Below are 57,439 nucleotides of genomic sequence, written 5' to 3'. Positions count from 1 at the left end.
ACGACGGGGCGCCGCATGGCGAGCGCCTCACGTACCTCTTCCGACAGGACCGGGACCTCACTTGCTGTGTGCTGTGACATGTCCCCATCCATGGCACCGGATCCGCGCCCCCAAACGCGCTCCCGCCCCACCCGCCCCAAGGTGTCCGAGTAGCGTCGCCCCAGGGACCCGCGCGCCGTCTACGACGAGCGGGCCGGCCGCTACGACCTCCCGTACGAGGACCGGGACGCGAGCACCGCCCCGCCAGGCTGTTCTGCGCCGACAACGCCCCGCCGCACCTGCTGACGGCCCAGGACGTGCACACCGCGCTGGCCGGAACCCTGCGGGCTGCGCCCCGGCGGACTGCTGCTGTTCCCCCCCGCCGGTACGCGGAACTGCTCCGCACCCGGCCCCGGCGCGCGGCGGCCCGGGCCCTGACCGGGCGGTGGACAGGGTGACTCGTCCGCCCCGGCAGCGCTGGACGCTCTGGTCACCCCGGCGGGCGGCCCCGGCGGATTAGGGTGCGCGTCATGAGCACCAGTGATCACAGCGCCGACGCCCCCGCAGACGTCCCCGCAGACGTCCCCGCCCGCGCCGGCGCCACCGCCGGCGACCCCGCCGACGTGAGCGGCCCCGCCTCCTTCGCCGTCTCCGTACCGGAGGTCCCGGACGCCGAACTGGAGGTGGAGGACCTCGATCCGGGGCAGATCCTCTCCGGTACGCCCGTGGTGACGGGCAAGGTGCTGTGGGAGTCCGCGGACGGCAGGCAGCTGCGCGGGATCTGGCAGATCACCCCCGGCGTGGTCACCGACACAGAGGCCGACGAGCTGTTCGTGGTGGTCAGCGGCCGCGCCACCATCGAGGTGGAGGGCGGCGCCACGCTGGAGGTGGGCCCCGGTTCCGCCTGCGTGCTCCGGGAGGGCGACAAGACCACCTGGACGGTGCACGAGACGCTCCGCAAGGCCTACCACATCAGTCTTCCGTGACCCCTTCCGCGGGCGCGGCCTTCGCCGGCGCGGCCGGGGTCTGGGCCGTCGGGGCCGGCGCGCTCTTCGCCGGAGCGTCCGCCGGCGGCACGGGGTGGCGGCGCGAGGTGAACAGCGCGAGCGCCGCCATCGGCAGCAGCAGCCCGGCTCCGATGGCGTTCAGCCAGCCGTAGCCCGCCTGGGCCATGACGAGCCCGGCGGCGGCCCCGCCCACGCCCGCGGCCGTGTTCATGGTCAGGTCGCTGAGGCCCTGTACGGCGGCCCGTGCGGGCTGCGGCACCGAATCGGTCAGCAGGGCCGAGCCGGACACCATCCCGGCGGACCAGCCGAGCCCGAGCAGGAAGAGGCCGAGCGCGGTCTGGCCGTGGTTCGGTCCGGCCGTGCCCGCGAGCAGGGTGGCGACGGACAGCAGCCCGGCCGCCAGGCCGATCACCGACAGCCGGCCGAGGCGGTCGGCGAGCCACCCCATCAGCGGCGAGAAGGCGAACATGCCCGCGATGTGGCCGCTGATCACCAGCCCGATGAGCTCCAGCCCGGCGCCGTGGTGGCCGAGGTCCATCGGGGTCATCACCATGATCGAGACCATGGTGGTGTGGGACACCGCGACGGTCAGCAGTGCGAGCCGCGCCCGCGGGGAGGCCTTGACGGCCGCGAACCCGGCGCGCAGCGAGCGCCCGGCGCGGGTCTGCTCCCCGGGCCCGGCCAGCGCCCGGGCCGTCAGCAGCGGGTCCGGCCGCAGGAGTACGCCGATCAGGGCGCCGGTGAGCACGAAGACGGCCGCGGCCCAGACGAAGGGCCCGGCCGTCTGGGGTATGGAGGTCCCGGCGAAGCTGCGGCTGGCCGGGGCGGACAGGTTGGGTCCGAGCACCGCGCCGATGGTGGAGGCCCACACGACGAGGGAGATCGCCCGGGCCCTGCGGTCCGGGGCCGCGAGGTCGGCGGCGGCGAACCGGGACTGGAGGTTGGCGGAGGAGGCTGCGCCGAACGCGGCCATGCCGAGCAGCAGCAGCGGGAAGTTCTTGACCGTGGCGGCGAGTACGACGAGGCACGCGCCGATGGCGCCGATCGCGTAGGCCAGGACCAGCCCGGGCCGGCGCCCGCGCGCGGTCATCAGGGCGGCGAGCGGCAGCGAGAGCAGGGCGGTGCCGATCACCGAGGCGGTGGAGGCCAGGCCGGACATGGCCTCGGTGCCGCTGATCTCGGTGGCCAGGACCGGGGCCAGGGCGATGCTGATCGGTACGCCGAGCCCGCCCAGGATCTGGCTGGCGATCAGCACTCCGGAGGTGCGCCGCTGGAGCCGGGGCAGGTCCTTCGCGGTGACCGCGGTGACCGCCGCGGCCGGGCGGCCGGTGTCCGGTGAGGCGCTCACGCCGTACACCCCCGTCGCGGCTGCGGGGCGCGGCGGGAGACGGCGCGCCGGGAGGCGGCGGGGCAGGAAGCGGCAGGGCCGGGGGGGACGGGGCCGGGTGCGACGGCAGGAGTAGTCACCGCGGCAGTGTCCCACCCCTTACCGCGCCGCGAAAGCGGGTACGCAGTGCCCGGTCGTCCGCTGACCAGGCCCTCGCGGCCGGGCGGCGGCCCGGGCTCAGAACAGCGGCTGCGGCAGGACGCCCTCCAGCGCGAGCAGGATCCGCTTGGTCTCCACCCCGCCGCCGAATCCGCCGATGCCGCCGTCGTTCTCCACGACCCGGTGGCAGGCCACCACCAGCGGCAGCGGGTTCGAGCCCATCGCGTTGCCCACCGCCTGGGCGGCGCCGGGCTGCCCCACCCGGGCGGCCAGCTCCCCGTACCCGACGACCGCTCCGTAGGGCACGGAGCGGTCCAGCTCCTGGAGCACCTGCCGGTTGAAGCCGGAGCTGAGCCGCCAGTCCAGCGGGAGCTCGAAGCGCCGCAGGGAGCCGGCGAAGTATGCGGCCAGCTGGCGTACGGGCTCGGCCAGCAGCACCTCCTCGCCCGGCGCGGGCCGCCAGGCGTCGGCGCCGAGCCGGGAGACCAGTGAGCCGATCATGGAATCGACCCGGTCGGGCCCGGCATGGAACTCGACCCGGACCAGACCCTCCGGGGTCGCGGCCAGGAGCAGGGGCCCGATGCCGATGCTGCCGCTGGGGACGACGGTCCATTCGAGGTGCGGCCCGCGGGGCCGCTCGGTGCTGTCCACGGGTCCACGGTACGGCGCCCCTCCGACAACGGGCTCCGCCCGCCGCTCAGTACCCGTCCACGGCGTCCTGGACCACGTCCGGGGCGTTGGTGATGATCCCGTCCACGCCCATGTCCCGGACCTTCCGGGCGGTCGCCGCGTCGTCGACGATCCAGGTGTCCACCTCCATGGCCTTGCCGTGGGCCCCCAGCAGACCGTGCACCGCCGCGACCCAGTCGGCCGAGATCGTGGTGTGCCACGGGTTGATCCGGTCGGTGAACTGCGCGTACCGGGGCAGGTCCGCCACCGTCGGGGTGCCCAGGAAGGCCGTCACCAGGTCCGGGCGCAGTCCGTGCACGATGCGTACGCAGTCGGCGCTGAAGCTCTGCACGACCAGGCGCTCCGAGACATGCCGCTCGTCGAGCCAGCCGGCCTCGTCCAGCACCTTCAGGGTCTGCTCCTCGATCCCGGGGTAGAGCTCCGGCTTCTTGATCTCCAGCAGCAGCCGCTGCTGGTTGCGCTGCACCCGGTCCATGTACTGCCGCAGGGTCGGCACCCGGGCTCCCGCGAACTCCTCGCCGAACCAGCTCCCCGCGTCCAGCCGGGCGATCTCGGCGGCCGTGAAGTCTTTGACCCGCCAGGGGGAGCGGCCGGGGAACACCTGCTCGACGTCGGTCGTCCGGGACAGGGTGTCGTCGTGGATCACCACCAGCTCGCCGTCCCTGGTGCGCTGGACGTCGTTTTCGACCCAGTCGAAGCCCAGCCGCATGGCCAGGTCGATCGCGTCGAGGGTGTTCTCCGGGGCGTAGGCAGAGGCCCCCCGGTGGGCGTAGACCACGGGCCCGGACAGCACGTCCAGGGGGAATCCGGGGGAGCCGGCGGAGGTGGCGGACGGGATGGAGGAGGAGGCGGCTGACCCGCCGAGCAGGGTGAGGGTGAAGCCCAGGAAGGCGGCGGCGGCCGCGGCGGCCGGTCGGACGAGGTGCATGTGCGTTCTCCTCGGGTCGTGAGCCCTGGTCCTGCGTCAGACATGTGCGGGGCGACAGACGTTGCGGCGGTGCACTTCACGGCGGAGCCTGTACCGCGATCATGGGGTTGAAGATCACCGGGCCGCCACCGAACTACGACAAACGGACCAGAACGTGTGAGAGCCGTACCGCCTGGCGGTCCCGCCCGGGGGCGCGCGGAGCCGGGAGGCCGCGTGAGTGTCAGTGGGGGGTCGTACGGTGGAGTCATGCGGCCCGTATCGAAGATCGAACGCACGGTGGCGCCTTTCGAGGTCGTCAGCTCCTACCAGCCCAGCGGCGACCAGCCGGCGGCCATCGCCGAGCTGGAGAAGCGCATCCGTGCAGGTGAGAAGGATGTCGTCCTGCTGGGTGCGACCGGCACCGGCAAGTCGGCGACCACCGCCTGGATGATCGAGAAGCTCCAGCGCCCCACCCTGGTCATGGCGCCGAACAAGACCCTCGCCGCCCAGCTGGCGAACGAGTTCCGCGAGCTCCTGCCGAACAACGCCGTCGAGTACTTCGTCTCGTACTACGACTACTACCAGCCCGAGGCCTACGTACCGCAGTCGGACACCTACATCGAGAAGGACTCCTCGATCAACGAGGAGGTGGAGCGGCTGCGCCACTCCGCGACGAACTCGCTGCTGACCCGCCGCGACGTGATCGTCGTCGCCTCCGTGTCCTGCATCTACGGCCTCGGCACCCCGCAGGAGTACGTGGACCGGATGGTCTCCCTCAAGGTCGGCGAGGAGACCGACCGGGACCAGCTGCTGCGCCGCTTCGTCGACATCCAGTACACGCGCAACGACGTGGCCTTCACCCGCGGCACCTTCCGGGTGCGCGGCGACACCATCGAGATCTTCCCGGTCTACGAGGAACTGGCCGTCCGCATCGAGATGTTCGGCGACGAGATCGAGGCCCTCTCCACCCTGCACCCGCTGACCGGCGAGGTCATCAGCGAGGACCGCGAGCTGTACGTCTTCCCCGCCAGCCACTACGTCGCCGGGCCCGAGCGCATGGAGAAGGCGGTCCGCGGGATCGAGGCCGAGCTGGCCGAGCGCCTCGACGAGCTGGAGAAGCAGGGCAAGATGCTGGAGGCGCAGCGGCTGCGCATGCGCACCACGTACGACCTGGAGATGATGCGTCAGATCGGGTCCTGCTCCGGCATCGAGAACTACTCGCTGCACATGGACGACCGCGAGCGCGGCTCCGCGCCCAACACGCTCATCGACTACTTCCCCGAGGACTTCCTCCTCGTCATCGACGAGTCGCACGTCACCGTGCCGCAGATCGGCGCGATGTACGAGGGCGACGCCTCGCGCAAGCGGACCCTGGTCGACCACGGCTTCCGGCTGCCGTCCGCGCTCGACAACCGGCCGCTGAAGTGGGAAGAGTTCCAGGAGCGGATCGGCCAGACCGTCTACCTGTCGGCGACCCCCGGCAAGTACGAGCTCTCGCGCGGCGACGGCTTCGTCGAGCAGATCATCCGCCCCACCGGGCTCATCGACCCCGAGGTCGTGGTCAAGCCCACCGAGGGCCAGATCGACGACCTGGTCCACGAGATCCGGCAGCGGGTGGAGAAGGACGAGCGCGTCCTGGTCACCACCCTCACCAAGAAGATGGCCGAGGACCTCACGGACTACTTCCTGGAGCTCGGCATCCAGGTCCGCTACCTGCACAGCGACGTGGACACCCTGCGCCGCATCGAGCTGCTGCGCGAGCTCCGGTCCGGCGAGTACGACGTCCTGGTCGGCATCAACCTGCTGCGCGAGGGCCTCGACCTGCCCGAGGTGTCCCTGGTGGCGATCCTCGACGCCGACAAGCAGGGCTTCCTGCGCTCCGGGACCTCCCTGATCCAGACCATCGGCCGCGCGGCGCGCAACGTATCGGGCCAGGTCCACATGTACGCGGACAGCATCACCCCGGCGATGGCGCAGGCGATCGACGAGACCAACCGCCGCCGGGAGAAGCAGGTCGCCTACAACACGGCCAACGGGATCGACCCGCAGCCGCTGCGCAAGAAGATCAACGACATCGTCGCCACCATCGCCCGCGAGGAGCTCGACACCGAGGAGCTCCTCGGCACCGGCTACCGGCAGGCGGCGGACGGCAAGGGCGCCAAGGCGCCGGTGCCCGCGCTCGGCGGCAAGGCGACCGCGGCCAAGGCGGGCAAGGCCGCCAAGGGCGCCAAGGGGGCGCAGGCCGGGGCGGTCCTCACCGACCGGCCCGCCGCGGAACTGGCCTCGCTCATCGAGCAGATGACGGAGCGCATGCGCGGTGCGGCCGCCGAGTTGCAGTTCGAGGTGGCGGCCCGGATCCGCGACGAGGTGAGCGAGCTGAAGAAGGAGCTGCGGCAGATGAAGGAAGCGGGCCTCGCCTGACCGGGAGCCTGTCAGTAGGGTTGTGCCACAGCCGCAGGTACATGCTGCGCCGCGCCGTCGAACGGGGCGGGCTATGGAGAGGGGACAGCACGTGACGGTCAACATGACCAAGGGTCAGGCCATCAGTCTGCAGAAGGCGGACGGGGGTACGCTGACCGCGGTCCGGATGGGCCTCGGCTGGCAGGCGGCGAAGCGCCGCGGTCTGTTCGGTTCGCGGACCCGGGAGATCGACCTGGACGCCTCGGCGGTACTCTTCGCCGACAAGCAGCCCGTGGACGTCGTCTTCTTCCGGCACCTGCAGAGTGACGACGGCTCGGTCCGGCACACCGGCGACAACCTCGTCGGCGGCGTCGGCCAGGGCGGGGACGACGAGGCGATCCTCGTGGACCTCCAGCGCGTCCCGGTGCACATCGACCAGATCGTCTTCACGGTGAACTCCTTCACCGGGCAGACCTTCCAGGAAGTGCAGAACGCGTTCTGCCGCATCGTCGACGAGACCAACGGCCAGGAACTGGCCCGCTACACCCTCGACGGCGGCGGCCAGTACACCGCGCAGATCATGGCGAAGGTGTCCCGCGCGGGCGCGGGCTGGCAGATGACGGCCCTCGGCAACCCGGCCAACGGCCGGACGTTCCAGGACCTGATGCCGTCGATCCTGCCGCACCTGTAGGACGTACGGAAGAAAAGAAGAAGGCACGGGGGAGGGGCTGCACGATGACGGCCGAACTGGTCCGGGGGCAGAACCACCCCGTGTCCCACAGCCGGGTGGAGGTGAGGGTCTCGGCGGGCACAGCCGTGCTCGCCCTGGCCTCGCTCGCCGACGAACAGGGCCGGTTCTCCGGCGCCGAGGTACTGGCCCACCCGGGCGCCCGCTCCCTCCCCGGCATCCAGGTGCCGGGGGAGGCCGCCGAACGGCACGCCTTCGCCGTCGATCTCGACGCCGTCACCGCCGACGTCCACCGGGTCGGCGTGCTCCTCGTCCTGCCGCCCGGCGGCCCGGTCCGCTTCGGAGCGGTCCCCGCCTCCTACGTCGCCGTGGCGGACGGGGCCGGGACCGAGATCGCCGGCTTCACCCTCACCGGGCTGGAAGCCGAGACCGCCGTGGTCGCCCTGGAGCTCTACCGGCGCCAGGGCGCCTGGAAGGTCCGGGCCGTCGGCCAGGGGTACGCGGACGGCCTCGGCGCCCTGCTCGCCGACGGCGGCATGGCCCCGGCCGAGGCCACCTCGCTGGCCGCCGCGGCCCTGCGGACGGCCGCGGGGACCGGCGGGGGCGAGCGCTCGCTCGCCCCGCTCCCGTCACTGACACGGGATCTGCGCACCCCGCAGGAGCCCGCGCCCGAGCCGCCGCACCAGGTCCCGGTGTCCGGAACCCCCTACGCCGGCACGCCGGGCCCCGCCCCCGGCGGTGACACCGCGGGCCCGCCGGCCGACGGCTCCCCGCCCACCATCAGCTACGCCCACCCGCGCCGCCGTCGCGCCAGCACCGAGCCGCCCGAGCCCGCGCCGCGGCCCGCACCGGCGCCGCAGCCCGGGCAGCCCCCGCTCCCCGTCGCCGGGGACGCCAGCGGCTGGTCCATGGAGGAGCGGCTCTACAACCAGGTGTGGGGCATGTTCGAGGACATGGCCCGCAGCGTCGCCGCCTACCGCAGCGCCGTCGAGTTCGCCGACTCCCGCATGGACCGCGAGCTCGACGAGGCCCTGTCCGACCCGCGCCACCGCCTCGGCGGCTCCGGCAACGCCGCCCGCGACACCGCGCGGGCCCGCCGCGAGGAGCTCGTCGCCCAGGCCAGGACCGTCCTCGACCGGGACCTCGCCCAGCTGGCCGCCGAGTGCGGGGTGGTCGAGCCCGCGCTGCCGGCCTCGTACGCCCGCTGGGACAACCCCGTCTGGCACGGCCACCGGGTGCCCGAGGAGGGCCCGCTGGCCCTGCGCCTGGGCGACCTGCACCTGCCCGAGCAGCCCGCCCTGCGCATCCCCATGCTGGTCCGGGTCCCGCTGGAGCGCGGGCTCTGGATCGACAACGGCCGCACCGGCTCCGAGGCCGCGATGGCCATGGACACCGACCGGCTGCGCCGGGCCGCCATGGACATGGCCGTCGCGCACGCCGTGCGGCTGCTCGCGGTCCACCCCGGCGACCGGTTCTCCGTCCACGTCATCGACGCGGCCGGCGCCGGCGCCGCCTCCCTCGCGCCCCTGGTGCGCGCCGGGGTGCTGGCCGCGCCGCCCGCCGCCGGAGCCGCGGGGGTCACCCAGACCCTGGCGGGGCTGACCCGCCGGGTGGACCTCGTGCAGATGGCGCTGCGGGCCGGTGCCCCCGAGGACCTGCCGCCGGACGTGGACACGGCCGAGCAGCTGCTGATCGTGCACGACTTCCCGCACGGTTTCGACGACCGCGCGGTCACCCAGCTGCGCTACCTCGCCGACGAGGGTTCGGCGGTCGGCGTGCACCTGCTGATGGTCGCGGACCGCGACGAGGCCTCCGCCTACGGGCCGCTCCTGGACCCGCTGTGGCGTTCGCTGATGCGGCTGTCGCCGGTCCCGGACAACCACCTCGCCGACCCCTGGGTCGGCCACGCCTGGACCTTCGAACCGGACCTGCCTCCGCAGGGCAGCCGGGTCCTCGACCAGGCACTGGACCGGATCGCGGAGGCCCGGCGGAGCGCCCGCCCGTGACGTCAGCGGCAGGTGGATGACCTGCCGCTGACCAGTCCTTGGTACTCCCTTTACCTTTTACGCCTCCGCCGGGTAGGCTGTGGAGCGCGGAGGGGAGTATTCCTGCTTTCCTGCTACGGCGTGCCCGTCAATACGGACCACTGCGGCCATCTGAGCGCGCAGCCGGTCCCGGGGCGTCGGCCCGCGGCCTCCAGGCCGCCCGGGTGGAAGAGACCTCCGGCAGCGATGACGCTGACGAAGTGCTGAGCCATCCGCCGGAGGCGTGTTTACCGTGGAAGTTTCCTGGACCCTGTGGGCGCTGACCATTCTCGGTCTGTCCCTCCTCATCGGCGCCGATTTCTTCATCGGCCGCAAACCTCACGACGTTTCGATCAAGGAAGCGGGCACCTGGACGATCGTCTGGATCGTCCTCGCCGGACTCTTCGGCCTCGGCCTGTGGTTCTTCGGCAACGGCCAGGCCTCCCAGGAGTTCTTCGCCGGCTTCATCACCGAGAAGTCCCTGAGCGTCGACAACCTCTTCGTCTTCGTCCTGATCATGGCGAAGTTCGCGGTGCCCTCGCACCTCCAGCAGCGCGTCCTGCTCGTGGGCGTGCTCATCGCCCTGGTACTGCGGGCGATCTTCATCGCCGCCGGCGCGGCGATCATCGCCAGCTTCTCCTGGGTCTTCTACATCTTCGGCGCGTTCCTGATCTACACCGCCTGGAAGCTGATCCAGGAGGCCCGCAAGGACGAGGACGACGAGGAGTTCGAGGAGAACCGCCTCCTCAAGTCCGTCGAGAAGAAGTTCGGCGTCGCCGACAAGTACCACGGCACCAAGCTCTTCATCCAGAGCAACGGCAAGCGCGTCCTGACCCCGCTGATGGTCGTCATGCTCGCCATCGGCACCACCGACGTGCTGTTCGCCCTGGACTCGATCCCCGCGATCTTCGGCCTCACCCAGGACCCGTACATCGTCTTCACCGCCAACGCCTTCGCGCTGATGGGTCTGCGCCAGCTGTACTTCCTCATCGGCGGCCTGCTCAAGAAGCTGGTCCACCTCAGCTACGGCCTCTCGGTCATCCTCGGCTTCATCGGCGTCAAGCTGGTGCTGCACGCCCTGCACGAGTCCGGGGTGCACGTCCCGGTGATCTCGATCCCGGTCTCCCTCGGCGTCATCTGCGGCGTCCTGGTGATCACCACGATCACCAGCCTGATCGCCTCGAAGAAGCAGGCGGCGGCCGAGGCCGCCGCCCGCCCGGAGAGCATCGACGCCTGAGCGGACCGGGCCCCGGAGCCCCGGGACCCTACGCGGGGGCGGCCGCTTCGGCCGCCCCCGTTTCCGCGCCCGCGCCCGTACCGCCACCCGCGTCCTTGCCCGACCGCTGCCGGACGATCACCGGGTTCGTCTCCGGCAGCAGCGCGAAGCAGCCCAGGCTGAGCAGCGCGATCGCGGTCAGGTACACCGCCACGCCCCACGGCCTTCCGGAGCCGTCCGCCAGCGCCGTCGCCACGATCGGGGTCAGCGCCCCGCCCAGTACGCCGCCGAGGTTGTAGCCGACGGCGGCGCCCGTGCAGCGGATCCGCGGGGCGTACAGCTCCGGCAGGTACGCACCCACGACCGCGAACATCGTCACCATGCCCAGCAGCGCACCCACGAAGCCCAGCGTCATCAGCAGCGGGTCGGCCGTGCCCAGCAGCGCCACCAGCGGGAACATCCACAGGGCGCAGGCCGCGCAGCCGGCCAGGCACAGCGGCCGCCGCCCGTAGCGGTCGCCCAGAAGCGCCACCAGCGGAGTCACCAGCCCCTTCAGCGCGACCGCGCCCATGATGCAGGACAGCATCACCGTGCGGCCCACCCCGAGGTGCTCGGTGGCGTACGCGAGGGACCAGGTGGTGACCGCGTAGAAGACGGCGTAGCCCACGGCGAGCGCCCCGCCGGTCAGCAGGAGCAGCCGCCAGTGGCCGCGCACCACCTCCGCCAGCGGGGCCTGCGACCGCCGGCCGCTCGCGGCGAGCGCGCGGAACTGCGGGGTCTCCTCCACCGACCGGCGCAGCCACAGGCCGGCGAGCGCCAGCAGCCCGGCCGCCCAGAACGGCACCCGCCAGCCCCAGGAGGTGAACTGGGCGTCGGTCAGGGTCGCCGACAGGGCCAGGACCATGCCGTTGGCCAGCAGGAAGCCCACCGACGGGCCGATCTGCGGGAAGCTCGACCACAGCCCGCGCCGCCGCTCGGGGGCGTGCTCGGCGGTCAGCAGCACCGCCCCGCCCCACTCGCCGCCGAGGCCGAGCCCTTGCAGGAAGCGCAGCAGGAGCAGCAGGACGGGCGCGGCCACGCCGATCGAGGCGTACGTCGGCACGCAGCCGACGGCCACCGTGGCGAGGCCGGTGAGCAGCAGGGAGCCCAGCAGCACCGGGCGCCGCCCGTAGCGGTCGCCGATGTGGCCGAACACGGCCGAGCCCAGGGGGCGGGCGAGGAAACCGACGCCGAAGGTGCCGAAAGCGGCGAGGGTCCCGGCGAGCGGGGAGAAGGAGGGGAAGAAGAGCGGGCCGAGCACGAGGGCGGCGGCCGTGCCGTAGACGAAGAAGTCGTAGAACTCGATGGCGGTCCCGGCGAGCGAGGCCGAGGCGAGCCGCAGCATTCCGGGCCCGGCGGTGCCGGACGGGGTCGGGGCCGGGGAGGGGTCTTGTTGCATGGAGCAGCAAATACCCCTTCCCCGGCCCTCAGGACGTGCGTTCGGTCATCATCGACCGGAAGGAGTGCACCGCGTACCGAAGTTGACGCGCGGGCCGTCTACCAGCCGCGCTCGCGCCATTCGGCCAGGTGCGGCCGCTCGGCGCCGAGGGTGGTGTCGTTGCCGTGTCCCGGGTAGACCCAGGTCTCGTCCGGCAGCTGCTCGAAGAGCTTGTGCTGCACGTCGTCGATCAGCTGCGCGAAGGCCTTCGGGTCGCCCCAGGTGTTGCCGACGCCGCCCGGGAAGAGGCAGTCGCCGGTGAACACGTGCGGGTGCCCGTGCGGGTCGTCGTAGATCAGGGCGATCGAGCCGGGGGTGTGGCCGACCAGGTGCCGCGCGGTCAGCTCGACCCGTCCGACGCGCACGGTGTCCCCGTCCGCGACCGGGACCTCGGTCGGAACGGGGATGCCCTCGGCGTCGTAGGCGCCCGCGTAGGTGGTGGCGCCGGTGGCCTCGACCACGCTCTGGAGCGCGCCCCAGTGGTCGCCGTGCCGGTGGGTGGTGACGACGGACTCGATGCCGTCGTCGCCGATCAGGCTCAGCAGCGCGTCCGCGTCCGCCGCCGCGTCGATCAGGAGCTGCTTGCCGGTGGCCCGGCAGCGCAGCAGGTACGCGTTGTTGTTCATCGAGCCCACCGCGACCTTGGAAATCATCAGGTCCGCGAGTTCGTGCACGTCGGCCGGACCGCCGACCTTGACCGCTCCGCTGTACGTCATGTGTCGATCCTAGAGGTGCGTGTTCCTACAGAGGGGGGAGTTCGGGCAGGCCGTCGCCGGCCACGACGGCGAGGTGGGCGCCCCGGAGGTCGCGCCCGGCCAGCCAGCCGAGCAGCTCGTCCTTGGGGCCTTCGAGGACCACCGGGGTGCCCTCCGTGCCGCCGGTGTGCCAGACCTCGCCGGGCATGGCCCGCAGGGTCACCGGCGGCACCTCCGGACGGCCGGACCAGCGGTCGGCGAGGAAGGCGATCTCCCGGTCGGTGAACTCGTCGGGGAGGTCGTGGAGCTCGTAGCCGATGTTCAGGTCGACGTGGTGCAGCTCGACCTCGACCCAGCGGCGGAAGGGCACGTTGGCGGCGAGGTCGGTGACGCCGTTGCGCAGCTCGACCGTGCGGGACCAGTCCTGGGCGGGCTCGGTGGTGGCGAGGAAGCGGGCCGCGGAATCACGGAGGTCCGTCAGGTGTTCTTCCAGGGGCCGGCCGGCGTCGCGTGCGATGTCCGCGTCGCGCGCGGAGGCGCTCTCGTACATCGGGCGTCCCTCGAAGACGTTCACGAGAGCGTCCGCGTTGCGTGCGAGGTGGGCCAGGATGTGGCCGCGGCTCCAGCCGGGGAGATGTGACTCCTCGGCGAGGGCCGCGTTGTCCAGTTTCGCGACAGCGGTCAGCAGTCGGTCCGTGGCTTCACGTACAGATCGCAGGTCGTGCACATGATCAGTCATGAACTCGAGCCTAGTGGCTCGTGGCCCGCGGCCACACGATCGGGTGATGCGGTCTGCGGAGTGCCGTAAATCGAATGTGCGTGCTATACGCTCGGAAGTCCAAGGACCAAGTCCATCGCAGAGGTGCCCCCCATACCCTGGGACGGGGGCCCGTGCCCCCGCTCTCTCAAGAAAGGTGCGGACCGGCGTGACCGACCGTCTCATCGTTCGTGGCGCTCGCGAGCACAACCTGAAGAACGTCTCGCTCGACCTGCCCCGCGACTCACTCATCGTCTTCACCGGACTCTCCGGGTCGGGCAAGTCCTCCCTGGCCTTCGACACGATCTTCGCCGAGGGTCAGCGCCGCTACGTCGAGTCGCTCTCGTCGTACGCCCGCCAGTTCCTCGGGCAGATGGACAAGCCCGACGTCGACTTCATCGAGGGCCTCTCCCCGGCCGTCTCGATCGACCAGAAGTCGACCTCGCGCAACCCGCGCTCGACCGTGGGCACCATCACCGAGGTCTACGACTACCTGCGCCTCCTGTTCGCCCGCATCGGCAAGCCGCACTGTCCCGAGTGCCGGCGCCCCATCTCGCGCCAGTCGCCGCAGGCGATCGTCGACAAGGTGCTCGCGCTCCCCGAGGGCAGCCGCTTCCAGGTGCTCTCGCCGCTGGTGCGCGAGCGCAAGGGCGAGTTCGTCGACCTCTTCGCCGACCTGCAGACCAAGGGCTACAGCCGGGCGCGGGTGGACGGGGAGACCATCCAGCTCTCCGAGCCGCCCACGCTGAAGAAGCAGGAGAAGCACACCATCGAGGTGGTCATCGACCGCCTCACCGTCAAGGAGAGCGCCAAGCGCCGGCTCACCGACTCCGTGGAGACCGCCCTCGGCCTGTCCGGCGGCATGGTCATCCTGGACTTCGTCGACCTCGCGGAGGACGACCCCGAGCGCGAGCGGATGTACTCCGAGCACCTCTACTGCCCGTACGACGACCTGTCCTTCGAGGAGCTGGAGCCGCGCTCCTTCTCCTTCAACTCCCCCTTCGGCGCCTGCCCGGAGTGCACGGGCATCGGCACGCGGATGGAGGTGGACCCGGAGCTGATCATTCCGGACGAGGAGAAGTCCCTGGACGAGGGGGCCGTCTCGCCGTGGTCGCTCGGCCACACCAAGGACTACTTCCAGCGGCTGGTCGGCGCGCTCGCCGAGGAACTGGGCTTCCGGACGGACATCGCGTGGGCCGGGCTCCCGCTGCGCGCGAAGAAGGCCCTGCTGTACGGGCACAAGACGCAGATCGAGGTCCGCTACCGCAACCGGTACGGGCGGGAGCGGGCCTACACGACGGCCTTCGAGGGCGCCGTGCCCTTCGTCAAGCGGCGGCACGCGGAGTCGGAGAGCGACGCCAGCCGTGAGCGCTTCGAGGGCTACATGCGCGAGGTGCCCTGCCCGACCTGTGACGGGACCCGGCTCAAGCCGATCGTGCTCGCGGTGACGGTGATGGAGAAGTCCATCGCCGAGGTGGCCGCCATGTCGATCAGCGAGTGCGCGGACTTCCTGGGGCGGATGCGCCTGGACGCCCGCGACAAGAAGATCGCCGAGCGGGTACTCAAGGAGGTCAACGAGCGGCTGCGCTTCCTCGTGGACGTCGGCCTGGACTACCTCTCGCTCAACCGGGCCGCCGGCACCCTGTCGGGCGGCGAGGCCCAGCGCATCCGCCTCGCCACACAGATCGGTTCCGGCCTGGTGGGCGTGCTCTACGTCCTGGACGAGCCCTCCATCGGCCTGCACCAGCGGGACAACCACCGGCTGATCGAGACGCTGGTGCGGCTGCGGGACATGGGCAACACGCTCATCGTGGTCGAGCACGACGAGGACACCATCAAGGTGGCCGACTGGGTCGTGGACATCGGCCCGGGCGCGGGCGAGCACGGCGGCAAGGTGGTGCACAGCGGCTCGCTGAAGGAGCTGCTGAAGAACCCCGAGTCGATGACCGGGCAGTACCTGTCGGGCAAGCGGTCCATCGCGATCCCGGACGTACGCCGGCCCGTGAACGGCGAGCGGAGGCTGACCGTCCACGGCGCCAAGGAGAACAACCTGCGGGACATCGACGTGTCCTTCCCGCTGGGCGTGCTCACGGCGGTCACCGGTGTGTCCGGCTCGGGCAAGTCCACCCTGGTCAACGACATCCTCTACACGCACCTGGCGCGCGAGCTGAACGGCGCCCGCTCGGTGCCGGGCCGCCACACCCGGGTGGACGGGGACGACCTCGTCGACAAGGTCGTGCATGTCGACCAGTCGCCGATCGGCCGGACGCCGCGGTCCAACCCGGCCACGTACACCGGCGTCTTCGACCACGTGCGCAAGCTCTTCGCGGAGACCATGGAGGCGAAGGTGCGCGGCTACCTGCCGGGCCGCTTCTCCTTCAACGTGAAGGGCGGCCGGTGCGAGAACTGCTCCGGCGACGGCACGATCAAGATCGAGATGAACTTCCTGCCGGACGTCTACGTCCCCTGCGAGGTCTGCCACGGCGACCGGTACAACCGGGAGACCCTGGAGGTCCACTACAAGGGCAAGTCCATCGCGGAAGTCCTCAACATGCCGATCGAGGAGGCACTGCACTTCTTCGAGGCGGTGCCGACGATCTCGCGCCACCTGAAGACGCTGAACGAGGTGGGGCTGGGCTACGTCCGCCTCGGCCAGTCCGCGCCGACGCTGTCGGGCGGTGAGGCGCAGCGCGTGAAGCTGGCCTCCGAGCTCCAGAAGCGTTCGACGGGGCGGACGGTGTACGTCCTGGACGAGCCGACGACCGGTCTGCACTTCGAGGACATCTCGAAGCTGATCAAGGTGCTGTCGGGGCTGGTGGACAAGGGGAACTCGGTGATCGTCATCGAGCACAACCTGGACGTCGTCAAGACCGCGGACTGGGTCATCGACATGGGCCCGGAGGGCGGGTACGGCGGCGGTCTGGTCGTGGCCGAGGGCACGCCGGAGCAGATCGCCTCGGTGGGGGCGAGCCACACCGGCAAGTTCCTGAGGGACATCCTGGGGGCGGACCGGGTCTCGGACGCGGGGGCGCCTGTGGTGCGGGCCGCGGTCAAGAAGGCCCCGGCCAAGCGGGCTGCCGGTGCGGCCGGTGCGGCCGGTGCGGCCAGTACGGCCGGTGCGGCGAAGAAGGCTGCGCCGGCGAAGAAGACGACGCGGGCCCGCAAGGCGTAGTCGCTGCGCTGTGCTCGGCGGTGGGGTCCGGCCTGTGGCCGGGCCCCTTTCGCGTCCGCGGCGCCGCTGCCGGGGGCTCTGCCCCCGGACCCCCGCGCCTCAAACGCCGGCGGGGCTGGATCGTCCCCGCGCCTCAAACGTCGGCGGGCCTGGATTGTCCCCCGGGCCTGGACGTCGACGGGCCTGGATTGTCCCGGGCCTGGATGTCGGCGGGGCTGGATTGTCCCCGGGCCTGGATGTCGGCGGGGCTGGATTGTCCCCGGGCCTGGACGTCGGCGGGGCTGGATTGTCCCCGGGCCTGGACGTCGGCGGGGCTGGATTGTCCCCGGGCCTGGGACGCCGGCGGGGCTGGATCGTCCCCGCGCCTGGGATGTCGGCGGGGCTGGATCTTCAGGTCGCGATGCCCACCGCGTGGCCGGTCGTCGTGGGGTCGGTCAGGGTGGCCAGGAGGGCGTGGGCCACGTCCGCGCGGGGGATGAACCGGCCGCCGGGGACGTTGCCGCCGATGACGCGGCGGTAGGTGCCCGTGCCGGGCCGGTTCAGCAGGCGGGGCGGGCGGATCACCGTCCACTGCGTGCGGCTGGCGGCGATGGCCGCTTCCATCACCGCCAGGTCCGCGTACAGGTCCCGCAGGACCCGCCGCAGGACGGGGAGGAACACCGCACGCGTGAAGATCCCGTCGCTCGGCACGTCCGGGCCGACCGGGGCCGCGCTGACGGCCGTCAGCCGGGTCACGCCCGTCCGCTCCATCGCCGCGAGGATGCCCCGGAGCGCCGGGCCGGTGACCGGGGCCGCCTTGGCCTGCTTGTTGTTGGCCGAGCCGAGGGCCGAGACCACCGCCGACCGCCCCTCCACCACCGGTACGAGCGCGTCCGCGTCCGTCAGGTCGGCCACCACCGCCACCTGGAGCCGGTCGTGCGGCGCCACGGCCAGCCGGGCCGGGTCGCGGACGACGGCCGTCACCTCGTGCCCGGCGGCCAGCGCCTGCCGGACGACCTCCCGGCCCACGCCGCCCGTGGCCCCGAATACCGTGAGTTTCATGGCGCCATCCTCTCCGGAGCGGCCGGAGCCGCGGACGGCTCCGGCTCGATGCCGGTCCACAGGCCGTTTCAGATCTCGTCCGTCAGCTCGGCCGCGTACGGCGGCTCCGCCCCCGGCCTGCTACAGGTCAGGGCCGCCGCGTGCGCCGCGTACGCCAGCACGTCCGGCCAGTCCACCGGGCCGCCGGGTGCGGCCGAAAGCCGGTGCAGCAGGGCCGCGTTGACGGTGTCTCCCGCCCCGATCGTGTCGGCCACGGCGACCTCGCGGGCCGCTGCCGTGTGCTCCGCGCCCTCGCGGGTCCACACCGTCAGGCCCGCCGCGCCGCGGGTCAGCACCACCGCCGACGGTCCCGCCGCCAGCCAGTCCGAGGGCCGGCCGCCCAGCCACCGGGCGTCCTCCTCCGACAGCTTCAGGACGGTCGTGTACGGCAGCAGCCGGCTCAGGAACCCCGCCCGGTACGCCGCGGGGTCCGCGATCAGCGCGGGCCGGATGTTGGGGTCCAGCAAGGTCAGCAGCCCGCGCCGCGACTCCCGGCGCAGCAGGGCCCCGTACGCGCTCGCGCCCGGCTCCAGGACCAGGGAGCAGGTGCCGAGCGCGAGGGCCCGTACGCCCTCCGGGAGGGCGGGGGGCAGGGTGAACAGCCGGTCCGCGGTGCCCTCGACGTAGAAGCCGTACGAGGCCGAGCCGTCCGGGCCCAGCGAGGGCACGGCGAGGGTGGTCGGCTCCGGCCCGCGCTGGACCAGCGACAGGTCCACCCCGGCCGCCCGCAGCCCGGCCAGCAGGGTCTCGCCGAAACCGTCCGCCGAGACCCTGGAGCAGAAGGCCACCTCCGCGCCGAGGCGCCCCAGCGCCAGCGCGGTGTTGTAGGGTCCGCCGCCGGGCCGCGGCAGCAGCGCGCCGGGCGGCCGCGCCACGGGGACGAGGTCGATCAGGGCTTCTCCACCGACGACGATCACGCGGGGGAAGTTACCCCATCGGGCGGCGGAATCGGGCGGCGGTATCGTCGGGTGCACCGTGCCCCGCCCGTCGACACCGTTCCTCCAGGAGACTTCCATGTCCGCGTCGCCGTCCCCCGCCCGCCGTACCGTCCTGCGGGGCGCCGCCGCGCTCGCGGGAGCAGCCGGCGCCGGAGCGGCTCTCACGGCCTGCTCGACCGCGACCAACAGCGGCGGGAACACCCCCGCGACGCCCACCGCCCCGGTGGAGCTGGGGGCAGCCGCCGACGTGCCGGTCGGCGGGACCAAGCTCTACCGGGAGCAGAAGCTGATCGTCAGCTGCCCGGCGGAAGGCCAGTACAAGGCGTTCAGCGCCCAGTGCACGCACGCCGGCTGCGTCCTGGACAAGATCGTCGAAGGCGAGGGCAACTGCCCCTGCCACGGCAGCCGCTTCGACGTGAACACCGGCAAGGTCCTGCGCGGCCCGGCCACCGACCCGCTGCCCGCCGTCCCGGTCACCGCCACGGGCGGCAAGCTCGTCGCGGGCTGACCCCCGCTGCCGCGCTGCCGCAGGTCAGGCCCAGTCCCAGGCGATCCCGAGCAGCCCGCGCCGCACCTCCCGCTCCACGAGGTGCACCGCCCGGTGCCGCCCGCTCGGCGTCAGGTCCGCGAGGCCGGTGCGCGGGGCCCCGGGCCCGGTGCGGGCGAAGCGCAGGCAGCGCACGGGCAGCGCGGCCTCGTCGAAGCGCACCTGGAGCATGTACTGGCCGCCCGCGTAGCTGAAGCCGCGCACGTACTCGGTGCTGCGGGCTCCCGTACCGTCCTCGATCCCGTAGCCGAAGACGTACGTGTCGCCGCGTCGCAGCCGGGCGTCGAAGAGCAGCTCCGCGACCACCAGCCCCGACTCCGGGTGCCACCGCACACGGCCCGTGCGGCAGTTCTCGTACGCCGTCACCTCCACCCGGGACGGGTCGCAGCCCGGGTCGCCGTGGTGGACGGCGAGGTAGCGGTCCACGCCGTCGCGGTGGGCCCGTACGATCTGCTGCGAATCGCGGCCGGAGAGCTCGCCGGCGGGCCCGATGCGGACCCGCTCGTGGTGGCCGACCGAGTGCAGCCCCCCGTCCGGCGGGAGGTCCATCGCCTCCAGCATCCGCTCCACCGCCGCGCCCGCGCTCACCAGCGTCCGGTACGAGCGGGCGGCCGGCCGGGCGGGTTCCGAGGGGGAACCGGGGCCCAGGAGGCGCAGGAGGGTCCCGTCCGGCAGTTCGAGGATCTGCTCCAGGGCGCGAACGGCCCGGAGGGACTCCTTGTGGCGGGGCCGCCGGGCGCCCTGCTGCCAGTAACTGAGGCTGGTGACCCCGACCTTGATGCCGCGTGCCGCGAGCCGGTGCTGTATCCGGTGCAGGGGCAGCCCGCGTGCGGCCAGGGCGGCCCGCAGGGCCAGGTGGAAGGGGCCCTCGCGCAGCAGTCGGCTGGTTTCGGCCTTACCTGCCGTACCCGCCGTTTCCCCGGTCGGCGCCATGGCGACTCCTCTGTGAACGTTCACATGCGCCGCGGCGGGGGGATCGCGCCAGGGGCCGGGAGGACCAGGTGAATCCACAGCCACCGTTCACACCGCAGCCCCACCGTTCACAGCGCAATGTCACAGCGTATTGAAGCGTGTTGACCTGATCGCGACAACACCCTGATGCTCCTCCACAGCGTCCGGACGCGCTCCTCCATCCCCACTCCCCCCACGGGAGGAACGCGATGCGCAACCGAAACCGGCGGCTTTCCCTGGCCGCCTTCCTCACCGCCCTGCTCATGGCCCTGTCCACCGCCGGCACCGCCACCGCCGACACCCCTGCAGCGGCCCTCGCCACCAAACGCCTGAACATCACCATGCAGGCGCAGCAGAAGACCAACTGGTGCTGGGCCGCCGGCGGCAACACGATCGCCACGTGGTTCGGCCGGAACTACACCCAGAACCAGTTCTGCAACGCCGCCTTCAACCGCCAGCAGGGCTACGACTGCCCCAACAACCAGGCCACCCTAGGAAACGTCCAGACCGGGCTGCGCTGGGCGGGCATCAACTCCGGCTCCTACGTGAACGGCTGGCTCCAGTACTCCACCGTCCAGACCGAGATCAACGCCGACCGGCCGGTCGAGACCCGCATCCAGTGGTCCAACGGCGGCGGCCACATGCACGTCATCTACGGCTACGACACCGCCAACAGCTGGGTCTACTGGGGCGACCCATGGCCCTCCAGCGACCGCTACAACTGGGCCTCGCACGCCTGGTACGTGAACAACAGCACCTTCTCCTGGACCCACTCCCTCTACCGGATAGGGGCGTGACCGCCATGGCCCCGCGCGCCACCGCCACCGCCGCTGCCGCGGTGCTCGCCGCCGTCGTCCTGCTCGGCCTGGCCCCGCAGGCCGCCGCCGTCTCCGCGGACCCCGTGCCGCAGCCCCAGGCCGCCACCGCCGAGGCCAGGGAGGCCGCCGCCGCGGCGGCAGCGGCCCCCGACACCCTCGCCACGCTGTCCCGCTTCTTCGCCCGGGAGGGCAAGGTCACCCTGACCGGCGCGCAGCCCCGTATCGAGGGCGAGGCGATCCCGGTGCACCACCTCTCCCCGGACTTCGTCGCGGGCAAGGAGGGGGCGTCCGTCGCCCGCCTGGAGTTCCTCGCCAGCAAGGCGGTCTCGTCCGACGGGCAGCAGGCCGCGCTGTGGACCGCACGGACCGGGTCCGGCTGGCAGGTCGTGAACATCGCCACGGGCGACGACGAGTTCCGCTACGCGCAGCTCGGCGCCGCGAAGCTGCCGGGCGGGACCGTGTTCCGGGAGCCCCAGATCGACGCCTGGTACGTGGCCGGGGGCAGCCGGGTGCTGCCGCTGGACGAGGACGCGGAGCGGGCCGTGGGCGCCGGGGGCACCACCCTCGACGCGTACCGGGTCCGCGTGACCGAGGCGTACGGGGACAAGCTCCCCGGCTCCGCGTATGCCCGGCGGGGCGTGGCGGGGGGCTTCGCCGAGCCGGCGGCGGCGCCCGTGCCTGTGCCTGTTCCTGTGCCGGGTGCGGGTGACTCCGCGGCTCCGGTGGGGCTGGTGGCCGGCTCGGCCGGGGCGCTCGCGCTGGGCGGTGCGGGGGTGCTGCTGCTGCGCCGGCGGCGCGCCGCCGCCTAGCCCTGCCCGCCTGCCCGCCTGCCCGCCTGCCCGCCTGCCCGCCTGCAGGGCCCGGCTCCCGCCAGGGGCCGGGCCCTGCGGTCCGTCGCCCCCCGCCCCGCCGCTGCCAGGGGCTCCGCCCCGGACCCCCGCGCCTCAATCGCCGGCGGGGCTGGAGGGTGGGGCTCCGGCCCGCGGCCCTGCGCCTCAATCGCCGGTGGGGCTGGAGCGTGGGGCTCTGCCCCGGGCCCCTGCGCCTCAATCGCCGGCGGGGCTGAAGATCGGGGCTCCGCCCGGACCCGCGCCTCAAACGCGGGCGGGGCTGGAAATGCCCCGCGGGGCGGGAAGTGCCGTGGCGGGGCGGGGCGGGGCGGGAGGAAGGTGCTGCGCGCAGGTCCGGCCGCAGGAGCCGAATTCAGCCTCGCCGGCGTTTGAGGCGCGGGTCCGGGCGGAGCCCGGGGAACGGGGGAAGGGCGGGGTGGGGCAAGCCCCGCGCAGCGGAACACCCCGGCCCCGCCGAGGCTACGCGCAGCGGAATATCGAGGCCCCGCCGGGAGGTGACGGGTGGCGGGACACCTGCGACCCCCCCGCCGTGAGGTGACGGGTGGCGGGAGGCCCGCGGCCCCCGGGAGGGGATGGGCGGCGGGACACTTGCGACCCCCGCCGGGAGGTGATGGGCGGCGGGACCGTTGCGACCCCCGCCAGTGACGGGTGGCGGGAGACGCGTGGCCCCCGCCGGGAGGTGGCGGGTGGCGGGAGACGCGTTGCCGCCGCCGGGAGGTGACGGCTGGCGGGAGACGCGCGGCCCCTGCCGGGAGGTGACGTGCGGCGGGACACCCGCGCCCCCCGCCGGGAGGTGACGGGTGGCGGGAGGCCCGCGACCCCCGCCGGGAGTGACGTGCGGCGGGACACCCGCGGCCCCGCCGGGAGGTGACGGGTGGCGGGAGGCCCGCGACCCCCGCCGGGAGTGACGTGCGGCGGGACACCCGCGCCCCCCGCCGGGAGGTGGCGGGTGGCGGGAGGCCCGCGACCCCCGCCGGGAGTGACGTGTGGCGCGACACCCGCGGCCCCGCCGGGAGGTGACGGGTGGCGGGAGGCCCGCGACCCCCGCCGGGAGGCGACGGGTACGGTTCGTTGTCGGCGGGCGCAAGTAGGGTGGTTGGCATGGCCGACCCTTCCAGCTACCGCCCCAAGCCGGGACAGATCCCCGACTCACCGGGGGTCTACCGATTCCGCGACGAGCACCGCCGGGTGATCTACGTCGGGAAGGCCAAGAGCCTGCGCCAGCGCCTGGCCAGTTACTTCCAGGACGTCGCCGGACTGCACCCCCGTACCGCCACGATGGTGACCACGGCCGCGTCCGTCGAGTGGACCGTGGTGTCCACCGAGGTCGAGGCGCTCCAGCTGGAGTACTCCTGGATCAAGGAGTACGACCCCCGGTTCAACGTCAAGTACCGCGACGACAAGAGCTATCCCTCCCTCGCCGTCACCATGAACGAGGAGTACCCCCGCGTCCAGGTCATGCGCGGCCCGAAGAAGAAGGGCGTGCGCTACTTCGGTCCGTACGGGCACGCCTGGGCCATCCGCGAGACCGTCGACCTGATGCTCCGGGTGTTCCCGGTGCGCACCTGCTCCGCCGGGGTGTTCAAGCGCTCCGCGCAGATCGGCCGCCCCTGCCTGCTCGGCTACATCGGCAAGTGCTCCGCGCCCTGCATCGGCCGGGTCACCCCCGAGGAGCACCGCGAACTGGCCGAGGACTTCTGCGACTTCATGGCCGGCCGCACCGGCACCTACCTCTCCCGGCTGGAGAGGGAGATGCAGGAGGCGGCCGAGGAGATGGAGTACGAGAAGGCCGCCCGGCTGCGCGACGACATAGGGGCGCTGCGCCGGGCCATGGAGAAGAACGCCGTCGTCCTCGCCGACGCCACCGACGCCGACCTGATCGCGGTCGCCGAGGACGAGCTGGAGGCCGCCGTGCAGATCTTCCACGTCCGCGGCGGCCGGGTCCGCGGCCAGCGCGGCTGGGTCACCGACAAGGTCGAGGCCGTGGACACGGCCGGGCTCGTCGAGCACGCGCTCCAGCAGCTCTACGGGGAGGAGAAGGGCGAGGCCGTCCCCAAGGAGGTGCTGGTCCCGGCGCTCCCGGAGGACACGCCCGCGCTGAACCAGTGGCTGGCCGAGCGCCGCGGGTCCCAGGTCAGCCTGCGCATCCCGCAGCGCGGCGACAAGAAGGCCCTCATGGAGACGGTCCACCGCAACGCGCAGCAGTCGCTCGCCCTGCACAAGACCAAGCGCGCCAGCGACCTGACCACCCGCTCCCGCGCCCTGGAGGAGATCGCCGAGGCCCTGGAGCTGGACGGCGCCCCGCTGCGCATCGAGTGCTTCGACATCTCCCACCTCCAGGGCGACGACGTGGTCGCCTCGATGGTCGTGTTCGAGGACGGTCTCGCCCGCAAGGGCGAGTACCGGCGCTTCCAGATCAAATCCTTCGAGGGGCAGGACGACGTCCGCTCCATGCACGAGGTGGTCTCCCGGCGCTTCCGCCGCTACCTCCAGGAGAAGCTGAAGACCGGCGAATGGGAGGCGGAGGAGGGCGACGCGCCCGAGGACGACGGGCGGCCGAGGCGCTTCGCGTACCCGCCGCAGCTCGTCGTGGTCGACGGCGGGCAGCCGCAGGTCGCCGCCGCCAAGCGGGCCCTGGAGGAGCTCGGCATCGACGACGTCGCCGTGTGCGGCCTGGCCAAGCGACTGGAGGAGGTCTGGCTGCCCGGCGAGGACGACCCGGTCGTGCTGCCCCGTACCAGCGAGGGCCTCTACCTGCTCCAGCGGGTGCGTGACGAAGCCCACCGTTTCGCCATCCAGTACCAGCGCAACAAGCGGGGCAAGCGCCTGAAGTCCGGCCCGCTGGACGAGGTGCCGGGTCTCGGGGAGAGCCGCAAACAGGCCTTGGTGAAGCACTTCGGTTCGGTGAAGAAGCTGAGACAGGCGACAATCGACCAGATCTGCGAGGTCCCGGGCATAGGCCGCAAGACGGCCGAGACCGTGGCCGCGGCCCTCGCCCAGGCGGTTCCCGCCGGCCCTGCCGTCAACACGGCCACAGGAGAGATCATTGAGGATGAGACCCCCGCGCCAGCGGGAGCATCGTCCGAACGGGGGACCGAGCAATGACCGAGCACGAGTCCGATCGCACGACCGAGCACGACCGAGACGGAGCACAGGTGAGTACGGGCACGACAGCGGAGCCCGGCGATACCGCCGAGGCGGCCATCCCCGAGCTGGTGATCATCTCCGGTATGTCCGGGGCCGGCCGCAGTACGGCGGCCAAGTGTCTGGAGGACCTCGGCTGGTTCGTCGTCGACAACCTCCCGCCGGCGCTGATCCCCACCATGGTGGAGCTCGGCGCCCGCTCGCAGGGCAACGTGGCGCGGATCGCCGTCGTCGTCGACGTCCGCGGCCGCCAGTTCTTCGACGCCCTGCGGGAGTCCCTCGCCGACCTCGACAGCCGCGGCGTCACCCGGCGCATCGTCTTCCTGGAGTCCTCCGACGACGCGCTGGTGCGCCGCTTCGAGTCGGTCCGCCGCCCGCACCCGCTCCAGGGCGACGGGCGCATCACCGACGGCATCGCCGCCGAGCGCGACCTGCTGCGCGAGCTGCGCGGCGACGCCGACCTGGTGATCGACACCTCCAGCCTGAACGTGCACGAGCTGCGCGCCAAGATGGACGCCCAGTTCGCCGGTGACGAGGAGCCCGAGCTGCGGGCCACCGTCATGTCCTTCGGCTACAAGTACGGCCTGCCCGTCGACGCCGACCTCGTCGTCGACTGCCGCTTCATCCCCAACCCGCACTGGGTCCCGGAACTGCGCCCCTTCACCGGGCTCAACGAGGAGGTGTCGGGGTACGTCTTCAGCCAGCCCGGCGCCAAGGAGTTCCTCGACCGGTACACCGAGCTGCTCCAGCTCATCGCCACCGGCTACCGCCGCGAGGGCAAGCGGTACGTGACCATCGCGGTCGGCTGCACGGGCGGCAAGCACCGCAGCGTGGCCATGTCCGAGAAGCTCGCCGCCCGCCTCGCCTCCGAGGGAGTCGAGACCGTCGTCGTCCACCGGGACATGGGGCGCGAGTGACCCCACGGACCCCGCGGCTGAGCCGCCTGCGCCGCCTCACCCCGGGACGGGGCGAGGACGGCGCGGGCCGCCCCGGCCGCCGGCGCGGCGCCACGCCCAAGGTGGTCGCGCTCGGCGGCGGCCAGGGCCTGTCGGCCTCCCTCGCCGCCCTGCGCCGCATCACCGGTGACCTCACCGCCGTGGTCACCGTCGCCGACGACGGCGGCTCCAGCGGCCGGCTCCGGGAGGAGCTCGGCGTGCTGCCGCCCGGCGACCTGCGCAAGGCGCTGGCCGCGCTGTGCGGGGACGACGACTGGGGCCAGACCTGGGCCCGGGTGATCCAGCACCGCTTCCAGTCCCAGGGCGACCTGCACGGGCACGCCGTGGGCAACCTGCTGATCGTCGCCCTGTGGGAACAGCTCGGCGACCCCGTCCAGGCCCTGGACCTGGTCGGCAAGCTGCTCGGGGCGCAGGGCCGGGTACTGCCGATGTCGGCGGTGCCGCTGGAGCTGCAGGCGCTGGTCAAGGGCCACGATCCGGCCCGCCCGCAGGACGTGGACACCGTCCGCGGGCAGGCCACGGTGGCCCTGACCCCGGGCGAGGTGCTCTCCGTACAGGTCGTGCCCAGCGACCCGCCGGCCGTGCCGGAGGCCGTCGCGGCGGTCCTGGACGCCGACTGGGTGGTGCTCGGACCGGGGTCCTGGTTCTCCTCCGTCATCCCGCACCTGCTGGTGCCGGAACTGCTCGACGCGCTGATCGAGACGAAGGCCCGCCGGGTCCTCTCGCTGAACCTCGCACCGCAGCCCGGGGAAACAGAGGGCTTCTCTCCGCAGCGTCATTTGGAGGTTTTGGCCCGACACGCCCCTAAACTCGCCCTGGACGTGGTGTTGGCCGACCAGGCCGCCGTGCCCGACCGCGAGTCCCTCGCCGATGCCGCAAAACGGTTCGGTGCCGCGGTCGAGCTGGCGCCGGTGGCCAGGGAAGACGGCTCTCCGAAGCATGATCCGGAGCTGCTTGCAGCCGCGTACGACCGTATTTTTCGGATGCATGGAAGGATCGGCCCATGGCGATGACGCCCGCGGTGAAGGATGAGATCTCGCGCCTTCCCGTCACCCGGACCTGCTGCAGGAAGGCGGAGGTCTCGGCGATCCTTCGGTTCGCGGGCGGCCTCCACCTGGTGAGCGGCCGCATCGTCATCGAGGCGGAGCTGGACACCGGGATCGCCGCCCGGCGCCTGCGCAAGGACATCCTGGAGATCTTCGGCCACTCCTCCGACCTCGTGGTCATGGCCCCGGGCGGACTGCGCCGCGGCAGCCGCTACGTCGTACGGGTGGTGGCCGGCGGCGACCAGCTGGCCCGCCAGACGGGCCTCGTGGACGGCCGCGGCCGCCCCATCCGGGGTCTGCCCCCGCAGGTGGTCTCCGGGGCCACCTGCGACGCCGAGGCGGCCTGGCGCGGTGCCTTCCTGGCCCACGGCTCGCTCACCGAACCGGGCAGGTCCTCCTCCCTGGAGGTCACCTGCCCCGGCCCGGAGGCGGCTCTTGCCCTGGTCGGCGCCGCCCGCCGGCTCTCCATCGCCGCCAAGGCGCGCGAGGTGCGCGGGGTGGACCGGGTCGTGGTCCGCGACGGGGACGCCATCGGCGCCCTGCTGACCCGCCTCGGCGCCCACGAGTCGGTGCTGGCCTGGGAGGAGCGGCGGATGCGGCGCGAGGTGCGCGCCACGGCCAACCGCCTCGCCAACTTCGACGACGCCAACCTGCGCCGCTCGGCGCGGGCCGCGGTGGCCGCGGGGGCCCGCGTACAGCGCGCGCTGGAGATCCTCGGCGAGGAGGTCCCCGAGCACCTCGCCGCGGCCGGACGGCTGCGCATGGAGCACAAGCAGGCCTCCCTGGAGGAGCTGGGCGCGCTCGCCGACCCGCCGCTGACCAAGGACGCGGTCGCGGGCCGGATCCGCCGCCTGCTGGCGATGGCCGACAAGCGGGCCCAGGACCTCGGCATCCCGGGCACCGAGTCGAACCTCGACCTCAGCGAGGAAATGGCCGACAACATGGCCGGCTGACCGGTTCCCCCGTACGGCGAAGAAGAGGCCCGCGCGCTCACCCGCACGGGCCTCTTTCCGGCTGTATCACCCGGAGGGCCCATTGACATGAGCATGGGCTGGTCGTGAGCCTGGCGTCCGAAGCTTTCGTGGCAGACGACGCCCAGGGGGGCACATGAGGCACCGCGCGAGATCGATCCTCGCCGCAAGCGCACTCGTCTTCGGAACCACACTCGCCGCGCTACCCGCCGCGGCACAGTCCCAGCCCGCCTCCGCGGGCGCCACCGCAGCGGCGGCCGCCGACGAGGTCCGGGTCTACGACGCCGACATCACCAAGGAACAGGTCCCGCTCGTCCTGGCCGCCGGACAGGACGCCCACGAGCTCTCCGAACGCGCCCCGGAGACCGGGACCGCCCGCGTCGAGCTCTTCCTCACCGGGGGCCAGGCCGGGGAACTCGCGGCCCAGGGAGTCAAGCTCGCCGAACGCAAGGTCCCGGCCGGTGCGGCGGCCCGCTCCCAGGCCGCCGGCGACGGGGTCTTCCGCCCGTACAGCGGCAAGGGCGGCCTCCAGGAGGAGATCCTGCGGACGGCCCAGTCCCACCAGGCGCTCACCAAGGTCGTCTCCATCGGCAAGACCGTCCAGGGCAAGGACATCCTCGCCCTCAAGGTCACCAAGAACGCCAGGAAGTCCAAGGACGGCGACAAGCCGTCCGTGCTGTACATGTCCAACCAGCACGCGCGCGAGTGGATCACCCCGGAGATGACCCGGCGGCTGATGCACCACACGCTCGACAACTACGGCAAGGACCCGCGGATCACCTGGCTGGTGGACTCCACCGAGCTGTGGTTCCTGCTCTCCGCCAACCCCGACGGGTACGACTACACGCACGCCCCCGACGGCCGGCGGCTGTGGCGCAAGAACCTGCGCGACAACGACGGGGACGGCAGGACCACCTCCGCCGACGGGGTCGACCTCAACCGGAACTTCGCCTACAAGTGGGGTTACGACAACGAGGGTTCCTCCCCCAGCCCCGCGAGCGAGACCTTCCGCGGTGCCAAGGCCCAGTCCGAGCCGGAGACCGTCGCCCTCGACCGCTTCCAGAAGCGCATCGGCTTCGAGTACGCCGTCAACTACCACTCCGCCGCGGAACTGATCCTCTACGGCGTGGGCTGGCAGGTGGCCACCCCGACCCCCGACGACGTCGCCTACAAGGCGCTCGCCGGCACCCCGGAGAACCCGGCGGTCCCGGGCTACTACCCGCAGGTGTCCTCCGAGCTCTACACCACCAACGGCGAGGCCGACGGGCACGCCTCCAACGTCAACGGCATCATGATGTTCACGCCGGAGATGACCACCTGTCAGACGGCCTCGCAGATCGATCCGGACGACCGGTGGAAGCCCGAGGACTGCGCCTCCGGCTTCAACTTCCCGGACGACGAGAAGCTGATCCAGGCGGAGTTCGCCAAGAACGTCTCCTTCGCGCTGTCCGTCGGCGAGAGCGCCGCGCGCCCGGACCAGCCGGCCTCCTCCGTGGGCCTGAGCGCCGCGGACTTCACCACGGACCCCTTCGCCACCTCCTACGCCGCCCGCGGCCAGGACCAGGAGGTCTCCGTCACGGCCCGCAAGTCGCTGCGGGACAAGGAGCTCAACTTCCGCATCAACGGCGGCCGTACGCACGACGAGGAACTCAAGGCATGGAAGGGCGGTGACGTCTACGGCGGCGAGGACAACAACTGGTTCGACGAGTACCGCGCCGAGGTGGACGGCGCCGAGCCCGGCGACAAGGTCGAGGTCTGGTTCACCGGCCGCGACCGCTCCGGCAAGCAGGTCTCCAGCGAGCACTTCACGTACACGGTCGCCGAGCGGCCGCGCGCCGACGTCCTGGTGATCGCGGAGGAGGGGGCCCCGGCCCAGCACGCCCGGACGTACGTGGACGCCCTGCGCGCCAACGGGAAGTCCGCGGCGGTCTGGGACGTCGCCACCCAGGGGACCCCGCACCACCTCGGGGTGCTCTCCCACTTCCGCACCGCCGTCCACTACACGGGGGCCAAGACCCCCGGAGGCGACACCCAGCTGGCGGTGCGCGACTTCCTCAACGAGGGCGGCAAGCTGATCGAGGCCGGTGAGCTGGCGGGCGGCAACGCCCAGGTCGGCCGCGCCGTGACCAACGACTTCAGCCAGTACTGGCTCGGCGCCTTCGGCCGTACGAGCGGCAGCGGCGCCACCGGCTTCACCGGCGCGGGCATCCTCGCCGGGGCCCAGGGCGGCCTCGGGGACGCCGCGGGCAACCCGCTGAACGCCCCCGGCTCCTACACCGTGACCTCCGAGACCCTGGACCCCGCCGGGTTCCCGCAGTTCAAGAGCGCGCAGGCGGGTCTGTACGCGGGTGTCGTGAACCCGTACGCCCCCCACGCCGGGGCCGGGATGGCCTCGGCGCTCCACACCGACGACGACTGGAAGCGGCTGGTCCGCACCATCGACCTCACCGGGGTCAGCGCCGCCGACAAGCCGCAGCTCAAGATGGCCCTGAACTGGAACACCGAGGAGGGCTACGACCACGCCCTCCTGGAGGCCCGTACGGCCGGCGGGGACGACTGGACCACGCTGCCCGACGCGGGCGGCCTGAGCGCCACCACGGTTCCCGAGGAGTGCGCGGCCGGGTTCTTCATGAACGGCCACCCCTTCCTGGGCCGCTACCTCACCCTGGACGGCGCCGGCTGCACCCCGCGGGGCACCAGCGGCGCCTGGAACAGCTTCACCGGCTCCTCCGGCGGCTGGAAGCAGGTCTCCTTCGACCTGAGCGCCTACGCCGGCAAGAGCGTCGAGGTCTCGCTCTCCTACGTCACCGACCCGGGCTCGGGCGGCCGCGGGGTCTTCGCCGACGAGGCGCGCCTGAACGTGGGCGGAGCCGACCAGGCGGTGGAGGGCTTCGAGACGGGCCTCGGCTCCTGGGCGGCCCAGGGGGCACCTGCCGGAAGTCCCGACGTCGCGGGCGACTGGTCCCGGTCCGGGGAGCTCTTCAAGTCCTACGCGTCGGTGACTACGCGTGACACCGTCCTGCTGGGCTTCGGGCTGGAGCACCTGCCGGCTGCCGGAGACCGCGCCCTACTCGTCGGTAAGGCGCTCAAGGCACTGAACCGCTGATCAGCGGCCTTCCCGGCGCTCACTCTGAGTGACGGGGCACAAGGTCCCCGAGGTCCCGTGCCGGCGTGCCCGGCACGGGCTGAGCGGGGGTCCCCCAGCGAAGCAGGGGGAGTGTCAGGCCCCGACCGATGTCACTCCGAAGCTCACGGAGAGGTAGGGTCGTAAGCGGTCGGGGACATCCCATACAGCTCGCCGGCGCACTTACCGGCGCACCAACGAGGAGATCGGTTCGTGACGATCCGCGTAGGCATCAACGGTTTTGGCCGAATTGGCCGCAACTACTTCCGGGCGCTCCTTGAGCAGGGAGCGGACATCGAGATCGTCGGTGTCAACGACCTGACTGACAACGCCACTCTGGTGCACCTGCTCAAGTACGACACCATCCTGGGCCGCCTCAAGGCAGAGGTCTCCCACACCGACGACACCATCACCGTCGGCGGCAACACCTTCAAGACCTTCGCCGAGCGTGACCCCGCGAACCTCCCGTGGGGCGAGCTGGGCGCCGACATCGTCATCGAGTCGACCGGCATCTTCACCAAGAAGGCCGACGCCGCCAAGCACATCGCCGCGGGCGCGAAGAAGGTCCTCATCTCGGCTCCGGCCAAGGACGAGGACATCACCATCGTGATGGGCGTCAACCAGGACAAGTACGACGCGGCCAACCACCACGTCATCTCCAACGCCTCCTGCACCACCAACTGCGTGGCGCCGATGGCCAAGGTCCTCCTGGAGAACTTCGGCATCGTCAAGGGCATGATGACCACGGTCCACGCCTACACGAACGACCAGCGGATCCTGGACTTCCCGCACTCGGACCTGCGCCGCGCCCGCGCCGCCGCCGAGAACATCATCCCGACGACCACCGGTGCCGCCAAGGCCACCGCGCTGGTCATCCCGGAGCTGGCGGGCAAGCTCGACGGCATCGCGATGCGCGTCCCGGTCCCGACCGGCTCCGTGACCGACCTGGTCATCGAGCTGGAGCGCGAGGTCACCAAGGACGAGGTCAACGCCGCGTTCCAGAAGGCCTCCGAGGGTCAGCTCAAGGGCATCCTGGACTACACCGAGGACGCGATCGTCTCCTCCGACATCGTGAACTGGCCGTTCTCCTGCACCTTCGACTCCACCCTGACCATGGTCCAGGGCAAGCAGGTCAAGGTCATCGGCTGGTACGACAACGAGTGGGGCTACTCCAACCGCCTCGTCGACCTCACGGTCTTCGTCGGTGGCCAGCTCTAAGGTCGCCAGGCTCCACAACGTACGAGGTCTAAGGCAAGGCAACACGATGTGAGCACAGGGTCCGGGCAGCGCGACGAAGCGCCGCACGGGCCCTGTTGCTTGTCTCGTTCTCCCTTCCTCGCCCTTAGGGTGAAGGGCTGACAAGGAGTAGAAACACATGAAGACGATCGACGAACTGCTCGCCGAGGGCGTCAAGGGCAAGCGGGTCTTCGTCCGCGCGGACCTCAACGTCCCGTTCGCCAAGGGCACCACCACCATCACCGACGACGGCCGCATCCGCGCGGTCCAGCCGACCGTCGCGAAGCTCGCCGAAGCCGGCGCCCGCGTGGTCGTCGCCTCGCACCTGGGCCGTCCCAAGGGCACGGGCGTCGAGCCGGAGTTCTCCCTGGCGCCGGCCGCCGCGCGGCTCGGCGAGCTGCTCGGTGCGCAGGTGGCGTTCGCCACCGACACCGTCGGCGCCTCCGCCAAGGAGACCGTGGCCGCCCTCACCGACGGCCAGGTCGCCGTCATCGAGAACCTGCGCTTCAACGCGGGCGAGACCTCGAAGGACGACGCCGAGCGCGGAGCCTTCGCGGACCAGCTCGCCGAGCTGGCCGACGTCTACGTCGGCGACGGCTTCGGCGCGGTCCACCGCAAGCACGCCTCGGTCTTCGACCTGCCCGCGCGCCTCCCGCACGTGGCCGGCTACCTCATCGCCACCGAGGTCGGCGTCCTGAAGAAGCTGACCGACGAGGTCGAGCGCCCGTACGTCGTGGTCCTCGGCGGCGCCAAGGTCTCCGACAAGCTCGCCGTGATCGACCAGCTCCTCGGCAAGGCCGACCGCATCCTCATCGGCGGCGGCATGGCGTACACCTTCCTCTACGCCAAGGGCTACGAGGTCGGCATCTCCCTGCTCCAGAAGGACCAGGTGGACGTCGTCAAGGAGTACATGAAGCGTGCCGAGGAGACCGGCGTGGAGCTGGTCCTCCCGGTCGACGTCCTGGTCTCCGCGGACTTCCCGGACCTGAAGACCAAGGCCCCCGCGGACTTCGAGACCGTCGCGGCCACCGCGATCCCGAAGACCAAGGAGGGCCTGGACATCGGCCCGAAGACGCGCGAGCTCTACGCGTCGAAGATCGCCGATGCCAAGACCGTCTTCTGGAACGGCCCCGTCGGCGTCTTCGAGCACCCCGACTACGCGGGTGGTACCACCGCCATCGCGCAGGCCCTCGTCGACAGCAGCGCCTTCACCGTCGTCGGCGGTGGCGACAGCGCTGCCGCAGTCCGCATCCTGGGCTTCGACGAGAACGCATTCGGCCACATTTCCACCGGTGGCGGCGCCTCCCTCGAATACCTCGAGGGCAAGACGCTCCCCGGTCTCGCCGCCCTGGAGGGCTGAACCCCCATGTCTGCTGCTGACACCCGCACCCCGCTCATGGCGGGCAACTGGAAGATGAACCTCAACCACCTCGAGGCCATCGCCCACGTCCAGAAGCTCGCCTTCGCGCTCACCGACAAGGACTACGACGCCGTCGACGTCGCCGTCCTGCCTCCCTTCACCGACCTGCGCTCGGTGCAGACGCTGGTCGACGGCGACAAGCTGAAGATCAAGTACGGCGCCCAGGACCTCTCGGCGCAGGACTCCGGTGCCTACACCGGCGAGATCTCCGGTTCGATGCTCGCGAAGCTGAAGTGCACGTTCGTGGCCGTCGGCCACAGCGAGCGCCGCCAGTACCACGCCGAGTCCGACGAGGTCTGCAACGCCAAGGTCAAGGCCGCGTACCGGCACGGGATCACCCCGATCCTGTGCGTCGGCGAGGGCCTGGACGTCCGCAAGGCCGGCCAGCAGGTCCCGCACACCCTGAGCCAGGTCGACGGCGGCCTCAAGGACGTCCCGGCCGAGCAGGTCGAGTCCATCGTGATCGCGTACGAGCCCGTCTGGGCGATCGGGACCGGCGAGGTCGCCACCCCCGAGGACGCCCAGGAGGTCTGCGGGGCGATCCGCGGCCGCCTCGCCGAGCTGTACTCCCAGGAGCTCGCCGACAAGGTCCGCATCCAGTACGGCGGCTCGGTCAAGTCCGGGAACATCGCGGCGATCATGGCCCAGCCCGACGTCGACGGCGCCCTGATCGGCGGCGCGGCGCTGGACGTGGACGAGTTCGTCAAGATCGTCCGCTTCCGCGACCAGTGAGAGCTGCAGTGAGTATGCGGTAGGACGGATCCGTCGTACCCTTGCGGGGGCCAGGAGGCTGAACCACCAGCCACTGGCCCCCGTGCACTTCCCAGCAATGCCGGAAAGCCAGAAAAGCCAGAAAGTAGGAATCAGCCGTGATTATGGGGTTCTCGATCGCCCTGATCGTCTTCAGCGCCCTGCTGATGCTGCTCGTGCTGATGCACAAGGGCAAGGGCGGCGGCCTTTCCGACATGTTCGGCGGCGGCATGCAGTCCTCGGTCGGCGGATCCTCCGTCGCGGAGCGCAACCTGGACCGGATCACCGTCGTCGTCGGTCTGCTGTGGTTCGCGTGCATCGTCGCCCTCGGCCTGCTGATGAAGACGAGCAGCTGACCGTTCTGGCCATTCCGGCGGACCGGTCGGCTCCGCCCGGCCTATCATGAGGGTCGGCACCCGGTCGCGGAACAAGTAACTCCGTCCCCCGCCCCTGCGGGGTCGGTCCCTCCTTTCGCTGCAAGCGAGTTGGGCCGTACGTAGACCGGGCGCCCGCAGCGGACATTCCACTCACGCTTTGCGGCACCATCACGCAGGGAGTTACGACCGTGGCAAGTGGCAACGCGATCCGTGGTAGCCGGGTCGGAGCGGGGCCGATGGGCGAGGCCGAGCGCGGCGAGTCCGCGCCCCGCCTGCGCATCTCCTTCTGGTGCTCGAACGGGCACGAGACGCAGCCGAGCTTCGCCAGCGACGCAACTGTGCCGGACAACTGGGACTGCCCGCGCTGCGGGTTCCCGGCCGGCCAGGACCGGGACAACCCGCCGGCGCCACCCCGCACCGAGCCGTACAAGACCCACTTGGCCTACGTACGGGAGCGGCGCACGGACGCCGACGGCGAGGCCATCCTCGCGGAGGCGCTCGCCAAACTCCGCGGCGAGATCTGAATCCACCCGGCGAGCACGTGACTTGGGGCCCGGTCCCGCAGGAATCACCTTCCTGTGGGACCGGGCCCTTTTCACAGGTGACCCGGCCGAATGTGCCGCTACGGCACAGCCGCTTCCGATCCCTTAAGTTGGAGCCCGGCGGGGCACGACAGGACGGAAGAAGTGGGTTTATGTCGGAGATGAACGCAGAGGGACGTACGAAGCTCAACCGGACGCCGCAGTGGCAGGCACTGGGCAAGCACCGGGAGGAGTTCGGGCAGACGCATCTGCGGGAGCTGTTCGAGGCCCATCCGGGCCGCGGCACCGGTTACACCCTGCGGGTCGGGGACCTGCACATCGACTACTCGAAGCACCTGGTCACCGACGAGACGCTGGAGCTGCTGCGCGAACTGGCGGCGGCCACGGGCGTGGCGGAGCTGCGCGAGGCGATGTTCCGCGGCGAGAAGATCAACACGACGGAGGACAGGGCGGTCCTGCACACCGCCCTGCGCGCGCCGGGGGACGCGGTCATCGAGGTGGACGGCGAGAACGTCGTCCCCGGCGTGCACGCCGTCCTCGACAAGATGGCCGCCTTCGCCGACCGCGTCAGGTCGGGGGAGTGGACCGGCTTCACCGGCGAGCGCATCACGAACGTCGTCAACATCGGCATCGGCGGCTCCGACCTGGGACCGGCGATGGCGTACGAGGCGCTGCGCGCCTTCACCGACCGCGGGCTGACCCTGCGCTTCGTCTCGAACGTGGACGGCGCGGACCTGCACGAGGCGCTGCGGGACCTGGACCCGGCCCGGACCCTCTTCATCATCGCGTCCAAGACCTTCACCACCATCGAGACCATCACCAACGCCGAATCGGCGCGCGCATGGCTGCTCGCCGGTCTCGGCGGCGACACGCAGGCCGTGGCACGGCACTTCGTGGCGCTGTCGACCAACGCCGAGAAGGTCACCGGATTCGGCATCGATCCGGCCAACATGTTCGAGTTCTGGGACTGGGTCGGCGGACGCTACTCCTTCGACTCGGCCATCGGGCTCTCCCTGATGATCGCGATCGGTCCGGACGCCTTCCGGGAGCTGCTGGGCGGCTTCCACGCGATGGACCGGCACTTCCGCACGGCGCCGCCGGAGGAGAACGCCCCGCTCCTGCTGGGCCTGTTGGGGATCTGGTACAGCGCCTTCTTCGACGCTCAGTCGCACGCCGTCCTCCCGTACAGCCACTACCTGTCGCGCTTCACGGCCTACTTGCAGCAGCTGGACATGGAGTCCAACGGCAAGTCCGTGGACCGCGACGGCGATCCGGTGGAGTGGCAGACGGGCCCGGTGGTGTGGGGCACGCCCGGCACCAACGGGCAGCACGCCTACTACCAGCTGATCCACCAGGGGACCCGGATGATCCCCGCGGACTTCATCGGCTTCGCCCGGCCGGTGGCCGAGCTGTCGCCGCCGCTGGCGGCCCAGCACGACCTGCTGATGGCGAACTTCTTCGCCCAGACGCAGGCGCTTGCCTTCGGCAAGACGGCGGACGAGGTGCGGGCGGAGGGCGTCCCGGAGCCGCTGGTCCCGCACAAGACCTTCCGGGGCAACCACCCGACGACCACGATCCTGGCCGGCGAGCTCACCCCGGCGGTGCTCGGCCAGCTGATCGCGCTGTACGAGCACAAGGTGTTCGTCCAGGGCGCGGTCTGGAACATCGACTCCTTCGACCAGTGGGGCGTGGAGCTCGGCAAGGTGCTCGCCAAGCGGATCGAGCCCGCCCTGGCGGAGGGCGCGGACGTACCGGGCCTGGACGCTTCGACGAAGGCCCTGGTGGCCACGTACCGCGAGCTGCGCGGCCGGGGCTGAGGCCGCAGTCGAGGCCGCCGGCTGAGGCCGTGGAACGGCAGGTATGACGAAGCGCCCCGCACCTTCCGGTGCGGGGCGCTTCGTCCCGGGTCAGGACGAGGCCGGCGGGTACATGTCCGACGGGAGCCGGGCCGCCGCGGCGCGGTCCAGGAGCCACAGGGTGCGGGCACGGCCGTAGGCTGCCGCGGCCGGGGCCTGGACCTCGCCCGCGCCGCCGAGGGCGATGGCCACCGCTCCGGCCTTGTCCTCGCCCGCCGCCAGCAGCCAGACCTCGCGCGCCGCCCGGATGGCCGGGAGCGTCAGCGAGATCCGGGTGGGCGGGGGCTTCGGGGCGCCGTGGACACCGACCACCGTGCGCTCGCTCTCGCGGGCCGCCGGGTGCTCGGGGAAGAGGGACGCCACATGGGTGTCAGGGCCGACGCCGAGCATGAGCACGTCGAAACGGGGGACCGGACCGTGGTCCTCCGGGTTGGCTGCCTTCAGCAGTTCCGCCGCGTACGCCGCGGCCGCCGCGTCCACGTCGGCCCCGTACGGGCCGTCCGAGGCGGGCATGGCGTGCACGCGCGCGGGGTCCACCGGGACGGAGTCCAGGAGGGCCGCGCGGGCCTGCACGTGGTTGCGCTCGGGGTCGTCGGCGGGGACGTACCGCTCGTCGCCCCACCACAGGTCCAGCCGGGACCAGTCCACCGCGTCGCGGGCCGGGGCGGCGGCGAGCGCCGCGAGGAGCCCGTTGCCGTTGCGGCCGCCGGTGAGGACCACGGAGGCGCTGCCGCGGGCGGCCTGGGCGTCGACGATCTTCGTGATGAGCCGGGCCGCCGCGGCCTGGGCCATCAGCTCCTTGTCCCGGTGGACGACGACCTGGGGAGTCGTCATACCCATTGGCTGCCGCCTTCTCGGTAGTGCGGGTGCGGGTGGTGCGGGGTGCCGCTGCGCGGGGCCTCCCCCACCCCGCCCCTTCCCGAAACCGGGCTCCGCCCGGACCCGGTCCTCAAACGCCGGACGGGCTGAAGAATTCAGCCCCACCGGCGTTTGAGGCGCGGGGTCTGGGGCGGAGCCCCAGGAGACGGCGAAAGGGTGGGTGGGGGAAAGCCCCGCAGGGCCCGGTTACTTGGGTGCGGCCTTCTTGTCCGGCTTCGGAGCCGGCGCGGGCTTCGCGGCCGGGGCTTCCGCCTCGGCCTTCGGCTTCGCCTTGGCGGGAGCCTCCACGGCCTCGGGGGCCTGTGCCGCCAGCTTCGCGACGCCGAACTTCAGCGCGGACTCGTACGTGTTGTCCGGGTCCAGCCGGCGCAGCTCCTCCGCCAGGAGCTCGGCCGTGTCGCGGCGCTTGAGCGCCACCGCACGGTCGGGCTGGCCCGGCATGCACAGCGTGGCCAGTGCCCCGTCCGCGCGGTCCAGGACGATCTCGCCCTCCTTGGTCTCCAGCCGTACGGCCGTGAGGCCCGGGCCGGAGGACAGGGTGCGCTTGACGGGGACCTGGAGCCGGTCCGCCAGCCACATGGCCAGCAGTTCGCAGCTCGGGTTCTCGTCCTCGCCCTCGACGATCGCGGAGCGGACGGAGACGGTCTGCTGGTCCAGGGCCGCCGCCAGCATGGAGCGCCACGGGGTGATCCGGGTCCAGGACAGGTCCGTGTCCCCGGGGGCGTACGCCGCGGCCCGCTTGCCGAGGGCCCCGACCGGTTCCTCGCAGGAGTACGTGTCCGTGATCCGGCGCTGGCCCAGCGCCCCCAGGGGGTCGCCCGCCAGGTCCGAGGGAGCACCGTCCGGCCACCAGACGACCACGGGGGCGTCCGGCAGGAGCAGCGGGAGCACCACCGACTGGGCGTGGTCGACCAGTTCGCCGTGCAGGCGGAGGACCACCGTCTCACCGCTGCCGGAGTCCGCCCCGACGCGGATCTCCGCGTCGAGACGGGCGTCGCGGCGGCTGCGCGGCGAGCGGCTGACCCGCTTGATGACGACGATGATCCGCGAGGGGTGCTCGTGGGACGCGTCGTTCGCCGACTTGAGCGCGTCGTACGCGTTCTCCTCGTCGGTCACGATCACCAGCGTGAGCACCATGCCGATGGCCGGCGTGCCGATGTCCCGGCGCGCCTGCACCATCGCCGCGTTGATCTTGCTGGAGGTGGTCTCCGTGAGGTCGATCTTCATGGCCGGCGCCAGCTCCGTCCGTCTCGTGCGAGCATCTCGTCCGCCTCGACCGGTCCCCAGGTGCCCGCCGGGTACTGCGCGGGCTTGCCGTGCTTGTCCCAGTACTCCTCGATCGGGTCGAGGATGTTCCAGGACAGCTCCACTTCCTGGTGGCGCGGGAAGAGGTTCGCGTCGCCGAGGAGCACGTCGAGGATGAGCCGCTCGTACGCCTCGGGGCTCGACTCCGTGAAGGACTCGCCGTAGGCGAAGTCCATCGTGACGTCCCGGACCTCCATGGAGGTGCCCGGAACCTTGGAGCCGAAGCGGACGGTCACGCCCTCGTCCGGCTGGACCCGGATGACCAGGGCGTTCTGCCCGAGCTCCTCGGTCGCGCCGGACTCGAACGGCAGGTACGGGGCCCGCTTGAAGACCACCGCGATCTCGGTCACCCGGCGGCCCAGGCGCTTGCCGGTCCGCAGGTAGAACGGGACGCCCGCCCAGCGGCGGTTGTTGATCTCCAGGCGGATGGCCGCGTAGGTGTCGGTCTTCGACTTGGGGTCGATACCGTCCTCTTCGAGGTACCCGACGACCTTCTCGCCGCCCTGCCAGGCCGCCGAGTACTGGCCGCGCACGGTGTGCTTGCCCAGGTCCTCGGGCAGCTCCACGGCGGTCAGCACCTTGAGCTTCTCGGCCACCAGCGCCTTCGGGTGGAAGGAGCCGGGCTCCTCCATCGCGGTGAGCGCGAGCAGCTGGAGCAGGTGGTTCTGGATGACGTCACGGGCCGCGCCGATGCCGTCGTAGTAGCCGGCCCGGCCGCCGATGCCGATGTCCTCGGCCATGGTGATCTGTACGTGGTCGACGTACGACCGGTTCCAGATCGGCTCGAACATGGTGTTGGCGAAGCGGAGCGCCAGGATGTTCTGGACGGTCTCCTTGCCGAGGTAGTGGTCGATCCGGAAGACCTCGTCACGGGGGAAGACCTCGTGGACGACCTTGTTGAGCTCCTCGGCGCTCTTCAGGTCGTGGCCGAAGGGCTTCTCGATGACGGCGCGCCGCCAGGAGCCCTCCTTCTGGGCCAGACCGTGGTCCTTGAGCTGCTGGACCACCTTGGGGAAGAACTTGGGCGGGACCGACAGGTAGAAGGCGAAGTTGCCGCCTGTGCCCTGTGCCTTGTCCAGCTCCTCGATGGTGGCCTTCAGGGTCTCGAAGGCCGCGTCGTCGTCGAAGTCGCCCTGGACGAACCGGCAGCCCTGCACCAGCTGCTGCCAGACCTCCTCGCGGAACGGCGTGCGCGAGTGCTGCTTGACGGCCTCGTACACCTCCGTCGCGAAGTCCTCGTGCTCCCACTCCCGGCGGGCGAAGCCGATCAGCGAGAAGCCCGGCGGGAGCAGGCCCCGGTTCGCCAGGTCGTAGACGGCGGGCATCAGCTTCTTGCGCGACAGGTCACCCGTAACGCCGAAAATGACCAGGCCGGACGGCCCCGCGATACGCGGGAGCCGCCGGTCCTGTGCGTCACGAAGCGGGTTCGCTCCGTTCACAGACAAAGTGTTCAGGCCTCCGTGGGGGCGAGGCGCTCAAGCTCCGCCTCGGTCGACTTCAGCAGGTCGTTCCAGGACGCCTCGAACTTCTCGACGCCCTCGTCCTCGAGCAGCTGCACCACATCGTCGTACGAAATGCCCAGCTTCGCGACCGCGTCGAGCTCGGCGCGCGCCTGCCCGTAGCTGCCGCGCACGGTGTCACCCGTGATCCGGCCGTGGTCGGCGGCGGCCTCCAGGGTGGCCTCCGGCATGGTGTTCACCGTGTTCGGGGCGACCAGGTCGTCCACGTACAGGGTGTCCTTGTACGCCGGGTCCTTGACGCCCGTCGAGGCCCACAGCGGACGCTGCTTGTTGGCGCCGACGCGCTCCAGGGCGGCCCAGCGGTCCGAGGAGAAGACCTCCTCGTACGCCTCGTAGGCCAGCCGGGCGTTGGCGAGCGCCGCCTTGCCCTTGAGGGCCTTGGCCTCGTCGGTGCCGACGGCGTCCAGGCGCTTGTCGATCTCGCTGTCCACGCGGGACACGAAGAAGGAGGCGACCGAGTGGATCAGCGAGAGGTCCAGGCCGGCGGCCTTGGCCTTCTCCAGACCCGCCAGGTACGCGTCCATGACCTCGCGGTAGCGCTCCAGCGAGAAGATCAGCGTGACGTTGACGCTGATGCCCTTGCCGATGACCTCGGTGATCGCCGGCAGGCCGGCCTTGGTCGCCGGGATCTTGATGAGCGTGTTCGGGCGGTCCACCAGCCAGGCCAGCTGCTTGGCCTCGGCGATGGTCGCCGGGGTGTTGTGGGCCAGGCGCGGGTCGACCTCGATCGACACGCGGCCGTCCTGGCCGTCGGTGCGGTCGTAGACCGGGCGCAGGATGTCGGCGGCGTCGCGGACGTCCGCCGTCGTGATCATGCGCAGGGCCTCTTCCACGGTCACCTTGCGGGTCGCGAGGTCGGTGAGCTGCTGCTCGTACCCCTCGCCGCCGCTGATGGCCTTCTGGAAGATCGCCGGGTTGGTGGTGACACCGACCACGTGCGACTGGTCGATGAGCTCCGCCAGGTTGCCGGACGTGATGCGCTTGCGGGACAGGTCGTCCAGCCAGATCGCCACGCCCTCGTCGGAGAGGCGCTTGAGTGCGTCTGTCATGGGAATTGCATCTCCTACTGGTGTAGTACCCGCGTCAGCGCGCGGCGGCGAGGGACTCGTGGGCGGCGGCTGCGACACGCTCGGGGGTGAAGCCGAACTCGCGGAACAGCACCTTCGCGTCGGCCGAGGCACCGAAGTGCTCCAGCGAGACGATCCGGCCCGCGTCGCCGACGTAGCGGTGCCAGGTCAGGCCGATGCCCGCCTCGACCGCGACGCGTGCCTTGACGGAGGGCGGCAGGACGCTGTCCTTGTACGCCTGGTCCTGCTCCTCGAACCACTCGACGGACGGCATCGAGACCACGCGGGTCGGGATGCCCTCGGCCTGGAGCTGCTCGCGGGCCTCGACGGCCAGGTGCACCTCGGAGCCGGTGCCGATGAGGACGACCTGCGGCTCGCCGCCTTCCGCCTCGAACATCACGTAACCGCCCTTGGCGGCGTCCTCGTTGCGCTCGTAGGTCGGCACGCCCTGGCGGGTGAGCGCCAGGCCGTGCGGGGCGCCCTTGCCGAACACCTTGGTGTGGCGCTTGAGGATCTCGCGCCAGGCGATGGCGGTCTCGTTCGCGTCGGCCGGGCGGACCAGGTTCAGGCCCGGGATGGCGCGCAGCGAGGCGAGGTGCTCGACGGGCTGGTGGGTCGGGCCGTCCTCACCGAGACCGACGGAGTCGTGCGTCCACACGTAGGTGACCGGCACGTGCATCAGCGCGGACAGGCGGACGGCGTTGCGCATGTAGTCGGAGAACACCAGGAAGGTGCCGCCGTAGATGCGGGTGTGGCCGTGCAGGGCGATGCCGTTCATGGCCGCGGCCATGGCGTGCTCGCGGATGCCGAAGTGGATGGTGCGGCCGTACGGGTCGGCCTCCGGCAGCGGGTTGCCCACCGGAAGGAACGAGGATTCCTTGTCGATGGTGGTGTTGTTGGAGCCGGCCAGGTCGGCCGAGCCGCCCCACAGCTCCGGGATGACCGCGCCGAGGGCGCCGAGCACCTTGCCGGAGGCGGCGCGGGTGGCGACGCCCTTGCCGGCCTCGAAGACGGGGAGCTCGTCCTCCCAGCCCGCGGGCAGCTCGTTGGCGTTGATGCGGTCGAACTCGGCCGCGCGCTCCGGGTTGGCGGTGCGCCAGGCGGAGAAGTCCTTCTCCCAGGCGGCCTTGGCCTCGCGGCCGCGGTCCAGCGCCTTGCGGGTGTGCGCGATGACCTCGTCGGAGACCTCGAAGGTCTGCTCCGGGTCGAAGCCGAGGACGCGCTTGGTGGCCGCGACCTCGTCGTCGCCGAGCGCCGAGCCGTGCGCGGCCTCGGTGTTCTGGGCGTGCGGGGCGGGCCAGGCGATGATCGAGCGGGCCGCGATGAACGACGGCTTGCTGGTCTCGGCCTTGGCGGCCTGGAGGGCCTCGAACAGCGCCTTCGGGTCGAGGTCGCCGTTCTCCTGCTGCTCGACGCGCTGGACGTGCCAGCCGTACGCCTCGTAGCGCTTGAGGGTGTCCTCGGAGACGGCCGTCTCCGTGTCGCCCTCGATGGAGATGTGGTTGTCGTCCCACAGCAGGACGAGGTTGCCCAGCTTCTGGTGGCCGGCCAGGGCGGACGCCTCGTGCGAGATGCCCTCCTGGAGGCAGCCGTCGCCCGCGATCGCGTAGATCATGTGGTCGAACGGGGAGGAGCCCTGCGGGGCCTCGGGGTCGAACAGACCGCGCTCGTAGCGGGCGGCCATGGCCATGCCCACCGCGTTGGCGATGCCCTGGCCCAGCGGGCCGGTGGTGGTCTCGACGCCGGCCGTGTGGCCGTACTCCGGGTGACCGGGGGTCTTGGAGCCCCAGGTGCGGAACGCCTTGAGGTCGTCCAGCTCCAGCCCGAACCCGCCGAGGTACAGCTGGGTGTAAAGGGTGAGGGACGAGTGCCCAGCGGAGAGCACGAAGCGGTCGCGGCCGACCCACTCGGGGTCCGCCGGGTCGTGCCGCATCACCTTCTGGAAGAGGGTGTAGGCGGCGGGGGCCAGGCTCATCGCCGTACCGGGGTGGCCGTTTCCGACCTTCTGGACCGCGTCAGCGGCCAGGATGCGGGCGGTGTCGACGGCCCGCTGGTCCAGTTCGGTCCACTCGAGCTCTGTGGTGGTCGGCTTGGTGCTCACCGTTGGTCAGGGCTCCTCTCCACATGTCTGTTCCCGGTGACGAACGGTGCACCGGCTGCGATTCCGAGCCTACCCCCGCCAGGGCGTGCAGCTATTCGAGTGTCCACAGTCCGTCACTGCGTCGGCAGCCCGTGTTCACCTGCCTGCCGGGGGGACGGAAGGCGGCCTCCTGTGCGCTCGTCCACCCTTTGTCCGTGGTCGGCCGGCGGTCCGCGCGCGGTCCGATCGGCCCAACACGAAGCGACCCCCGCGCGGGGCCACGTAAGTGCAACGTCTACAGTGGCGTGGTACGCGCAAGCCTTTACCGGGCCTTCATGGTGTGAAGGGTCCGAGTCGGAGCTTGCTGGATTCTCTCTCAGGGGTGCGTGTGACGGCCGTCGAATCCCGTCCAGCGGGGGTGCTCGGGACGAGCCCCGTTCACCGGCCGTTCGGGGCCCGGGTCATGGCTTTCGTGGCTTTGACCAAGCCGCGGATCATCGAACTTCTGCTGATCACCACAGTGCCGGTGATGTTCCTCGCCGAGCAGGGTGTTCCGTCGATGTGGCTGGTCCTCGCGACCTGCTTCGGCGGCTACCTGTCCGCGGGCGGTGCCAACGCGCTCAACATGTACATCGACCGCGACATCGACGCGCTGATGGACCGGACCGCGCAGCGCCCCCTGGTGACCGGCATGGTCAGCCCGCGTGAATGCCTGGCCTTCGGCATCACGCTCGGGGTGGTCTCCACCCTGTTCTTCGGTCTGCTCGTCAACTGGCTGTCGGCCGCCCTCGCGCTCGGCGCGCTCCTCTTCTACGTCGTGGTCTACACGATGCTGCTCAAGCGCCGCACCGCCCAGAACATCGTCTGGGGCGGCATCGCGGGCTGCATGCCGGTGCTCATCGGCTGGTCGGCCGTCAAGAACGAGGTCTCCTGGGCCGCGGTCATCCTGTTCCTCGTCATCTTCTTCTGGACGCCGCCGCATTACTGGCCGCTGTCGATGAAGGTGAAGGAGGACTACGCGCGCGTCGGCGTGCCGATGCTCCCGGTCGTCGCCGGGAACAGGGTCGTGGCGCGCCAGATCGTCCTCTACAGCTGGGTGATGGTGGCGGTCTCGCTGCTGCTGACCCCGCTGGGGTACACCGGCTGGTTCTACACCTCGGTCGCCCTGCTGGCCGGCGGCTGGTGGCTGTGGGAGGCGCACGCGCTGCACGCGCGGGCCAAGGCGGGCGTGACGGGCGGGAAGCTCAAGGAGATGCGGCTGTTCCACTGGTCGATCACCTATGTGTCGCTGCTCTTCGTGGCTGTGGCCGTGGATCCCTTCCTCCGCTGATTACTCGCCGGTAGCATGCCGTCCATGGCAGAGACCGCGGGCACCGCAGACACCACAGACAAGAAGCACGGCCGTACGGCCGCGAAGCTGGCCAAGCAGATCGGCTCGTTCGCCAAGCAGCACGGCGGCGCCGACGGCCACCTCGCCCACATCGGCCAGGCCGGCACCCGGATCGTCCTCGTAGGCACCGACGGCGCCTGGGGCGACCTGGTGGCCCCGACCTACGCGGTGGCCGAGCTGGCCGCCGAGAAGGCCGGGCTCACCCTCCACGAGGAGTTCGACGGAGAGGTGGCCGCACGGGTGCGCACCGGACCGTACGAGTGGACGCGCATGGCGGGCATCCAGCTGGGCGGCCCCGCCAACCCGGCCGCCTGATCCACCGGACACCCGGCAGGGCCCGGCTCGCGGTGCCCTCTCGGTCAACAGCGCGAGCAACACCTCACACCCCGCTCACCCGTTAGGACGTGTGGAAGCCCCTTCCTCACGTCCGCAACGGGATGCCCGGATGATCGAAACGCCGCCCCTGGTGGACCAGTACTGCCACGGAGTGCTCCGTACCGAGCTGGGTCTCGGCACCTTCGAGACCCAGCTGGTCCACTCGGCGGGCCCGCCCGCCGCGGGCACGACCTTCTTCGACACGCAGACCGGCTTCGCGGTGCGCCGCTGGTGCCCGCCGCTGCTCGGGCTGGAGCCGCACTGCGCCCCCGCCCGCTACCTGGCCCGGCGGCGCGAGCTGGGCGTGGCCGAGACCGCGCGCCGCCTGCTGCGGGGCTCCCGGGTCGCCGCCTACATGGTCGACACCGGGGCGCCGGGGGACCTCACCGGGCCCAAGGACATGGCGCTGGCCGGGGACGCCGAGGCCTTCGAGGTCGTGCGGCTGGAGTTACTGGCCGAGCAGGTCGCGGACACCTCCGGAACCGTGGCCGCCTTCCTCGCCAATCTCTCCGGCGCGGTCCACGACGCCGCCGCCGGAGCCGCGGCCTTCACCTGCGGGACCGGCCCGGGGTACGCCGCCAGCCTGGCCCTCGCGCCCGAACCGCCCGGTCCCGGCGAGGTGCGGGGGGCGGCCGGGCGGTGGCTGGCCCGCAGGCCCCGCGGCGGAGCCGTACGGGACCCCGTACTGCTGCGGCACCTGCTGTGGAGCGCGGCGGTGTCCGGGCGGCCGCTCCAGCTGCACACGGGCCCGGGGGATCCTGGCCTGCGGTCCGGCCGGGCCGATCCGGCGCTGCTGGCGGACTTCCTGCGGGCCACCGCCGGCCTGGGCACGCAGGTGGTGCTGCTCGGCGGCTACCCGTACCACCGGCACGCGGCGCGGCTGGCGGCGGTCTTCCCGCACGTCCACGCCGACGTGGGCGCGGCCCTCGGGCAGAGCGGGGCCGGGGCCGCGGCGGTCCTCGCCGAGCTGCTGGAGCTGGCGCCGTTCGGGAAGCTGCTGTTCTCCAGCGGCGGCGGGCGGCTGCCCGAACTGCACGCGGTGGGCGCCCTGGTCTTCCGCGAGGCGCTCGGCAAGGTGCTGAGCGGATGGGTCGCGGACGGGGCCTGGTCCTGGCGGGACGCGGACCGGGTGGCGGCCATGCTCGCGGCGGGCAACGCCCGCCGCGTCTACCGGCTGGACGAGGCAGGGTGAGCCCCGCCGGTCAGACCGAGGCGAGCCGGGGATCGGCCTGGGCCGGGACCTCCGCCTGGGCCGAGGGCCGCTCGCGCAGGCTCAGCGCGAGCCGGAGCACCGCGATCCACACCAGGCACGAGCCGAGCATGTGGGCGCCGACCAGGACCTCCGGCAGCTCGGTGAAGAACTGTACGTAGCCGACGGCGCCCTGGGCGAGCAGCACGATCAGCAGGTCGCGGGCGCGGGCCCGGGTGTCGGCGGGGGCGTCGACCACGCGCAGCACCAGCCACATGGCGACGGCGAGCGCACACACCAGCCAGGCGGCGGCGGCGTGCGCGTGGGCGGTGGTCTGCCAGTCGAACGGCATCCGCTTGATCTCGCTGCTGTCGCCCGCGTGCGGCCCGGAGCCGGTGACGACCGTGCCCGCCGCGATCAGTACGAAGGTCGCCGCGAGCATCGCCCAGGAGAGCTTGCGCACCGGACCGGGCACCCGCGGCCGGGGGGCGGTGTCGCCCTCGGCGGTGCGCTGCCAGGTGACGGTGGTCACGGTGATCAGTGCGGTGGCGAGCAGGAAGTGCCCCGCCACGCTGTACGGGTTGAGGCCCGTGACGACCGTGATGCCGCCGAGCACGGCGTTGGCCATGACGATGACGAACTGGGTCCAGCCGAGCTTCGTCAGGACGGTGCGCCAGGGCTTGGCCGAGCGGGCCGCCAGGATGACCCAGCCGACGGCCGCGCAGAGCACGTACGTCAGCATCCGGTTGCCGAACTCGATCGCTCCGTGGAAGCCCTGGGCCGGCGTCGCGATCAGGCTGTCGTCGGTGCACTTGGGCCAGGTGTCGCAGCCGAGACCGGATCCGGTCAGCCGCACCGCGCCGCCGGTGACGACGATGGCCACGCTCATGAACAGCGCGGCGAGCGCGGCGCGCCGGACGGTCCGGGGTGACGGAGTCCAGCGAGCGGCGAGGTAAGTGAAGGGGTTAAACACGGCTCCTATCGTAGGCGGAGCCTTGTGCAAAGTTTCACGAGGGGGTGCCGGCAGGTCCGTCCGGGCCGATCACCCGGCGGAACCGGGCGCCGGCGGGGTCGCCTTCCTCGTGCCACCACAGCCTGATCCGCCAAGGGCCGCCGTCACGGGGGCAGTCCGCCGATTCCGAGAATCCGCGCACCAATTCATCCCCTATCTCGCCAGCTGTCCTATTTCTTACTTCTGCGGCGGCATGCCAGGAAGGGCCCGGTACGTTCCACAGTCCGTCAGGACCGCGCACCTCCACGCGCCAGACCGCCCGCCAAGGGGTGACCTCAAGCATCGTGCGCACCTGCTCGGCCTCCAGGCCCAGCCCGGCCGCGATCCCCGGCTCCGCCACGCCCTGGATCCGGGCGGCCACCACGGCCTGGGGCAGCAGCCGTTCGGGCAGCAGCCCCCGTGAGCGCAGGCTGACAAGGGACTCGAAGCCCAGGAAGCGCAGGCGCAGTTCCAGCTGGCGGCCGATGTGGTCGAGGGCCTCCTCGGCCGCCGCGGACTCCGCCCCGCCGGGGTCCGCGAGCAGCAGGTGCCGGAAATCCGATTCCGCGTCCACCGCCCAGGCCAGCGCGTCCTCGGCGAAGCCCAGCTCCGCGAGCCGGTCCCCGAGGAACACCTTCGCCTGGGCCAGCCCCCGCCGGTTGACCGCGTCGTGCTGGTCCAGCCCCGCCCAGACCTCTACGGCGGCCAGGGTCAGGTCCCGGGCCCGCTCGCCCGCTGCCCGCTCCATGGCGCTGGGTCCCTCCGTGGCGGCCGGGCCCAGCGGATGCCTGGGCAGCCGGGCCCCGTCGCTCAGCGGCCAGGCCAGCCACACCCCGTGGTTGATCAGCCCGCGGGCGTACCAGCGGGCGTACTCGGGAGCGCAGGGGGCGGCCCGCTCGGCGCTGCGCAGGGCCTCCTCGATCGTGGCGAGGGCGGTCGCGCGGTCCCCCTCGGCGAAGCGCAGTGCGGCCCGGTCCGCCAGCCGCAGACCCAGCAGGGCGGTGCACTCGGGGTCGGCCGGCCAGGCGCGCAGGGCCCCGATCAGCTCGTCCAGCAGCCGCTCGCGCTCCTCGGGCCCGGCGTGCGCCGCCCCGGAGCGGACCCGCGCCCACTGGTCGTCCAGCCGAAGAACGGCCTCTCGCTCCGCCATGTCCGCCCCCCGGCGTCGTGGTCCGCGCACCTCATGTGAAGGCGTTCATAGTCCCGGGAAGGCGGACCTCAGCGGAAGGGTTTCATTCCCAGCGGAACAGCCGCGCGGCCGCGCCCAGCCCGAGTACGGCCCAGCCCGCCAGCAGGGCCGCGTCGCCCCAGGGCAGCGCCGCCCCGTGCTGGAGCACGTCGCGCAGTCCGTCGGACAGGGCCGAGATGGGCAGCAGCCCGAGGGCGGACTGCACCGCGCCGGGGAACTTCTCCAGCGGCACGATCACCCCGCCGCCGACCAGCAGCAGCAGGAAGACGAGGTTGGCGGCGGCCAGGGTCACCTCGGCCTTGAGGGTGCCGGCCATCAGCAGCCCGAGCCCGGAGAAGGCGGCGGTGCCCAGCAGGAGCAGGACGGCCACCGACAGCGGGTTCCCCTGCGGGGACCAGCCCAGCGCCAGGGCGATCGCCGTCAGCAGGGCGATCTGCAGGACCTCGGTGACCAGTACCGACAGGGTCTTGGCGGCCATCAGCGCCCAGCGCGGCAGCGGGGAGGCGCCGAGCCGCTTGAGGACCCCGTACCGGCGGTCGAAGCCGGTGGCGATCGCCTGCCCGGTGAAGGCGGTGGACATCACGGCGAGCGCCAGGATGCCGGGCGCGAGGAAGTCCACGGACTTCTCGGAGCCCGTCTCGATGATGTCCACGGCGGAGAAGAGGGTCAGCAGCAGCGCCGGGATGATCACGGTCAGCAGCAGCTGCTCCCCGTTGCGCAGCAGCATCCGGGTCTCCAGAGCCGTCTGCGCGAGGATCATGCGGGACACGGGCGCCGCGCCCGGGTTGGGGGTGAACGTACCGGCGCTCATGAACGCAGCTCCTTGCCCGTGAGTTCCAGGAAGACGTCTTCGAGGGTGTGCCGCTCCACCGAGAGGCTGTCCGGCATCACGCCGTGCTGCGCGCACCAGGAGGCGACGGTGGCCAGCAGTTGCGGGTGGACGTCGCCGGTGACCCGGTAGGTGCCCGGGGTGAGCTCGGCGGCCTGGGTGCCGTCGGGCAGCGCCTTGAGCAGGGAGGCGAGGTCGAGGGAGGGGCGCCCGGTGAACCGCAGGGTGTTCTCGGCGCCGCCCCGGCACAGCTGCTCGGGGCTGCCGTGGGCGATGACCCGGCCCGCGTCGACGATGGCGACCTCGTCGGCGAGCTGCTCGGCCTCGTCCATGTGGTGGGTGGTGAGCACGACGGTGACCCCGTCGGCGCGCAGTTCCCGTACGAGGTCCCAGGTCGCCCGGCGGGCCTGCGGGTCGAGGCCGGCGGTGGGCTCGTCCAGGAAGACCAGCTCGGGGCGGCCGACCACGGCCATGGCGAGGGCGAGGCGCTGCTGCTGGCCGCCGGAGAGCCTGCGGTAGGTGGTGCGGCCGCAGCCGCCGAGTCCGAGGCGTTCCACCAGGGCGTCCACGTCGAGCGGGTCGGCGTAGAGCTTGGCCATGTGGCGCAGCATCTCGACGGCGCGGGCGCCGGAGTACACGCCGCCGGACTGGAGCATCACGCCGATCCGGGGGCGCAGCGCCGTGGCCTGGGCGACCGGGTCGAGGCCGAGGACGCGGACGGTGCCCGCGTCGGGGCGGCGGTAGCCCTCGCAGGTCTCCACGGTGGTCGTCTTGCCCGCGCCGTTGGGACCGAGGACCGCGGTGACCGAGGCCCTGCGGACGGTGAGGTCCAGGCCGTCCACCGCGGTTTTGGGTCCGTACCGCTTCACCAGTCCGCGGATCTCCACGGCGGGGTCGTTGCTCATGGGGGCCCAGTCTACGGAGCCGGGGAGGGCTCCCATGTCCCGGGGTTGAAGGCTTGCGCGCCCGCACGGTGCCCGCATGCGGCGGCGGTGTCCGTGCGGTCGGATTCGAGGACGGCGTTTCGAATGCGGCTCTTTTCGCTCCGTCGGCCCTGGGCGGGTGAGCCGGTTTCCGTGACCTTTTCGCGAAACCGATCTTTACCGTGCGGGGAACGCCGCCGGCGGAGTTCTGCTGGTGGGAGCCGTGCACCGGTTCGGGGGTCTCCCGCGGAGAATGCGGAGCGCTAGTCTCCGAATAACTCTGCGTAGATAAATTAGGTGACCCTTAGTGATGGATACCACCAGGGGTGGCCTCCGTCACGGCTTGTCGGGGCTCGACTAATTACGCAACAATGGCGTTGTGAAAAACGGCGAACGGCAGATCGAGACCCCCCAGGGGGAGCTCGCGACCGGGGAGCGGTCAACCCGCAACCGGGTCGCGCGGTCCATCCTGGACCACGGTCCGTCCACCGTCGCCGACCTCGCCGCGCGTCTCGGCCTCACCCAGGCCGCCGTCCGCCGCCACCTCGACACGCTCGTCACCGACGACGTGGTCGCATCCCGTGAGCAGCGTGTGTACGGAGCGCGCACCCGGGGCCGGCCCGCGAAGGTCTTCGAGCTCACCGACTGCGGCCGCGACGCCTTCGACCAGTCCTACGACACGCTCGCCGTGGACGCCCTGCGCTGGATCGCGCAGTCCGTCGGCGGCGGCGAGCAGGGCGAGGCGGCCGTCGCCGCCTTCGCCAGGGCGCGGATGGAAGCGCAGGCCGAGGGGTACCGGGAAGCCGTCGAAGCGGCTGCCCCGGGAGACCGCACCGAGGCCCTCGCCAGGGCATTGACCGCCGACGGGTACGCTGCTACGGCGAAGAGCGCTCCCGGTCCGCACAGCGGTGAACAGCTCTGTCAGCACCACTGCCCGGTCGCCCATGTGGCCGAGCAGTTCCCGCAGCTCTGCGAGGCGGAGACCGAGGTCTTCTCCCGCCTGCTCGGGACGCATGTGCAGCGCCTCGCCACGATCGCCCACGGCGACGGGGTGTGCACGACGTTCATTCCGCGCAGCGCGAGCGCCGCACAGACCGACACATCAGTATCTGCAAGTACGGCCGGGAGGAACCCCGCATGACCACGGAGACTGCTCACCCTGAGCTCGATGGCCTGGGCACCTACGAATACGGCTGGGCCGACTCCGACGCGGCCGGCGCCGCTGCCAAGCGGGGTCTGTCCGAGGAAGTCGTCCGCGACATCTCGGCGAAGAAGTCCGAGCCGGAGTGGATGCTGAACCTCCGTCTCAAGGGGCTCAAGCTCTTCGACCGCAAGCCCATGCCGAACTGGGGTTCCGACCTCTCGGGCATCGACTTCGACAACATCAAGTACTTCGTGCGCTCCACCGAGAAGCAGGCTGCTTCGTGGGAGGACCTGCCCGAGGACATCAAGAACACGTACGACAAGCTCGGCATCCCGGAGGCGGAGAAGCAGCGCCTCGTCGCCGGTGTCGCGGCCCAGTACGAGTCCGAGGTCGTCTACCACCAGATCCGTGAGGACCTGGAGGAGCAGGGCGTCATCTTCCTCGACACGGACACCGCGCTCAAGGAGCACCCGGAGCTCTTCCAGGAGTACTTCGGCACGGTCATCCCGGTCGGCGACAACAAGTTCGCGTCGCTGAACACCGCGGTGTGGTCCGGCGGCTCCTTCATCTACGTCCCCAAGGGCGTGAAGGTCGACATCCCGCTCCAGGCCTACTTCCGTATCAACACGGAGAACATGGGCCAGTTCGAGCGGACGCTGATCATCGTCGACGAGGACGCGTACGTCCACTACGTCGAGGGCTGCACCGCCCCGATCTACTCCTCGGACTCGCTGCACAGCGCCGTGGTCGAGATCATCGTGAAGAAGGGCGGCCGCTGCCGCTACACGACCATCCAGAACTGGTCGAACAACGTCTACAACCTGGTCACCAAGCGCGCCGTGGCGTACGAGGGCGCGACCATGGAGTGGATCGACGGCAACATCGGTTCCAAGGTCACCATGAAGTACCCGGCCGTCTACCTGATGGGCGAGCACGCCAAGGGCGAGACCCTCTCCATCGCCTTCGCGGGCGAGGGCCAGCACCAGGACGCCGGCTCCAAGATGGTCCACATGGCGCCGCACACCTCCTCGAACATCGTCTCCAAGTCGGTGGCCCGAGGCGGCGGCCGCACCTCCTACCGAGGCCTGGTCGAGATCGGCGAGGGCGCGCACGGCTCGAAGTCCAACGTGCTGTGTGACGCGCTCCTGGTCGACACGATCTCCCGCTCGGACACGTACCCCTACGTGGACGTCCGCGAGGACGACGTGTCCATGGGTCACGAGGCGACCGTCTCCAAGGTCTCCGACGACCAGCTCTTCTACCTGATGAGCCGCGGTCTGACGGAGTTCGAGGCCATGGCCATGATCGTGCGCGGCTTCGTCGAGCCGATCGCGCGCGAGCTGCCGATGGAGTACGCGCTGGAGCTGAACCGGCTGATCGAGCTGCAGATGGAGGGTTCGGTCGGTTAGTCCCGACCGCCCGGCATCCCGCACATCCTTATTGACGTAGGAAGAGAGCAAGACGACAGCCATGGCAGAGGCTCAGAACATTCCGGCGGGTTCGACCACCGCCGGCGCGATCGCGGTGGCCGCCGAGTCCACCGTCGCCACCCGGATGAGCGCCCCCCCGTCCTTCGACGTGGCGGACTTCCCCGTGCCCCACGGCCGCGAGGAGGAGTGGCGGTTCACCCCGCTCGCCCGCCTCAAGGGCCTGCACGACGGCACCGCGGTCGCCAACGGCACCATGAAGGCCCAGATCGACGCGCCCGAGGGCGTCACCGTCGAGTCGGTGGAGCGCGGCGACGCGCGCATCGGCAAGGCCGGCACCCCCGTGGACCGGATCGCCGCGCAGGCGTTCTCGTCCTTCGCGAAGGCCACGGTCGTCACCGTGCCCAAGGAGCAGGTCCTGACCGAGCCGGTGCGCGTCTCGCTGCACGGCGAGGGCGGCACCACCTTCGGCCACACGGTCTTCGACGTGCAGGCCTTCGCCGAGGCGGTCATCGTCATCGACCACACCGGTGACGGCGTGCGCGCCGCCAACGTCGACTTCCTGGTCGGCGACGGCGCCAAGCTCACCGTGGTCTCCGTGCAGGACTGGGACGACACCGCCGTCCACTGCTCCCAGCACAACGCCCTGATCGGCCGCGACGCGACCTTCAAGTCGATCGTGGTCACCTTCGGCGGCGACGTCGTACGCCTGCACCCGCGGGTGTCGTACGCCGGCCCCGGCGGCGAGGCCGAGCTCCTCGGCCTGTACTTCACGGACGCCGGCCAGCACCAGGAGCACCGCCTCCTGGTCACGCACGACGCCCCGCACTGCAAGTCGCACGTGGTCTACAAGGGTGCGCTGCAGGGGCAGGACGCCCACGCGGTCTGGATCGGTGACGTCCTCATCGAGAAGACCGCCGAGGGCACCGACACCTACGAGATGAACCGCAACCTCGTCCTCACGGACGGCGCGCGGGTCGACTCGGTGCCGAACCTGGAGATCGAGACCGGCGAGATCGTCGGCGCCGGCCACGCCTCCGCCACCGGTCGTTTCGACGACGAGCAGCTCTTCTACCTCCAGGCCCGCGGCATCCCGGCCGACGAGGCCCGCCGCCTGGTCGTGCGCGGCTTCTTCGCCGAGCTCGTCCAGCAGATCGGCGTGGACGACATCGAGGAGCGCCTGCTCGGCAAGATCGAGACCGAGCTCCAGGGTTCCGTCTGATGACTTACGTCAAGGCTTGTGCGCTGAGCGAGCTGGAGGAGAACACCCCCAAGCGGGTGGAGCTCGACGGCACGCCGGTGTCCATCGTCTCCGCCGAGGGGGAGGTGTTCGCGATCAACGACATCTGCTCGCACGCGAACGTCTCGCTCTCGGAGGGCGAGGTCGAGGACTGCATGATCGAGTGCTGGCTGCACGGGTCGAGCTTCGACCTGCGCACCGGCAAGCCTTCCGGTCTGCCCGCGACCCGCCCCGTACCCGTATACCCCGTAAAGATCGAAGGGGACGACGTGCTCGTCTCCCTCACCCAGGAGTCCTGAGGTATCCATGGCAACGCTTGAAATCCACGACCTGCACGTCTCCGTCGAGGCCGAGAACGGCGCCCGCGAGATCCTCAAGGGCGTCGACCTCACCGTCAAGCAGGGTGAGACGCACGCCATCATGGGTCCGAACGGCTCCGGCAAGTCCACCCTGGCCTACTCGCTGGCCGGTCACCCGAAGTACACCATCACCGGCGGCACCGTGACCCTCGACGGCGAGGACGTCCTGGAGATGTCCGTCGACGAGCGCGCCCGCGCCGGCGTCTTCCTCGCCATGCAGTACCCGGTCGAGGTCCCCGGCGTCTCGGTCTCCAACTTCCTGCGCACCTCCGCCACCGCCATCCGTGGCGAGGCGCCGAAGCTGCGCACCTGGGTGAAGGAGGTCAAGTCCGCGATGGAGCAGCTCCAGATGGACCCGGCCTTCGCCGAGCGCAACGTCAACGAGGGCTTCTCCGGTGGTGAGAAGAAGCGCCACGAGATCCTCCAGCTGGAGCTCCTGAAGCCGAAGATCGCGATCCTCGACGAGACCGACTCCGGCCTGGACGTCGACGCGCTGCGCCAGGTCTCCGAGGGCGTCAACCGCGTCCGCGCGACCGGCGAGGTCGGCACGCTGCTGATCACGCACTACACGCGGATCCTCCGCTACATCAAGCCCGACTTCGTCCACGTCTTCTCCGAGGGCCGCATCGTCGAGTCCGGTGGCGCCGAGCTCGCCGACAAGCTGGAGGCCGAAGGCTACGAGGCGTACAGCACGAAGGGTGGCGCGACCGCGTGACACAGCTGCCTGGCCTCCTCGACATCGAGGCGATCCGCAAGGACTTCCCCCTGCTGGATCGTGTGGTCCACGACGGGAAGAAGATCGTTTACCTGGACAACGCGGCGACCTCGCAGAAGCCGCGCCAGGTGCTCGACGCGCTGAACGAGTACTACGAGCAGCACAACGCCAATGTGCACCGCGGCGTACACGTGCTCGCCGAGGAGGCCACGGCGCTGTACGAGGGCGCTCGCGACAAGGTCGCCGCGTTCATCAACGCGCCGAGCCGCGACGAGGTCATCTTCACGAAGAACGCCTCCGAGTCGCTCAACCTGGTCGCGAACATGCTCGGCTGGGCGGACGAGCCCTACCGGGTCGACCGCGAGACCGAGATCGCCATCACGGAGATGGAGCACCACTCCAACATCGTGCCGTGGCAGCTGCTCTCGCAGCGCACCGGCGCGAAGCTGAAGTGGTTCGGCCTCACCGACGACGGCCGGCTCGACCTGTCCAACATCGAAGAGGTCATCACGGAGAAGACGAAGATCGTCTCCTTCACGCTGGTCTCCAACATCATGGGCACGGTCAACCCCGTCGAGGCGATCGTCCGGCGCGCCCAGGACGTCGGCGCGCTCGTGCTGATCGACGCCTCCCAGGCCGCTCCGCACATGCCGCTGGACGTGCAGGCGCTCGGCGCCGACTTCGTGGCCTTCACCGGCCACAAGATGTGCGGCCCGACCGGCATCGGCGTCCTGTGGGGCCGCCAGGAGCTGCTGGAGGACCTGCCTCCGTTCCTCGGCGGCGGCGAGATGATCGAGACCGTGTCGATGCACGCCTCGACGTACGCCCCGGCACCCCACAAGTTCGAGGCGGGTACCCCCCCGATCGCCCAGGCCGTCGGCCTCGGCGCGGCCGTGGACTACCTGACCGCGATCGGCATGGACAAGATCGCCGCGCACGAGCACGCCATCACCGAGTACGCGATCAAGCGCCTCGCCGAGGTGCCCGACCTGCGGATCATCGGCCCCACCACGGCCGAGGACCGCGGAGCGGCGATCTCCTTCGTACTGGGCGACATCCACCCGCACGACGTGGGCCAGGTACTGGACGAGCAGGGCATCGCCGTCCGCGTCGGCCACCACTGCGCGCGCCCGGTCTGCCTGCGGTACGGAATTCCGGCGACCACGCGAGCGTCTTTCTATCTGTACTCCTCTCCGGCCGAGGTCGACGCACTGGTCGACGGGCTGGAGCACGTACGGAACTTCTTCGGCTGACGGCGAGGGCGACGAAGCAGTGAAACTGGATTCGATGTACCAGGAACTGATCCTGGACCACTACAAGCACCCGCACGGGCGTGGCCTGCGCGACGGCGACGCCGAGGTGCACCACGTCAACCCGACCTGCGGTGACGAGATCACGCTGCGCGTGAAGTACGACGGCGAGACGCTGACCGACGTCTCCTACGAGGGCCAGGGCTGCTCCATCAGCCAGGCCAGCGCGTCCGTGCTGAACGAGCTGCTCGTGGGCAAGGACCTGGCCGAGGCGCAGAAGATCCAGAGCGTGTTCCTGGAGCTGATGCAGTCCAAGGGCAAGGTCGAGCCCGACGAGGCGATGGAGGAGGTGCTGGAGGACGCGATCGCGTTCGCCGGTGTCTCCAAGTATCCCGCGCGCGTGAAATGTGCTCTGCTGAGCTGGATGGCGTGGAAGGACGCGACGGCCCAGGCACTGGGCGA

General features: G+C 71.5%; 49 protein-coding genes (2 of these 49 running past the window's edge). 30 read left to right on the top strand and 19 right to left on the bottom strand.

Annotation, left to right across the window (positions count from 1 at the left end; translation table 11 throughout):
* Nucleotides 1–80 carry the 5' end (the start) of a pseudouridine-5'-phosphate glycosidase gene (locus tag AB0D94_RS13160; protein ID WP_362050224.1) on the bottom strand. The gene continues 853 nt to the left of window position 1, outside the view, so the window shows 80 of its 933 coding nt (coding positions 1–80); its start codon is at nt 78–80; its stop codon lies beyond the left edge, outside the window.
* A 429-nt stretch (nt 81–509) separates the two neighbouring features.
* Here AB0D94_RS13160 and AB0D94_RS13155 point away from each other — a divergent pair, with 429 nt between their 5' ends.
* Complete coding sequence (locus tag AB0D94_RS13155) at nt 510–965, top strand: cupin domain-containing protein (RefSeq protein WP_362050221.1); 456 nt, start codon at nt 510–512, stop codon at nt 963–965.
* Here AB0D94_RS13155 and AB0D94_RS13150 read toward each other — a convergent pair.
* The 3 genes from AB0D94_RS13150 to AB0D94_RS13140 all read right to left on the bottom strand — a co-directional run bounded on the left by AB0D94_RS13150 (nt 952) and on the right by AB0D94_RS13140 (nt 4,090).
* Entirely contained in the window at nt 952–2,334 is a 1,383-nt protein-coding gene (locus AB0D94_RS13150; protein WP_362050218.1) for an MFS transporter, read from the bottom strand. The two genes, AB0D94_RS13155 and AB0D94_RS13150, sit on opposite strands and share 14 nt — an antisense overlap.
* Nucleotides 2,335–2,550: 216 nt before the next feature.
* Complete coding sequence (locus AB0D94_RS13145; protein ID WP_362050215.1) at nt 2,551–3,123, bottom strand: methylated-DNA--[protein]-cysteine S-methyltransferase; 573 nt, start codon at nt 3,121–3,123, stop codon at nt 2,551–2,553.
* Nucleotides 3,124–3,169: 46 nt separating this feature from the next.
* Nucleotides 3,170–4,090 carry a glycerophosphodiester phosphodiesterase family protein gene (locus AB0D94_RS13140; protein WP_362050212.1) on the bottom strand — a complete coding sequence of 307 codons (921 nt, stop codon included), beginning with the start codon at nt 4,088–4,090 and terminating at the stop codon, nt 3,170–3,172.
* 246 nt (nt 4,091–4,336) lie between these two features.
* On the opposite strand from AB0D94_RS13140, the gene uvrB reads away from it, so the two are divergent.
* The 4 genes from uvrB to AB0D94_RS13120 all read left to right on the top strand — a co-directional run bounded on the left by uvrB (nt 4,337) and on the right by AB0D94_RS13120 (nt 10,418).
* On the top strand, nt 4,337–6,490 hold the full coding sequence (uvrB, locus tag AB0D94_RS13135) for an excinuclease ABC subunit UvrB (protein WP_362050209.1): 2,154 nt from the start codon (nt 4,337–4,339) through the stop codon (nt 6,488–6,490).
* 91 nt (nt 6,491–6,581) lie between these two features.
* Nucleotides 6,582–7,160, top strand: coding sequence for a TerD family protein (locus AB0D94_RS13130; protein ID WP_266937306.1), 579 nt, complete (start codon nt 6,582–6,584; stop codon nt 7,158–7,160).
* Nucleotides 7,161–7,204: 44 nt separating this feature from the next.
* Nucleotides 7,205–9,163, top strand: coding sequence for a TerD family protein (locus AB0D94_RS13125; protein WP_362050204.1), 1,959 nt, complete (start codon nt 7,205–7,207; stop codon nt 9,161–9,163).
* A 271-nt stretch (nt 9,164–9,434) separates the two neighbouring features.
* Nucleotides 9,435–10,418: a TerC family protein gene (locus AB0D94_RS13120; protein WP_362050201.1), complete on the top strand. Its 984-nt coding sequence runs from the start codon at nt 9,435–9,437 to the stop codon at nt 10,416–10,418.
* Nucleotides 10,419–10,446: 28 nt separating this feature from the next.
* Here the strand turns inward: AB0D94_RS13120 and AB0D94_RS13115 are convergent, their stop codons facing one another.
* From AB0D94_RS13115 to AB0D94_RS13105, 3 genes are all read right to left on the bottom strand, one after another.
* Complete coding sequence (locus AB0D94_RS13115) at nt 10,447–11,781, bottom strand: MFS transporter (RefSeq protein ID WP_362050360.1); 1,335 nt, start codon at nt 11,779–11,781, stop codon at nt 10,447–10,449.
* A 152-nt stretch (nt 11,782–11,933) separates the two neighbouring features.
* Nucleotides 11,934–12,590 carry an MBL fold metallo-hydrolase gene (locus AB0D94_RS13110; RefSeq protein ID WP_362050198.1) on the bottom strand — a complete coding sequence of 219 codons (657 nt, stop codon included), beginning with the start codon at nt 12,588–12,590 and terminating at the stop codon, nt 11,934–11,936.
* Nucleotides 12,591–12,615: 25 nt separating this feature from the next.
* Nucleotides 12,616–13,308 carry a maleylpyruvate isomerase family mycothiol-dependent enzyme gene (locus AB0D94_RS13105; protein ID WP_362050195.1) on the bottom strand — a complete coding sequence of 231 codons (693 nt, stop codon included), beginning with the start codon at nt 13,306–13,308 and terminating at the stop codon, nt 12,616–12,618.
* A gap of 187 nt (nt 13,309–13,495) precedes the next feature.
* On the opposite strand from AB0D94_RS13105, the gene uvrA reads away from it, so the two are divergent.
* Nucleotides 13,496–16,498: an excinuclease ABC subunit UvrA gene (uvrA, locus tag AB0D94_RS13100; protein WP_362050192.1), complete on the top strand. Its 3,003-nt coding sequence runs from the start codon at nt 13,496–13,498 to the stop codon at nt 16,496–16,498.
* 390 nt (nt 16,499–16,888) lie between these two features.
* On the opposite strand, the gene AB0D94_RS13095 is transcribed toward uvrA, so the two are convergent.
* Both AB0D94_RS13095 and AB0D94_RS13090 read right to left on the bottom strand, forming a co-directional pair.
* Nucleotides 16,889–17,539: an NAD(P)H-binding protein gene (locus AB0D94_RS13095; RefSeq protein ID WP_362050189.1), complete on the bottom strand. Its 651-nt coding sequence runs from the start codon at nt 17,537–17,539 to the stop codon at nt 16,889–16,891.
* 68 nt (nt 17,540–17,607) lie between these two features.
* A complete protein-coding gene (locus tag AB0D94_RS13090) occupies nt 17,608–18,495 on the bottom strand; it encodes a carbohydrate kinase (protein WP_362050186.1) in 888 nt (295 codons plus the stop codon).
* Between the two features lie 97 nt (nt 18,496–18,592).
* Here AB0D94_RS13090 and AB0D94_RS13085 point away from each other — a divergent pair, with 97 nt between their 5' ends.
* Complete coding sequence (locus tag AB0D94_RS13085) at nt 18,593–19,024, top strand: Rieske (2Fe-2S) protein (RefSeq protein WP_362050183.1); 432 nt, start codon at nt 18,593–18,595, stop codon at nt 19,022–19,024.
* 24 nt (nt 19,025–19,048) lie between these two features.
* Here the strand turns inward: AB0D94_RS13085 and AB0D94_RS13080 are convergent, their stop codons facing one another.
* A complete protein-coding gene (locus tag AB0D94_RS13080; RefSeq protein ID WP_362050180.1) occupies nt 19,049–19,996 on the bottom strand; it encodes a hypothetical protein in 948 nt (315 codons plus the stop codon).
* A 227-nt stretch (nt 19,997–20,223) separates the two neighbouring features.
* Between AB0D94_RS13080 and AB0D94_RS13075 the strand changes: the two genes are divergently transcribed.
* The 13 genes from AB0D94_RS13075 (at nt 20,224) to pgi (ending at nt 37,066) form a co-directional block, all read left to right on the top strand.
* Nucleotides 20,224–20,811, top strand: a complete 588-nt coding sequence (locus AB0D94_RS13075) for a papain-like cysteine protease family protein (RefSeq protein ID WP_362050177.1) — start codon at nt 20,224–20,226, stop codon at nt 20,809–20,811.
* 5 nt (nt 20,812–20,816) lie between these two features.
* Nucleotides 20,817–21,641 (top strand): hypothetical protein, encoded by an 825-nt coding sequence (locus AB0D94_RS13070; protein WP_362050357.1) that lies wholly within the window; start codon nt 20,817–20,819, stop codon nt 21,639–21,641.
* 1,143 nt (nt 21,642–22,784) lie between these two features.
* A complete protein-coding gene (gene uvrC / locus AB0D94_RS13065; RefSeq protein WP_362050174.1) occupies nt 22,785–24,788 on the top strand; it encodes an excinuclease ABC subunit UvrC in 2,004 nt (667 codons plus the stop codon).
* Nucleotides 24,785–25,744: an RNase adapter RapZ gene (rapZ, locus tag AB0D94_RS13060; RefSeq protein ID WP_362050171.1), complete on the top strand. Its 960-nt coding sequence runs from the start codon at nt 24,785–24,787 to the stop codon at nt 25,742–25,744. Before uvrC ends, rapZ begins: the two co-directional genes overlap by 4 nt.
* The gene (gene yvcK, locus AB0D94_RS13055; RefSeq protein WP_362050168.1) at nt 25,741–26,796 is read left to right on the top strand and encodes a uridine diphosphate-N-acetylglucosamine-binding protein YvcK; all 1,056 of its coding nucleotides are present in this window, start codon (nt 25,741–25,743) and stop codon (nt 26,794–26,796) included. The genes rapZ and yvcK overlap by 4 nt, the downstream gene beginning before the upstream one ends.
* The gene (gene whiA, locus AB0D94_RS13050) at nt 26,787–27,782 is read left to right on the top strand and encodes a DNA-binding protein WhiA (protein WP_030009075.1); all 996 of its coding nucleotides are present in this window, start codon (nt 26,787–26,789) and stop codon (nt 27,780–27,782) included. The genes yvcK and whiA overlap by 10 nt, the downstream gene beginning before the upstream one ends.
* Nucleotides 27,783–27,936: 154 nt before the next feature.
* The gene (locus tag AB0D94_RS13045) at nt 27,937–30,906 is read left to right on the top strand and encodes a M14 family zinc carboxypeptidase (protein WP_362050163.1); all 2,970 of its coding nucleotides are present in this window, start codon (nt 27,937–27,939) and stop codon (nt 30,904–30,906) included.
* Nucleotides 30,907–31,137: 231 nt separating this feature from the next.
* Entirely contained in the window at nt 31,138–32,142 is a 1,005-nt protein-coding gene (gene gap, locus AB0D94_RS13040) for a type I glyceraldehyde-3-phosphate dehydrogenase (protein ID WP_362050160.1), read from the top strand.
* Nucleotides 32,143–32,299: 157 nt separating this feature from the next.
* The gene (locus tag AB0D94_RS13035) at nt 32,300–33,520 is read left to right on the top strand and encodes a phosphoglycerate kinase (RefSeq protein ID WP_362050157.1); all 1,221 of its coding nucleotides are present in this window, start codon (nt 32,300–32,302) and stop codon (nt 33,518–33,520) included.
* Nucleotides 33,521–33,526: 6 nt separating this feature from the next.
* The gene (gene tpiA / locus AB0D94_RS13030) at nt 33,527–34,312 is read left to right on the top strand and encodes a triose-phosphate isomerase (RefSeq protein ID WP_362050154.1); all 786 of its coding nucleotides are present in this window, start codon (nt 33,527–33,529) and stop codon (nt 34,310–34,312) included.
* A gap of 143 nt (nt 34,313–34,455) precedes the next feature.
* Complete coding sequence (gene secG, locus AB0D94_RS13025) at nt 34,456–34,686, top strand: preprotein translocase subunit SecG (RefSeq protein ID WP_266938906.1); 231 nt, start codon at nt 34,456–34,458, stop codon at nt 34,684–34,686.
* 209 nt (nt 34,687–34,895) lie between these two features.
* Nucleotides 34,896–35,231: an RNA polymerase-binding protein RbpA gene (locus AB0D94_RS13020; protein ID WP_362050151.1), complete on the top strand. Its 336-nt coding sequence runs from the start codon at nt 34,896–34,898 to the stop codon at nt 35,229–35,231.
* Nucleotides 35,232–35,410: 179 nt separating this feature from the next.
* Entirely contained in the window at nt 35,411–37,066 is a 1,656-nt protein-coding gene (gene pgi, locus AB0D94_RS13015) for a glucose-6-phosphate isomerase (protein ID WP_362050352.1), read from the top strand.
* Nucleotides 37,067–37,156: 90 nt separating this feature from the next.
* Here the strand turns inward: pgi and pgl are convergent, their stop codons facing one another.
* The 5 genes from pgl to tkt all read right to left on the bottom strand — a co-directional run bounded on the left by pgl (nt 37,157) and on the right by tkt (nt 43,977).
* Nucleotides 37,157–37,939: a 6-phosphogluconolactonase gene (pgl, locus tag AB0D94_RS13010; RefSeq protein WP_362050148.1), complete on the bottom strand. Its 783-nt coding sequence runs from the start codon at nt 37,937–37,939 to the stop codon at nt 37,157–37,159.
* A gap of 231 nt (nt 37,940–38,170) precedes the next feature.
* Nucleotides 38,171–39,211, bottom strand: coding sequence for a glucose-6-phosphate dehydrogenase assembly protein OpcA (gene opcA / locus AB0D94_RS13005; RefSeq protein ID WP_362050145.1), 1,041 nt, complete (start codon nt 39,209–39,211; stop codon nt 38,171–38,173).
* Nucleotides 39,208–40,728, bottom strand: coding sequence for a glucose-6-phosphate dehydrogenase (gene zwf / locus AB0D94_RS13000; protein WP_362050142.1), 1,521 nt, complete (start codon nt 40,726–40,728; stop codon nt 39,208–39,210). The genes opcA and zwf overlap by 4 nt, the downstream gene beginning before the upstream one ends.
* Nucleotides 40,729–40,739: 11 nt before the next feature.
* The gene (gene tal / locus AB0D94_RS12995) at nt 40,740–41,858 is read right to left on the bottom strand and encodes a transaldolase (RefSeq protein ID WP_362050139.1); all 1,119 of its coding nucleotides are present in this window, start codon (nt 41,856–41,858) and stop codon (nt 40,740–40,742) included.
* A gap of 34 nt (nt 41,859–41,892) precedes the next feature.
* A complete protein-coding gene (gene tkt, locus AB0D94_RS12990) occupies nt 41,893–43,977 on the bottom strand; it encodes a transketolase (RefSeq protein ID WP_362050136.1) in 2,085 nt (694 codons plus the stop codon).
* Between the two features lie 361 nt (nt 43,978–44,338).
* On the opposite strand from tkt, the gene AB0D94_RS12985 reads away from it, so the two are divergent.
* The 3 genes from AB0D94_RS12985 (at nt 44,339) to AB0D94_RS12975 (ending at nt 46,913) form a co-directional block, all read left to right on the top strand.
* Nucleotides 44,339–45,286, top strand: coding sequence for a heme o synthase (locus tag AB0D94_RS12985; protein WP_362050133.1), 948 nt, complete (start codon nt 44,339–44,341; stop codon nt 45,284–45,286).
* 24 nt (nt 45,287–45,310) lie between these two features.
* Nucleotides 45,311–45,661 (top strand): hypothetical protein, encoded by a 351-nt coding sequence (locus tag AB0D94_RS12980; RefSeq protein ID WP_362050130.1) that lies wholly within the window; start codon nt 45,311–45,313, stop codon nt 45,659–45,661.
* Nucleotides 45,662–45,791: 130 nt separating this feature from the next.
* Nucleotides 45,792–46,913, top strand: coding sequence for an amidohydrolase family protein (locus AB0D94_RS12975; protein WP_362050127.1), 1,122 nt, complete (start codon nt 45,792–45,794; stop codon nt 46,911–46,913).
* Nucleotides 46,914–46,923: 10 nt separating this feature from the next.
* On the opposite strand, the gene AB0D94_RS12970 is transcribed toward AB0D94_RS12975, so the two are convergent.
* From AB0D94_RS12970 to AB0D94_RS12955, 4 genes are all read right to left on the bottom strand, one after another.
* Nucleotides 46,924–47,913 (bottom strand): COX15/CtaA family protein, encoded by a 990-nt coding sequence (locus tag AB0D94_RS12970; protein WP_362050124.1) that lies wholly within the window; start codon nt 47,911–47,913, stop codon nt 46,924–46,926.
* A gap of 4 nt (nt 47,914–47,917) precedes the next feature.
* Complete coding sequence (locus AB0D94_RS12965; protein ID WP_362050121.1) at nt 47,918–49,051, bottom strand: hypothetical protein; 1,134 nt, start codon at nt 49,049–49,051, stop codon at nt 47,918–47,920.
* 82 nt (nt 49,052–49,133) lie between these two features.
* The gene (locus AB0D94_RS12960; protein ID WP_362050119.1) at nt 49,134–49,901 is read right to left on the bottom strand and encodes an ABC transporter permease; all 768 of its coding nucleotides are present in this window, start codon (nt 49,899–49,901) and stop codon (nt 49,134–49,136) included.
* On the bottom strand, nt 49,898–50,824 hold the full coding sequence (locus AB0D94_RS12955) for an ABC transporter ATP-binding protein (RefSeq protein ID WP_362050117.1): 927 nt from the start codon (nt 50,822–50,824) through the stop codon (nt 49,898–49,900). The genes AB0D94_RS12960 and AB0D94_RS12955 overlap by 4 nt, the downstream gene beginning before the upstream one ends.
* Nucleotides 50,825–51,242: 418 nt before the next feature.
* Between AB0D94_RS12955 and AB0D94_RS12950 the strand changes: the two genes are divergently transcribed.
* The 7 genes from AB0D94_RS12950 to sufU form a co-directional block, all read left to right on the top strand.
* Nucleotides 51,243–51,983, top strand: coding sequence for an ArsR family transcriptional regulator (locus AB0D94_RS12950; protein WP_362050349.1), 741 nt, complete (start codon nt 51,243–51,245; stop codon nt 51,981–51,983).
* Nucleotides 51,980–53,395 (top strand): Fe-S cluster assembly protein SufB, encoded by a 1,416-nt coding sequence (sufB, locus tag AB0D94_RS12945; RefSeq protein WP_362050116.1) that lies wholly within the window; start codon nt 51,980–51,982, stop codon nt 53,393–53,395. Before AB0D94_RS12950 ends, sufB begins: the two co-directional genes overlap by 4 nt.
* A gap of 61 nt (nt 53,396–53,456) precedes the next feature.
* Nucleotides 53,457–54,635, top strand: coding sequence for a Fe-S cluster assembly protein SufD (gene sufD / locus AB0D94_RS12940; RefSeq protein WP_362050113.1), 1,179 nt, complete (start codon nt 53,457–53,459; stop codon nt 54,633–54,635).
* Nucleotides 54,635–54,952 (top strand): bifunctional 3-phenylpropionate/cinnamic acid dioxygenase ferredoxin subunit, encoded by a 318-nt coding sequence (locus tag AB0D94_RS12935; protein ID WP_030292248.1) that lies wholly within the window; start codon nt 54,635–54,637, stop codon nt 54,950–54,952. Before sufD ends, AB0D94_RS12935 begins: the two co-directional genes overlap by 1 nt.
* Before the next feature lie 7 nt (nt 54,953–54,959).
* Entirely contained in the window at nt 54,960–55,727 is a 768-nt protein-coding gene (gene sufC, locus AB0D94_RS12930) for a Fe-S cluster assembly ATPase SufC (protein ID WP_266630406.1), read from the top strand.
* Nucleotides 55,724–56,980, top strand: coding sequence for a cysteine desulfurase (locus tag AB0D94_RS12925; RefSeq protein ID WP_362050109.1), 1,257 nt, complete (start codon nt 55,724–55,726; stop codon nt 56,978–56,980). Before sufC ends, AB0D94_RS12925 begins: the two co-directional genes overlap by 4 nt.
* A gap of 19 nt (nt 56,981–56,999) precedes the next feature.
* A protein-coding gene (sufU, locus tag AB0D94_RS12920; RefSeq protein ID WP_266937364.1) for a Fe-S cluster assembly sulfur transfer protein SufU crosses the window boundary here: on the top strand, nt 57,000–57,439 show its 5' portion. 22 nt of this gene lie beyond the right edge of the window; 440 of the gene's 462 nt are visible here — the first part of the coding sequence; it begins with the start codon at nt 57,000–57,002; its stop codon lies beyond the right edge, outside the window.

Origin of the sequence: Streptomyces sp. NPDC048255 (assembly GCF_040652415.1) — a bacterium.
Classification (GTDB): domain Bacteria; phylum Actinomycetota; class Actinomycetes; order Streptomycetales; family Streptomycetaceae; genus Streptomyces.
This window is presented reverse-complemented; position numbering and strand designations above follow the sequence as displayed.

What these genes read in the sequence shown, in the direction of transcription:
- AB0D94_RS13155 (WP_362050221.1), top strand. Translation starts at nt 510, where the DNA reads ATGAGCACCAGTGATCACAGCGCCGACGCCCCCGCAGACGTCCCCGCA.
- AB0D94_RS13140 (WP_362050212.1), bottom strand. Translation starts at nt 4,090, where the DNA reads ATGCACCTCGTCCGACCGGCCGCCGCGGCCGCCGCCGCCTTCCTGGGC.
- uvrB (WP_362050209.1), top strand. Translation starts at nt 4,337, where the DNA reads ATGCGGCCCGTATCGAAGATCGAACGCACGGTGGCGCCTTTCGAGGTC.
- AB0D94_RS13125 (WP_362050204.1), top strand. Translation starts at nt 7,205, where the DNA reads ATGACGGCCGAACTGGTCCGGGGGCAGAACCACCCCGTGTCCCACAGC.
- AB0D94_RS13115 (WP_362050360.1), bottom strand. Translation starts at nt 11,781, where the DNA reads ATGCTGCGGCTCGCCTCGGCCTCGCTCGCCGGGACCGCCATCGAGTTC.
- AB0D94_RS13110 (WP_362050198.1), bottom strand. Translation starts at nt 12,590, where the DNA reads ATGACGTACAGCGGAGCGGTCAAGGTCGGCGGTCCGGCCGACGTGCAC.
- AB0D94_RS13105 (WP_362050195.1), bottom strand. Translation starts at nt 13,308, where the DNA reads ATGACTGATCATGTGCACGACCTGCGATCTGTACGTGAAGCCACGGAC.
- AB0D94_RS13095 (WP_362050189.1), bottom strand. Translation starts at nt 17,539, where the DNA reads ATGAAACTCACGGTATTCGGGGCCACGGGCGGCGTGGGCCGGGAGGTC.
- AB0D94_RS13085 (WP_362050183.1), top strand. Translation starts at nt 18,593, where the DNA reads ATGTCCGCGTCGCCGTCCCCCGCCCGCCGTACCGTCCTGCGGGGCGCC.
- AB0D94_RS13080 (WP_362050180.1), bottom strand. Translation starts at nt 19,996, where the DNA reads ATGGCGCCGACCGGGGAAACGGCGGGTACGGCAGGTAAGGCCGAAACC.
- AB0D94_RS13075 (WP_362050177.1), top strand. Translation starts at nt 20,224, where the DNA reads ATGCGCAACCGAAACCGGCGGCTTTCCCTGGCCGCCTTCCTCACCGCC.
- AB0D94_RS13070 (WP_362050357.1), top strand. Translation starts at nt 20,817, where the DNA reads ATGGCCCCGCGCGCCACCGCCACCGCCGCTGCCGCGGTGCTCGCCGCC.
- uvrC (WP_362050174.1), top strand. Translation starts at nt 22,785, where the DNA reads ATGGCCGACCCTTCCAGCTACCGCCCCAAGCCGGGACAGATCCCCGAC.
- rapZ (WP_362050171.1), top strand. Translation starts at nt 24,785, where the DNA reads ATGACCGAGCACGAGTCCGATCGCACGACCGAGCACGACCGAGACGGA.
- whiA (WP_030009075.1), top strand. Translation starts at nt 26,787, where the DNA reads ATGGCGATGACGCCCGCGGTGAAGGATGAGATCTCGCGCCTTCCCGTC.
- AB0D94_RS13045 (WP_362050163.1), top strand. Translation starts at nt 27,937, where the DNA reads ATGAGGCACCGCGCGAGATCGATCCTCGCCGCAAGCGCACTCGTCTTC.
- AB0D94_RS13035 (WP_362050157.1), top strand. Translation starts at nt 32,300, where the DNA reads ATGAAGACGATCGACGAACTGCTCGCCGAGGGCGTCAAGGGCAAGCGG.
- tpiA (WP_362050154.1), top strand. Translation starts at nt 33,527, where the DNA reads ATGTCTGCTGCTGACACCCGCACCCCGCTCATGGCGGGCAACTGGAAG.
- secG (WP_266938906.1), top strand. Translation starts at nt 34,456, where the DNA reads ATGGGGTTCTCGATCGCCCTGATCGTCTTCAGCGCCCTGCTGATGCTG.
- pgi (WP_362050352.1), top strand. Translation starts at nt 35,411, where the DNA reads ATGAACGCAGAGGGACGTACGAAGCTCAACCGGACGCCGCAGTGGCAG.
- pgl (WP_362050148.1), bottom strand. Translation starts at nt 37,939, where the DNA reads ATGACGACTCCCCAGGTCGTCGTCCACCGGGACAAGGAGCTGATGGCC.
- opcA (WP_362050145.1), bottom strand. Translation starts at nt 39,211, where the DNA reads ATGAAGATCGACCTCACGGAGACCACCTCCAGCAAGATCAACGCGGCG.
- tal (WP_362050139.1), bottom strand. Translation starts at nt 41,858, where the DNA reads ATGACAGACGCACTCAAGCGCCTCTCCGACGAGGGCGTGGCGATCTGG.
- AB0D94_RS12980 (WP_362050130.1), top strand. Translation starts at nt 45,311, where the DNA reads ATGGCAGAGACCGCGGGCACCGCAGACACCACAGACAAGAAGCACGGC.
- AB0D94_RS12975 (WP_362050127.1), top strand. Translation starts at nt 45,792, where the DNA reads ATGATCGAAACGCCGCCCCTGGTGGACCAGTACTGCCACGGAGTGCTC.
- AB0D94_RS12965 (WP_362050121.1), bottom strand. Translation starts at nt 49,051, where the DNA reads ATGGCGGAGCGAGAGGCCGTTCTTCGGCTGGACGACCAGTGGGCGCGG.
- AB0D94_RS12960 (WP_362050119.1), bottom strand. Translation starts at nt 49,901, where the DNA reads ATGAGCGCCGGTACGTTCACCCCCAACCCGGGCGCGGCGCCCGTGTCC.
- AB0D94_RS12955 (WP_362050117.1), bottom strand. Translation starts at nt 50,824, where the DNA reads ATGAGCAACGACCCCGCCGTGGAGATCCGCGGACTGGTGAAGCGGTAC.
- sufB (WP_362050116.1), top strand. Translation starts at nt 51,980, where the DNA reads ATGACCACGGAGACTGCTCACCCTGAGCTCGATGGCCTGGGCACCTAC.
- sufD (WP_362050113.1), top strand. Translation starts at nt 53,457, where the DNA reads ATGGCAGAGGCTCAGAACATTCCGGCGGGTTCGACCACCGCCGGCGCG.
- AB0D94_RS12935 (WP_030292248.1), top strand. Translation starts at nt 54,635, where the DNA reads ATGACTTACGTCAAGGCTTGTGCGCTGAGCGAGCTGGAGGAGAACACC.
- sufC (WP_266630406.1), top strand. Translation starts at nt 54,960, where the DNA reads ATGGCAACGCTTGAAATCCACGACCTGCACGTCTCCGTCGAGGCCGAG.